Source organism: Apibacter raozihei (assembly GCF_004014855.1).
Classification (GTDB): Bacteria; Bacteroidota; Bacteroidia; order Flavobacteriales; family Weeksellaceae; genus Apibacter; species Apibacter raozihei.
Genome location: NZ_CP034930.1, coordinates 1,211,102 through 1,268,772, shown reverse-complemented (window position 1 = coordinate 1,268,772; position 57,671 = coordinate 1,211,102). Strand labels below are relative to the sequence as shown.

The 57,671-nt window shown below is 32.4% G+C and carries 41 protein-coding genes (2 of these 41 running past the window's edge); 26 read left to right on the top strand and 15 right to left on the bottom strand.

Annotated elements, in window-relative coordinates; translation table 11 throughout:
- Nucleotides 1–679, top strand: the 3' portion of a protein-coding gene (locus EOV51_RS05755) for a helix-turn-helix domain-containing protein (protein WP_128150785.1). The gene continues 248 nt to the left of window position 1, outside the view; only the last 679 of its 927 coding nucleotides appear in the window; its start codon lies beyond the left edge, outside the window; the stop codon is at nt 677–679.
- A gap of 46 nt (nt 680–725) precedes the next feature.
- Here EOV51_RS05755 and EOV51_RS05750 read toward each other — a convergent pair whose 3' ends face one another.
- Nucleotides 726–1,586 (bottom strand): DUF2911 domain-containing protein, encoded by an 861-nt coding sequence (locus tag EOV51_RS05750; protein ID WP_128150783.1) that lies wholly within the window; start codon nt 1,584–1,586, stop codon nt 726–728.
- 18 nt (nt 1,587–1,604) lie between these two features.
- Nucleotides 1,605–3,278 (bottom strand): glutamine--tRNA ligase/YqeY domain fusion protein, encoded by a 1,674-nt coding sequence (locus EOV51_RS05745; protein WP_128150781.1) that lies wholly within the window; start codon nt 3,276–3,278, stop codon nt 1,605–1,607.
- Between the two features lie 188 nt (nt 3,279–3,466).
- Between EOV51_RS05745 and EOV51_RS05740 the strand changes: the two genes are divergently transcribed.
- From EOV51_RS05740 to EOV51_RS05690, 11 genes are all read left to right on the top strand, one after another.
- Nucleotides 3,467–5,026 carry a sensor histidine kinase gene (locus tag EOV51_RS05740; protein ID WP_128150779.1) on the top strand — a complete coding sequence of 520 codons (1,560 nt, stop codon included), beginning with the start codon at nt 3,467–3,469 and terminating at the stop codon, nt 5,024–5,026.
- Between the two features lie 4 nt (nt 5,027–5,030).
- Nucleotides 5,031–5,735, top strand: a complete 705-nt coding sequence (locus EOV51_RS05735; protein WP_128150777.1) for a response regulator transcription factor — start codon at nt 5,031–5,033, stop codon at nt 5,733–5,735.
- A gap of 40 nt (nt 5,736–5,775) precedes the next feature.
- Complete coding sequence (locus tag EOV51_RS05730; protein WP_394343665.1) at nt 5,776–6,480, top strand: response regulator transcription factor; 705 nt, start codon at nt 5,776–5,778, stop codon at nt 6,478–6,480.
- 65 nt (nt 6,481–6,545) lie between these two features.
- Entirely contained in the window at nt 6,546–7,913 is a 1,368-nt protein-coding gene (locus EOV51_RS05725; RefSeq protein WP_128150775.1) for an MATE family efflux transporter, read from the top strand.
- 172 nt (nt 7,914–8,085) lie between these two features.
- Complete coding sequence (locus EOV51_RS05720; protein WP_128150773.1) at nt 8,086–15,231, top strand: type I polyketide synthase; 7,146 nt, start codon at nt 8,086–8,088, stop codon at nt 15,229–15,231.
- A 10-nt stretch (nt 15,232–15,241) separates the two neighbouring features.
- The gene (locus EOV51_RS05715; protein WP_128150771.1) at nt 15,242–19,567 is read left to right on the top strand and encodes a type I polyketide synthase; all 4,326 of its coding nucleotides are present in this window, start codon (nt 15,242–15,244) and stop codon (nt 19,565–19,567) included.
- Nucleotides 19,555–19,851 carry an acyl carrier protein gene (locus EOV51_RS05710; protein WP_128150769.1) on the top strand — a complete coding sequence of 99 codons (297 nt, stop codon included), beginning with the start codon at nt 19,555–19,557 and terminating at the stop codon, nt 19,849–19,851. Before EOV51_RS05715 ends, EOV51_RS05710 begins: the two co-directional genes overlap by 13 nt.
- Nucleotides 19,838–20,602 (top strand): alpha/beta fold hydrolase, encoded by a 765-nt coding sequence (locus EOV51_RS05705; RefSeq protein ID WP_128150767.1) that lies wholly within the window; start codon nt 19,838–19,840, stop codon nt 20,600–20,602. The genes EOV51_RS05710 and EOV51_RS05705 overlap by 14 nt, the downstream gene beginning before the upstream one ends.
- Before the next feature lie 13 nt (nt 20,603–20,615).
- Nucleotides 20,616–21,800 (top strand): nucleotide disphospho-sugar-binding domain-containing protein, encoded by a 1,185-nt coding sequence (locus tag EOV51_RS14775; protein ID WP_128150765.1) that lies wholly within the window; start codon nt 20,616–20,618, stop codon nt 21,798–21,800.
- Between the two features lie 5 nt (nt 21,801–21,805).
- Entirely contained in the window at nt 21,806–22,999 is a 1,194-nt protein-coding gene (locus EOV51_RS14770) for a glycosyltransferase (RefSeq protein ID WP_128150763.1), read from the top strand.
- Nucleotides 23,000–23,112: 113 nt separating this feature from the next.
- A complete protein-coding gene (locus EOV51_RS05690) occupies nt 23,113–24,606 on the top strand; it encodes an ArnT family glycosyltransferase (protein WP_128150761.1) in 1,494 nt (497 codons plus the stop codon).
- Nucleotides 24,607–24,670: 64 nt separating this feature from the next.
- Here the strand turns inward: EOV51_RS05690 and pyk are convergent, their stop codons facing one another.
- The 6 genes from pyk to EOV51_RS05660 form a co-directional block, all read right to left on the bottom strand.
- Nucleotides 24,671–26,101 carry a pyruvate kinase gene (gene pyk / locus EOV51_RS05685; protein ID WP_128150759.1) on the bottom strand — a complete coding sequence of 477 codons (1,431 nt, stop codon included), beginning with the start codon at nt 26,099–26,101 and terminating at the stop codon, nt 24,671–24,673.
- The gene (locus tag EOV51_RS05680; protein ID WP_128150757.1) at nt 26,101–26,577 is read right to left on the bottom strand and encodes an IPExxxVDY family protein; all 477 of its coding nucleotides are present in this window, start codon (nt 26,575–26,577) and stop codon (nt 26,101–26,103) included. Before EOV51_RS05680 ends, pyk begins: the two co-directional genes overlap by 1 nt.
- Nucleotides 26,574–27,335, bottom strand: coding sequence for a ribonuclease III (gene rnc / locus EOV51_RS05675; protein WP_128150755.1), 762 nt, complete (start codon nt 27,333–27,335; stop codon nt 26,574–26,576). The genes EOV51_RS05680 and rnc overlap by 4 nt, the downstream gene beginning before the upstream one ends.
- 24 nt (nt 27,336–27,359) lie before the next feature.
- Nucleotides 27,360–28,610 carry a beta-ketoacyl-ACP synthase II gene (gene fabF, locus EOV51_RS05670; RefSeq protein WP_128150753.1) on the bottom strand — a complete coding sequence of 417 codons (1,251 nt, stop codon included), beginning with the start codon at nt 28,608–28,610 and terminating at the stop codon, nt 27,360–27,362.
- A 27-nt stretch (nt 28,611–28,637) separates the two neighbouring features.
- The gene (locus EOV51_RS05665) at nt 28,638–28,877 is read right to left on the bottom strand and encodes an acyl carrier protein (protein WP_055424989.1); all 240 of its coding nucleotides are present in this window, start codon (nt 28,875–28,877) and stop codon (nt 28,638–28,640) included.
- A 303-nt stretch (nt 28,878–29,180) separates the two neighbouring features.
- A complete protein-coding gene (locus EOV51_RS05660; RefSeq protein ID WP_128150752.1) occupies nt 29,181–29,957 on the bottom strand; it encodes an HAD-IIB family hydrolase in 777 nt (258 codons plus the stop codon).
- Between the two features lie 83 nt (nt 29,958–30,040).
- Between EOV51_RS05660 and EOV51_RS05655 the strand changes: the two genes are divergently transcribed.
- Complete coding sequence (locus tag EOV51_RS05655) at nt 30,041–30,736, top strand: 3'-5' exonuclease (RefSeq protein WP_128150749.1); 696 nt, start codon at nt 30,041–30,043, stop codon at nt 30,734–30,736.
- Nucleotide 30,737: 1 nt separating this feature from the next.
- Here the strand turns inward: EOV51_RS05655 and EOV51_RS05650 are convergent, their stop codons facing one another.
- From EOV51_RS05650 to EOV51_RS05635, 4 genes are all read right to left on the bottom strand, one after another.
- Entirely contained in the window at nt 30,738–32,810 is a 2,073-nt protein-coding gene (locus tag EOV51_RS05650) for an LTA synthase family protein (protein ID WP_128150747.1), read from the bottom strand.
- 289 nt (nt 32,811–33,099) lie between these two features.
- Nucleotides 33,100–34,635 (bottom strand): aldehyde dehydrogenase family protein, encoded by a 1,536-nt coding sequence (locus EOV51_RS05645; RefSeq protein WP_128150745.1) that lies wholly within the window; start codon nt 34,633–34,635, stop codon nt 33,100–33,102.
- Nucleotides 34,636–34,788: 153 nt separating this feature from the next.
- Nucleotides 34,789–35,286: a hypothetical protein gene (locus EOV51_RS05640; protein ID WP_128150743.1), complete on the bottom strand. Its 498-nt coding sequence runs from the start codon at nt 35,284–35,286 to the stop codon at nt 34,789–34,791.
- 50 nt (nt 35,287–35,336) lie between these two features.
- The gene (locus EOV51_RS05635) at nt 35,337–41,036 is read right to left on the bottom strand and encodes a hypothetical protein (protein WP_128150741.1); all 5,700 of its coding nucleotides are present in this window, start codon (nt 41,034–41,036) and stop codon (nt 35,337–35,339) included.
- A gap of 974 nt (nt 41,037–42,010) precedes the next feature.
- On the opposite strand from EOV51_RS05635, the gene EOV51_RS05630 reads away from it, so the two are divergent.
- From EOV51_RS05630 to EOV51_RS05605, 6 genes are all read left to right on the top strand, one after another.
- Nucleotides 42,011–42,886, top strand: coding sequence for an aspartate carbamoyltransferase catalytic subunit (locus EOV51_RS05630; RefSeq protein ID WP_128150739.1), 876 nt, complete (start codon nt 42,011–42,013; stop codon nt 42,884–42,886).
- Nucleotides 42,887–42,942: 56 nt separating this feature from the next.
- On the top strand, nt 42,943–44,016 hold the full coding sequence (locus EOV51_RS05625) for a carbamoyl phosphate synthase small subunit (RefSeq protein ID WP_128150737.1): 1,074 nt from the start codon (nt 42,943–42,945) through the stop codon (nt 44,014–44,016).
- A gap of 44 nt (nt 44,017–44,060) precedes the next feature.
- The gene (gene carB, locus EOV51_RS05620) at nt 44,061–47,237 is read left to right on the top strand and encodes a carbamoyl-phosphate synthase large subunit (RefSeq protein WP_128150735.1); all 3,177 of its coding nucleotides are present in this window, start codon (nt 44,061–44,063) and stop codon (nt 47,235–47,237) included.
- 289 nt (nt 47,238–47,526) lie between these two features.
- A complete protein-coding gene (locus EOV51_RS05615; RefSeq protein ID WP_228427742.1) occupies nt 47,527–47,790 on the top strand; it encodes a DUF3667 domain-containing protein in 264 nt (87 codons plus the stop codon).
- Nucleotides 47,791–48,517: 727 nt separating this feature from the next.
- Nucleotides 48,518–48,931, top strand: a complete 414-nt coding sequence (locus EOV51_RS05610; protein WP_128150733.1) for a DoxX family protein — start codon at nt 48,518–48,520, stop codon at nt 48,929–48,931.
- 65 nt (nt 48,932–48,996) lie between these two features.
- Nucleotides 48,997–49,641: a carbonic anhydrase gene (locus EOV51_RS05605; RefSeq protein WP_128150731.1), complete on the top strand. Its 645-nt coding sequence runs from the start codon at nt 48,997–48,999 to the stop codon at nt 49,639–49,641.
- A 359-nt stretch (nt 49,642–50,000) separates the two neighbouring features.
- On the opposite strand, the gene EOV51_RS05600 is transcribed toward EOV51_RS05605, so the two are convergent.
- Nucleotides 50,001–51,269, bottom strand: a complete 1,269-nt coding sequence (locus EOV51_RS05600) for a YeiH family protein (RefSeq protein ID WP_128150729.1) — start codon at nt 51,267–51,269, stop codon at nt 50,001–50,003.
- Between the two features lie 179 nt (nt 51,270–51,448).
- On the opposite strand from EOV51_RS05600, the gene lepA reads away from it, so the two are divergent.
- From lepA to EOV51_RS05580, 4 genes are all read left to right on the top strand, one after another.
- A complete protein-coding gene (gene lepA / locus EOV51_RS05595; protein WP_128150727.1) occupies nt 51,449–53,242 on the top strand; it encodes a translation elongation factor 4 in 1,794 nt (597 codons plus the stop codon).
- Nucleotides 53,243–53,661: 419 nt separating this feature from the next.
- Entirely contained in the window at nt 53,662–54,255 is a 594-nt protein-coding gene (locus EOV51_RS05590) for a Crp/Fnr family transcriptional regulator (protein ID WP_128150725.1), read from the top strand.
- A 66-nt stretch (nt 54,256–54,321) separates the two neighbouring features.
- Nucleotides 54,322–54,723 (top strand): HU domain-containing protein, encoded by a 402-nt coding sequence (locus tag EOV51_RS05585; RefSeq protein ID WP_128150723.1) that lies wholly within the window; start codon nt 54,322–54,324, stop codon nt 54,721–54,723.
- A gap of 18 nt (nt 54,724–54,741) precedes the next feature.
- Nucleotides 54,742–55,257, top strand: coding sequence for an acyl-CoA thioesterase (locus EOV51_RS05580; protein ID WP_128150721.1), 516 nt, complete (start codon nt 54,742–54,744; stop codon nt 55,255–55,257).
- An 8-nt stretch (nt 55,258–55,265) separates the two neighbouring features.
- On the opposite strand, the gene EOV51_RS05575 is transcribed toward EOV51_RS05580, so the two are convergent.
- Complete coding sequence (locus EOV51_RS05575) at nt 55,266–56,045, bottom strand: UDP-2,3-diacylglucosamine diphosphatase (RefSeq protein WP_128150719.1); 780 nt, start codon at nt 56,043–56,045, stop codon at nt 55,266–55,268.
- Nucleotides 56,024–56,467, bottom strand: coding sequence for a 6-pyruvoyl trahydropterin synthase family protein (locus tag EOV51_RS05570; RefSeq protein ID WP_128150717.1), 444 nt, complete (start codon nt 56,465–56,467; stop codon nt 56,024–56,026). Before EOV51_RS05570 ends, EOV51_RS05575 begins: the two co-directional genes overlap by 22 nt.
- Nucleotides 56,468–56,515: 48 nt before the next feature.
- Between EOV51_RS05570 and EOV51_RS05565 the strand changes: the two genes are divergently transcribed.
- The 3 genes from EOV51_RS05565 to EOV51_RS05555 all read left to right on the top strand — a co-directional run.
- Nucleotides 56,516–57,187: a ComF family protein gene (locus EOV51_RS05565; RefSeq protein WP_128150715.1), complete on the top strand. Its 672-nt coding sequence runs from the start codon at nt 56,516–56,518 to the stop codon at nt 57,185–57,187.
- A 65-nt stretch (nt 57,188–57,252) separates the two neighbouring features.
- A complete protein-coding gene (locus EOV51_RS05560; protein ID WP_128150713.1) occupies nt 57,253–57,474 on the top strand; it encodes an acyl carrier protein in 222 nt (73 codons plus the stop codon).
- 66 nt (nt 57,475–57,540) lie between these two features.
- Nucleotides 57,541–57,671, top strand: the 5' portion of a protein-coding gene (locus tag EOV51_RS05555; protein ID WP_128150711.1) for a hypothetical protein. Its footprint extends 925 nt past the window's final position; 131 of the gene's 1,056 nt are visible here — the first part of the coding sequence; it begins with the start codon at nt 57,541–57,543; its stop codon lies beyond the right edge, outside the window.

Here is a 57,671-nt window from a genome sequence, read left to right as displayed (position 1 = left end):
CGATGTTACTGATATTTTTTTATGGTATATGACTATACCCTTAGCTTTATCCGTTGTGTTCTCTTATAAAAAGGCGGTTATATTAAGCATATGCATTCTTACGGTCACCTTTATTAGTGTAACTCTATTAAATTATTCTAAAATTGCCCAGCCCATTCTCCCTATTTTTACTTATAGTCAAAAAAATATAATTAAAGCATTTACTCTTATAGGAGCATTTAATTTAGTTCTTTTTTCAACCTATTATATCTGGATAAAACAGCAAATGCTATCTCCAAACAATTCAAGCAAAGAAGACACTAACAAAAAAAATACGAGTGAAGAACAAAGGTATAAAAATATTTATACTGAAATTTTAATTTATCTAAAAGAGAAAGAGCCCTGGAAAAATCCAGATTTTAATATTTCCGAGTTAGCTACCCTATTAAATACAAATCCATCTTATGTATCGAGAGCCATCAACATGGAATCTGATTATAATTTTAACACTCTGATAAATCTTTTCCGAATAAACTATATTAAAGAAGAACTGAACAGGAATACTAACAATAAATATACATTAATGTATATATACAGCTCGGCAGGATTCAAACATCAGTCAACTTTCAACAAAGCTTTTAAACAAATTGAAGGAATTACACCTACACAATATATTCAATTAATACAATATAATGAATAAAAAAAGGCAAGTAAAACCTGCCTCTTTTTATAAAAATAATTATTGTTTAAAGAATCTTTTTCCATTCTTTGATAGAATCAGTATTCATTTTTATATAGTCTTTATTCCCCTCTTTCTGAGCACCTTCCAAAGATTTTTCAGCAGATTCAATTGCTCCTTTAATATCTCCAAGCTTTGCCTGAATTTGAGATTTAACCCTAAAATACCAGTATGGAGAATCTCCTTGTTTTAAATCAATGGCTCTGTTAATCCAGTTCAATGCTTTTTTCATATCTCCATTCGATTGAAGAAAATAATTAGCTGAAGCATAATAAGCATTCGCATCAGCCTTAGGATTGGCTAAAATACCATTAATACTTTCGTTGGCAATTTTTTGAGTTGGAACATCAAATCGTACATCTACTAATGTTTGATCCCAAACAAATTGAAGATGCCCTGAGTTATCTGAAAGATCGTTAATTCCTATAGTAAAGGTTTCAACTACCTGATTTATCTTTTTTACGGGAACGGTTGTTTTTAAAGCAACTTTACTTTCATTCCATTCTTTGGGAGTACCCCAATTTTCGGAATCTGAATAAAAAATCACCTCCCAAGTATCTTTATTAGGAATAGTATATAAAGCATACTTACCCTTTGGTAATGATTTACCGCCAATTTCTATATCATCCCCAAATTTAATAGTTGTATTTTCATTAGCACCTGTTCTCCAAACTTGACCATAAGGAACTAAAGCTCCAAATATTTCCCTTCCTTTTTTGTTAGGCCTGGAATAAACAAATTCAATATCAGTAAGTCCAACCATTTGCTCTACTGAAGATTTTAAACTTGCAGCTGGTGTTCTTACTTCCTGCCCCTGACCAATTAATGACGAAGTCACAATTAATAAAGATAGCAATAACTTTCTCATTTTTTAATAATTTAATATCTATTTATTAATTTTTGCCCAAGTATCTTTTAAAGTTACTGTTCGATTAAAAACCAATTGATTGTCTTTGGAATCATCATCTACAGCAAAATAACCCAATCTTTGAAACTGATATTTATCTCCAATTTTTGTGCCATACAAACTAGGTTCAGCAAATCCATGAACTATTTTAAGAGATTCCGGATTTAAAAATTCTAAAAACTCGTCATCTTTAGAGTCGGGAGATTCCACATTAAATAAACGATCATAGATTCTCACTTCAATGGGCAATCCATGTTTTACGGAAACCCAGTGCAATGTACCTTTAACCTTTCTCAAACTAGCCTCACTGCCACTTCCACTTTTACTATCTTCATCATAGGTACAATATACGGTTTGTATTTCTCCTTCTTTATTTTTTTCAACTTCTACCGCTTTTATTATATAAGCCCCCTTTAGCCTTACCTCACCTCCAAGTGTTAAACGAAAGAATTTTTTAGGAGCTTCTTCCATAAAATCTTCCCTTTCAATATAAATTTCACGGGTGAAAGGAATATCTCTAAATCCTGCATCAGAATCTTCCGGATTGTTTTCTACAGTTACCCATTCTTCTTTATCTTCAGGGTAATTAGTTATGACAATCTTAACCGGATTTATTACAGCCATAACTCTTGGCGCAATTTTATTCAGATGATCACGTACCGTAAATTCTAATAAGGCTACATCTATTAAATTATCTCTTTTCGCAACTCCTACCCTCTCAAGAAAATCTATAATTGCCTCAGGAGTATATCCTCTTCGTCTCATACCTGAAATAGTAGGCATCCGGGGATCATCCCAACCGGAAACATAATTACCTTCTACCAGTTTTAACAATTTTCTCTTACTTGTAATAGTATAATTAACATTTAAACGTGCAAATTCTCTTTGCTTTGTTTTAACATCCTGAGTATAAACCTGTTCTAAAAACCACTCATATAGAGGACGATGATTTTCAAATTCGAGAGAACACAGTGAATGAGAAACCTGCTCAAGATAATCAGATTCTCCATGAGTCCAATCATACATTGGATATATGCCCCAAGCATCTCCGGTTCTTTGATGATGTTTTTTCAAAATACGATACATGACAGGATCACGCATATTCATATTAGGAGAGGTCATATCTATTTTAGCTCTCAGAACATGTGTTCCCTCATTAAATTCACCATTTTTCATTTTTTCGAATAAGTCTAGATTCTCTTCTACACTTCTATTTCGAAAAGGGCTTTCAACACCATCTTCAGAAGGGGTTTTTCTTTGCTTGTTGATCTCTTCAGACGTTTGGTCATCTACATATGCTTTACCTTCTTTTATTAAGTTCACAGCCCAATCATACAATTGCTGAAAATAATCAGAAGCATAACATTCTCTATCCCAACTATAACCTAACCACTGTATATCTTTTTTTATAGCATCTACATATTCTTGATCTTCTTTTGCTGGATTAGTATCATCAAACCTCAGATTAACCGGCGCCTCATAGCGTTGTCCTAGACCAAAATTAATCCATATAGCTTTAGTATGCCCTATATGTAAATAACCATTTGGTTCAGGTGGAAATCGAAATCTTAATTTACTTACCGGAAAACCTTCTGCTAAATCATCTTCAATAATCTGCTCTAAAAAATTTAATGTTTTTTTCTCTTCTTGCATGGTAAAAATAATTGGAAAGCAAATTTACGTTATTTTTAACAGATACTGACAACATAATTCTCAGCTAAATAAAATATTACAAACTATAAATAATAAATAGTTCAAGTAATAAAATATATTTTTAAAATGTCAGTTTAAATATAAAAAAAGTGTTTATTTTTCATTTTTAAAATGTTTACTTTTGTAATATGAAGGAACGATTTATCCCTATTTTATCGGGTTTAATGACAATATCTCTAATTGTTTTCGTTGGTTTACAGATTTTCTGGTTAAAACAATCTATTGATGCCGGGGAGCAGGATTTTTCATCTCGGGTATATAAAGCTCTAAATAGTTCAGCAGTAAAGATTAACACACTAGAAATCAATAAATTTTATAAACCCTTCAACAATTTCTACCAGGACATTAATAGTCAAAAAGACTCCAGCACCATTCAAACAGCCATGAGTGTAGTTGACTCACAGTCTGTAAAATATATAATTTATAAAAAAACCATTGTTAATAAAAAACCACTTGTAATACCTTTTTCAAAAAAAGACACTTTAAAAATCACTAACCTTCTTACTGATGAAGGTGTATTAAAGATAAAAAAGGACTCTAACAACCTGAACCTGAAACCGATTGAAGCTAATATAGAAAATAGTTTTGTCAGTCCTAAATTCACATTAGATGAATTTGCAAGACTAAGTATCAATCAAATGAGTTTGGAGTCCAGAGTAGATATTGGAACTATTGACTCAATTGTAAATATTGAATTAAAAAAACAAAACATTGATACAGAATTTAAATGTGGTGTTCTTAATAATAAATTAGCTCTCACTAAAATTCATAGCAAAGAATTTGTATTAAGTAAGCACCCTAAACATAATTACAATGCCGTGTTATTTTCAGATGGAAAAGACAACACTCAATATTATCTTTCTGTTTATTTTCCATCTAAACAATATTCAGTATTAAATCCAATTTTTGGAGCTATCGGTGTGACTATTACCTCCACCTTGGTAATTATAGCAATATATATTGCTTCGATTTACTACATGTCTCAGCAAAAAAAGATTTCTGAGATAAAGACTGACTTTATTAACAATATGTCACATGAATTTAAAACACCCATAGCTACTATTAATATAGCTACCGATGCTCTGGGCACAGAAAAAGTTCAGGAAGATCCTGAAAAAATGAAATTCTACACTTCTCTAATCAAACAGGAAAATACCCGGATGAAAAAACAGGTAGAGATGGTACTTAGAATGTCAAAATTGGAACGAAACTCGCTTGAGTTAGTCATTAAGGAAACCAATATGCGTGAAATTCTAAAAAACAGCGTCAAAACTGTAAGGGTTCAGGTAGAACAAAGAGGAGGTACTATTATTGAAAAATATGCAGCAGAAAGACATATTGCTAACGCTGATGGATTTCATTTAACGAATGTTTTTGTAAATATACTAGATAATGCAAATAAATATTCTCCTGAAAAACCAGAAATAACTGTAAAAACCTACAACGATAAAAATGATTATGTTGCTGAAATATCTGACAAAGGTAAAGGTATGAGTGAAAGTGTAATAAAACGTATTTTCGAAAAATTTTATCGTGAAGAAACCGGAAACATACATAATGTAAAAGGGCATGGCTTAGGCCTTGCCTATGTAAAAAATATTATAAAATTACATAAAGGTGGTATTAAAGTTGTTAGTAAACCTAACAAAGGCACGACCTTTATTATAAGAATTCCTTTAAACAAATAACACCATGGATAAAAAAGTAAAATTATTATTAGTTGAAGACGATCCCAGTTTCGGAGCTGTACTTAAAGATTATCTGTCTTTAAATGATTATGATGTTACCCTTGCTATAGATGGAGAAGACGGATTAGAAAAATTCAAAGCTGAAGAATTCGACCTCTGCCTATCTGATGTAATGATGCCTAAAAAAGACGGGTTTACTTTAGCGAAAGAAATTATTGATATTAATCCGGATGTACCCATCATTTTTCTAACTGCCAAAAATATGAGGGAAGATATTCTGACCGGATACAAATTGGGAGCTAATGATTATATAACTAAACCTTTTGATTCTGAAGTTTTACTTTACAAAATAAGTGCTGTACTACAGAGAAACTCTAACAGTTCAATAACTGAAGAAAAAGAAGAAAAAGAAATTTATGAAATTTCAAATTTTAAATTTAACACTAAACTCCGTCAACTTGAGGTTAATGGCAATATGTATAAATTATCACCAAAAGAAAATGAACTATTAAAATTACTTTGCAAATATAAAAATGATTTAATGCCTAGAGAAGAAGCTCTTACTAAAATATGGCATAATGATAATTACTTCACGTCTAGAAGCATGGATGTGTATATTGCAAAAATAAGAAAATTACTAAAAGATGATGATAATGTTGAAATTGTAAATATTCATGGAGAAGGTTTCCGATTATTGGTTAAAGATTAATATTTTGTTATAATTATATTAATCCAACCACAAAAACCAAATGAGTATAAAAGCAAAACTACTGTTAGTTGAAGACGATCCCAGTTTTGGAGCTGTGCTTAAAGATTATCTTTCTTTAAACGATTATGATGTTACTCTTGCTGTAGATGGAGAAGACGGTTTAAAAAAATTTAAAGCCGAATCGTTCGATATCTGCCTTACTGATGTAATGATGCCCAAAAAAGACGGGTTTACATTAGCGAAAGAAATCATTGATATTAATCCGGATGTACCCATCATTTTTCTTACTGCCAAAAACATGAGGGAAGATATCCTGACCGGATATAAATTGGGAGCTAATGATTATATAACTAAGCCTTTCGACACTGAAGTTCTTATTTACAAAATTAACGCAGTCCTTCAAAGAATATCAAATATATCAATAAGCAAGGAAAAAGAAGAAAAAGAAATTTATGAAATTTCAAATTTTGTATTTAACACTAAACTCCGTCTACTTGAAGTGAAAGATAAAAAGTATAAATTATCTCCAAAAGAAAATGAATTATTAAAACTACTATGTCTGTACAAAAATGATCTAATGACAAGAGACGAAGCTTTGACTAAAATATGGCAGAATAATAATTATTTTACCTCAAGAAGCATGGATGTTTACATTGCATCTTTGCGAAAATATCTTAAAGAAGATCAAAATATTGAAATCGTCAATATTCATGGAGAAGGTTTTCGTATGTTAGTTAATTGCTGACCCTAATTATATTTTGTACTTTTGATGTTAAAATAGTAATAAAGGTCTAATCCTGCTAACTACATATGATACTTCCTGAAGCTAAAAAAATAACAGAATTAGAAACTAAAAATCCTAAAAATTTACTCTGGCAATACGCAATACCTGCAATTATCGGCACAGCGGTTATTGCACTATATAATATTATTGATAGTATTTATATCGGACATGGCCCAGATTTAGGAGATCATGCAATTGGGGGACTAGGTATCCTGTTACCAGTAATGAATCTTATCTCCGGATTAGGGATGCTGGTAGGCTCTGGAGCATCGGCAAGAGTATCCATTCTTTTGGGGCAAAAAGACATAGAGGGAGCCAGAAAAGTCATTGGCAACTCAATAACGCTAGCCATATTACTTACAACTACCTTCATAATAACCACTTATATTTTTACTAATAAAATTTTATATGCCGTAGGAAGTACAGAAGAAACCTTTTTTTTTGCTAAAGAATTTCTAATATATTATCTTCCGGGTAATGTTTTTCTAACCGTAAACTTTGCGTTGAACAACATTATGAGAGCTTCAGGATATCCTAAAAAAGCTATGTATACAATGCTTATAGGAGTTTTTGCAAACATTTTACTTGCACCTGTATTTATTTTTATAATGGATTGGGGTATGAAAGGAGCTGCTATAGCTACCAATTTATCAATAATGATAGGATTAAGCGTAGTATTGATCCATTTTCTAAATAAAAAAAATCCGTTATCTCTCAAATGGAATTATCTACGTTGGAATTCCAGAATTGTATGGTCTATAATTAACATAGGCTTCGCACCATTTTTTATGCTTTTAGCTGCATCTGTAGTCGTTTTTTTCATTAACAATCGTTTAAAAATCTTTGGTGGCAGCATTGCAATTGAATCATATACTCTTGCAAATCGATTAATCATGGTATTTATTATGATATTGGTAGGTCTTACACAAGGCATGCAACCTATAATCGGATATAATTACGGAGCAAAAAAAATGGACAGAGTGAAACAAACACTTAACTATACTATTAAAACAGGAATTTTAATAGGATCTGTCGGCTTATTAGTAGGAATAGTTTTACCTGACATAGTAATCAAACCATTCAATCCATCTGCCCAACTTGCTGAAGAAGCTACTACAGCTCTTAAAATAATGACTATCACACTTCCTCTAAGCGGACTGCAAATGGTTATATCAAACTTTTTCCAATGTATCGGAAAAGCATTATATTCATTCTTTTTAAGTATGACAAGACAATTTATCATACTTATCCCGGCTTTATTTATACTTCCTAAATTTTATGGAATTGATGGCATTTGGTATTCCATACCTTTATCAGATTTAGTGTCAACACTATTAGCTGTAATAATACTTTTTATCCAATTAAATCATCTAAAAAAACTCGAAATCAGATAAGTTTCACTTTATTTGTATTCAAGTTTTTTTTATTATATTTGCATCTTGATTAAGACAATAGAAATCATTTTTTTTATTTAATTAACCATATGCACTGATCTTTTAAGCATTTTAGATCATTATTTTACCATAAATTTGGTTTATTATTTACAATTTATATTCTTTAATAACTATGCAAAAAAACAAAGAATTATTCGTTCTTTCTCCTTTTGAGATGCCAGATGTTTACCTAGCTTTAGAAACTATTAAAGTAGGAGCAAACCCCATATTACATTTAGGAAGGGATAAAGAAATAGCGAGACAGAGCCTAAAAGATTTATCTGATAAAACAAAAAAATCGTTCGGCATATGTGTTACTTCGGAAATATCCGACTCATTGGAATTACCAGAAAATGTTAATAGAATATTTATCCCATTTAATTTATCTGCAACTTTCCCTACCTTAGAAAATGTTGAAACAATATACCAGGTTTTCTCACTTGATGAAGCTGAAGAGGCTATAAAAAAAGGTGTTAAATCAATTGTATTAAAAGGGAATGAAGGAGCTGGAAAAGTTGCTTATGAATCTTCATTTGTACTTTTACAAGGTATAAAAAAAATGTTTCCTCATACCAATACCAACATATACATACAAGGTGGAATGGGGGTACATACCTCTGCTGCTGCTTTAGCTATGGGGGCACAGGGTATAATTTATGACAGCCAGGTAGCATTATTCCCTGAGTGCAGACTTCCCAAAGAATTAAAAAATGTTTTGGGTAGACTTAGTGGTAGTGAAACAATACTAATAGACAGTTATAGAATATTAGTTAGAAAAAACTCACCTTCGTTACCTTTAAACCCAAAATACGAAGATATAGTTCCCTATCTGGGAGGAATAGATCTATCTGAAAACATCCTTCCTATGGGTCAAGATGTTGCTTTATCCGTTGATTTTGTTGAGAAATATAAAACTCTGGACAACTTTATCTATGCTGTAAGAGAAGCTGCTTACGGGCATTTATTACAAGCAAAAAGCTTAAACATAATAGGAGAAAATAGTCCTTTGGCTCAAGAACTTGGAATTAAATTTCCAATAGCACAAGGACCTATGGCCAGAGTAAGCGACGTTCCAGAATTTGCTGATAAAGTCACAGATGCAGGAGCTCTTCCATTCATAGCATTGAGTCTAATGATAGGACAGGCAGCACAACAAGCTGTATCAAAAACAGCCGAATTGCTTAAAGATAAGCCTTGGGGAATTGGTATTTTAGGATTTGCACCTTCTCAGTTAAGGGAAGAGCAAATGAAATATATTTTAGAAAACAAGCCTCCTGTATTAATTATTGCCGGAGGAAGACCTACATTGGCAAAACCATATGAAAAAGAAGGAATAAAAGTATTTTTACATGTACCTTCTGTAACCCTGCTTGACATGTTTATGAAAGAAGGATCCCGTAACTTTATCTTTGAAGGTCGGGAAAGTGGAGGACATGTAGGTCCGCTTTCAAGTATGGTATTATGGGAAAAACAAATATTCAGGTTAATTAAAGATGAAAATCCATCAACCCTGAATGTATTTTTTGCAGGAGGAATTCACGACGCCTTTTCTTCCGCATTTATATCCATAATGTCAGCCTCTTTAGCTGCTAAAGGAGCTAAAATAGGAGTCTTAATGGGTTCTTCTTATCTATTTACAAAGGAAGCAGTTGAAACCGGAGCAATATTAAAAAGCTATCAGGAGCAATCTGTCAATCATTCAAAAACAATATTATTAGAAGCAGCTCCAGGTCAGGAAACCCGAGCATTGCCTACCCCTTTTACCGAACATTTTACACAAGTTAAAGAGCAGCTTTTTGCTGAAGGACTGGATTCAAAAGAAGTCTGGTTAAAACTGGAAGAAATGAACTTAGGGCGTCAAAGAATTGCTGCAAAAGGAATTGAAAGACAAGGTAGTAATCTGGTTAGCTTAAATGACGAAGATCAGGTAGAGAAAGGTGTGTTCATGATTGGACAAATTTCCTCACTACGAGATAAAGTTGTTACTCTTGATGACTTACACTCAAATGTTGCTATTGATAACAATGCCTTAATTTCAAAACTAGATAAAATCGAAGAGCCTTTACGAGAGAATGAACCTGTAAAATTAGCTATCGTAGGGATGGCTGGAATATTCCCTCAGGCTAAAACATTAGAAGAATACTGGAAAAATATATTATTATCAAAAAATTGTGTAACTGAAGTACCTGATAGCAGATGGAATAAAGAGCTTTTCTATAATCCGGACACAAGAGATACAGATTTTGTATCCTCCAAGTGGGGAGGATTTATTCCAACAATTGATTTTGATCCGTTGGAATTTGGAATTCCGCCTCAATCATTAGCATCTATTGAACCTGTACAATTATTGAGCCTTCTTGTTGCTAAAAGAGCATTGGAAGATGCAGGATATGATATGGCTACATTTGATGGAGAAAACACCTCTGTAATTATTGGTGCTGAAGGTGCTACCGAATTAGCTGCCAGCTATGGATTCAGAGGGTATGCAAAACAAGTGTTTGGAGAACTACCGGAAGAGTTAAAAAATGTACTTCCTAAGCTAAATGAAGATTCATTTCCCGGAGTTTTATCTAACGTAGTAGCCGGTAGAATAACTAACAGACTGAATTTAGGAGGAAGTAACTTTACCGTAGATGCTGCTTGTGCGTCGTCACTTGCAGCTATGGATATAGCTTACCAGGAATTACAAAATAAACGCTCTGACATTGTTGTATTAGGAGGAGCTGATTTACATAACGGACTTAACGATTACCTGATGTTTTCTGCAACCTATGCACTATCAAAAAAAGGACGCTGTGCCTCATTTGATTCAGATGCTGATGGTATTGCTCTTGGAGAAAGTGTTTCAATGATTATTTTAAAAAGACTTGAAGACGCTGAAAGAGACGGAGATAGAATTTACGCTGTAATACGTGGAACCGGAGGAAGTAGTGACGGCAAAAATTTAGGAATGACTGCTCCAAACAAAAAGGGGCAAATGAAAGCTTTACAAAGAGCATACAAAAATGCAGGAGTATTACCTTCTGAGGTTGAACTTATTGAAGCGCATGGAACCGGTACGGTAGTTGGAGACAAAACTGAGCTAAGTGCTTTGACAGATATGTTTTTAGAATCTGGAGCAACAACAGGACAAACACATTTAGGTTCTGTCAAGACTCAAATTGGTCATACCAAATGTGCCGCAGGACTTGCAGGAGTTATTAAAGCTGCATTATCTATGTATTATGGAGTACAACCACCAACCATAAACTTATCAAATCCAAATTCATTCTATAATAAAGAAACAAGTCCTTTTATCTTTAATACGAATGCAGGAATTTGGGGAAGTGAAAGAAGAATTTCCGGTGTCAGTGCCTTTGGATTCGGTGGAACAAATTTCCACGTTGTCATGGAAAATTATCAATCTGAAGTTAAGCAAACCAGTGCATTAACTTTATGGCCTTCGGAATTATTCATTTTCAGAGGAGATACTTTAGAAGAAGCTAAAGAATTAGCTAAAAAAGTACAAACTCTAATCTCTGTAAACGATTCACTTACTCTCAGAGATATTGCCTACAGCCTCGCTTTTTATAATCAGAAAGAAATTCAGATTACACTTGTTGCTAAAAGTATAAAAAAATTAAAAAACAAGCTGGAATCTATAATTAATGATATAAATGAATCTGATATTTACCTGCGTAATCCAAAAGAAGGTAAAGTAGCATTTTTGTTTTCAGGACAAGGAAGCCAAAGAATTAATATGGCTAGGGATCTTTTAGTAGCATTTCCTTCTATGAGAAAACTACTTCTTCAACATCCTGAATATGATAAAATTCTTTATCCTAATACAGTCTTTGATGAGGAAAGTAAAAAAATTCAACAAAAAACTATTACTCAGACTCAGAATGCTCAGCCTGCCCTTGGAATTGTAGACTTGGCCATAGCAGACTTTTTACGTTCCTTAGGGATTGAACCTGATATGGTGGCTGGTCATAGCTATGGAGAACTACCGGCATTATGCTTTAGTGGTGCCTTTGACTCTGAAAATCTAGTTTCTCTAAGTCGAAAAAGAGCAGAATCTATTCTAAATGCCATTGGAAACGACAAAGGAAAAATGATCGCTGTAGGGATTTCACAACAGGAATTAGAGCAACTTCTTGCTGGTAAAAATGACATTTGGCCTGTTAATTTTAACTCGCCTAAACAAACTATACTTGCAGGTACTACCTTTGCAATGAATTCATTAATGAAAGAAATGGGACAACAAAACATTTCTTATAAAGAATTAAGTGTAGACTGTGCCTTTCATAGCCCTCTTTTAGAAAAATCAAAAGATTTATTTGCTAAAGAACTTGAAAAAGTGAGCTTTAAATCTCCTTCTATTCCTGTTTGGTCTAATACTACCGCAGATTTATATCCAACTCAGGGAAATGAAATAAAAACCAGACTTTCCGAGCATCTTATAAAACCTGTTTTATTTAATGAAGAAATTCAAAAAATGTATACAGATGGGGCTCGTATATTTATCGAAACCGGACCAGGGAAAGTATTGATAAACTTAGCTCAGTCTTCTATTAAAGAAAAAGACTCAATCAGCATTATTCAAACTGAGGAAAAAGGTAAAGAGGGTATTAATTATATTCTTAACGCCCTTGCTAAATATATTGCTACCGGAAGAAATATATATATCGAAAAATTGTTTGATAATCGGAATGCTAAAGTTTTAGACTTGGATCAACCCGAATTATATAAGAAAAAACCTACAATCTGGTTTATCAATGGTCATAATGCTGTACCTTCTGTGGGACCAATGCCTGCTAATGGAGCTTTACCAATTACAGAACCTGTTAGTTTAAATAATTTTTCTATAAACGGAGCTGGATCTAACCTCATGACTGAATCTGACCATATCATGCTTGAATATCTTGGGAATATGAAAACCATGATACAAAATCAACGTGATGTAATGTTGGGTTATTTGGGTCATACACCATCAATATCACAGTCTCCATCTCAACAAGTAATCAGTGTAAACACTACAAATAAAATATCACCAGCGAAAATTGAAGATGCCAAAACACCAATGGCTGTTTCAACTGCTTCCGTACAACAACCTTCTGCTGCAACACTATCACTGGAGGAAATAAAGTCAGCTCTTTTAGATACTGTTAGTGAAAAAACAGGCTACCCAATTGATATGCTAGGACTTGAAATGGATTTGGAAGCAGATTTAAGTATCGACTCTATTAAAAGAATGGAGATTATTGGTGCATTACGTGAAAAACTAAATTTAAAAGGCGATTTCGAAGAATCTGAAGATGCTATCGAGAAAATGGCTTCAATTAAAACCTTAAACGGTGTTATCGGATGGGTTGAAGAATTAGTTCAATCAGAACTTCCGGCAACTTTATCTTCCACAGAAGCTAATCTGCAAACTATAAAAACTGAAACTGTAGCAGCATCTCCGGCAATATCTGCGGAACATATAAAAAACACATTACTGGAAACAGTTAGTGAGAAAACAGGGTATCCGACAGATATGCTAGGTCTTGATTTAGACCTCGAAGCAGACCTAAGTATAGATTCAATCAAAAGAATGGAGATCATTGGCTCTTTACGTGAAAAACTTAACATGGAAGGAGATTTCGAGGAATCTGAAGATGCTATTGAAAAAATGGCTTCTATTAAAACCTTGAACGGAGTTATCGGATGGATTGAGGATATCATCAACGGTAATCCGGAAGAAGCAGGGAAAGCCCTTTCTACTAGTAATAATACTAAAGAAACTACGCCTGTATCCTTTGATGCCAATTCAATTTTGGAACTTGAGCAAAATCTGGTAAGTCAGTCTGAGGAAGATAAACCTCTTTTAAGAACTCGGTTCGAACTTGAAAAATGGGATTTTCAATCTGAAGAAAAATTATCAATAAAAGATAAAAATATAGCTATAACCGATGATGGAGGAGAATTTGCTACTATCATTCAAAAAGCTATTGAAAAACAAGGAGGAATTTCTTCAATAATAAGCAAAGATGAAAATGATTTAACCTCTTACGATGGACTTATTGTACTAGATATTTCTCAATCTCCTTTACATTATTCAACTCAAGAAGTTTTTTCATTAATCAAGAAAAGCAATCTCGAAAAAATTCAATGGATTTTTAGCTATAGTGATGTAATTGGAAGCCTTCAAAATACCGAAAACATTTCTGAGTTAAAGAAAATTGAAGGTTATCCGGGACTGATAAAAAGTATTGCAAGAGAATTTTCCGCAATTAATTGCAGAGCTATTATATCCCATACACTACTAAATGCAGAAGAAGTTTCACAAATAATTTTAGACGAATTAATATCAACTGATATTTCTGCTGAAGTTGTATACAAAGATTCTCAGCGACTACGTTTAAATCTTGTTCCTGAAAGCTTATCAGTAAACGGAAAATCAAACATCTCATTAGACAAGGATTCGGTAGTTGTTGTTTTTGGAGGTGCCCAAGGTATTACTTCAGAATTAACCGCACAATTAGCAGATGAATATCCTTGTCATTACATTCTTGTAGGACGTTCTCCAGTACCGTCAGATGAAAATAAAAAGTATTCATTTTTAAAAGATAAAAATGAAATACGTAAGCATCTTATATCAGAAGAGAAAATGACTGTTCCTGCTGAAATTGAGAAAAAAGCACAACAAATTGAAAAAGAAAACCAAATAGCAGCTACGATTTCGAATATTGAAAAATCCGGCTCAAAAGTAACATATGTCTCTTTAGATGTAACGGATGAAAATAATCTGCGGAATTTCATTCGTGGCACATACGAAAAATATGGAAAAATTGATGGTATCATACATGCAGCAGGACTTTTAGTAGATAAACTTTTGGTTCATAAAACAGCGGATGCTTTTAATAAAGTATATTCCACTAAAATTAATCCTTTACACGTAATTCTAGACGAACTTAGACCAGATATTAAATTTATTGTACTCTTCAGCAGTATAGCTTCAGTCTATGGAAACAGAGGACAATCGGATTATGCAGCAGCTAACAGTGTCTTTGACTTAACATCCTGGGTTATTAAAGATAAACTTAATGCTCGTATACTTACAGTAAACTGGGGTCCTTGGAAAGGAGCCGGAATGGTTTCCTCTGCCCTTGAAAATGAATTTAACAAAAGAGGAGTCGCTCTCATTCCATTAAAACAAGGAGGTCAGGAATTTATTAAAGAACTTAAATTCGGACACGATAATCAAGTATTAATAATGGGTGGTGGTGACGGAGTTAAACAATTTTTTGGAATCTGATTTTAAACCTATGAAAAACACCGATATAGCCATTGTTGGTATGTCATGCCTCTTTCCTGGAGCAGAAAATCTCGATACTTTCTGGGACAATGTCTTAAATGGCATTGATTCAAATACAGAAGTACCAGAAGATAGAATAGATCCGGAATACTTTAAATTTTCAACTAATAGTAAAGATGCTTTTTATTGTAAAAAAGGAGGTTTTATTCCCACACCATGTATAAACTTAGAAAAGTTAGGTATAACGGAATCTTACGCTAAGGGATTAGATCCAAGCTATCTATTAGCTTTACATTTAGTATACTCAGCGCTTGAAGATGCCCAGGTTTTCAAAAAAAATATTTCTTTAAATAAAAGTTCAATAATTATTGGTAAGAGTTCTTATCCTAACTATTCAGAAATAAACTCTATAAATGCCAACCATACGGCAGTCCAGTTAGTCGAAACTATAAAGAATATTCTTCCTGAAATAACAGAAGAAGAAATAAGTAAGATTAAAAATTCATTTAAAGAAGCAAATTCATTTGGTGAAAAACAAAACAATGTATCAAGTTTACCTTCGTTTATTGCACAGTTGTTAAATATAAAAGGAGGAGCGTATACAGTAGATGCTTCTACAGCAAGTTCTTTATTAGCAGTAAAAAATTCTATCACAGAACTACTCAATGATACAGTAGATATTTCCATTGCCGGAGGATTGCATTTTAGCCACACTCCCGATTTTTGGAAATCTCTTAATGAAAAATCTCTTTTTTCAAAAAATGAAAAAATGAGTCCTTTCAGCGAAAATGCCGATGGAATTTTACTTGGTGAAGGAGCTGGCTTTATTGTGTTAAAAAAATTAGATAAAGCGATAAGCGATAACGATCGAATTTATGCTGTCATTAAAGGATTAGGAATAGTCAATGAATATAATAATATATCAGAAGGACAGATAAGATCAATATCGGAAGCTCTGTTAAATTCATCATTACAACCAGAAGACATTTTTTATGTTGAAGCAAATGGAACCTCAATAAAATCAGAAGATTCTGTGGAATTAGAATCGTTGAAAAATATATATTCCAATGATTCTCATACATTGCACATTGGCTCTGTAAAAGCTAACATAGGACATACCATGTCTGCCTCGGGGATGGCCGGAATCATAAAAACTGTATTATCTTTATATAACAGGCAAATTCCTCAGACTATTCATAGCGAAAATCCTATTAAATTATTAGCTGGAAAATATGTAGTTCCAGTTACTAAAACTATAGAATGGCAAAACGATACAATACCTCTAATAGCAGGTGTAAATGATTTCAATAACGAAGGCACTTATGCCCATCTGATTTTAAAATCACATGACAAGAATCCGAGCCAAAAGAAGTTAACATTCACAGAAGAAGTTATTGCTATCACAGCAAAAACTAAAGAAGAACTTATTTACGCCATTGATAACAGAAATTTTACTTTTTCAGATATAAATGGAGATTACAGACTAATTGTTTTCAATCCTACTCCTGAAAGATTAGAAAAAGCAAAAAAACTGATTGCTAAAGATAAACCTTGGAAAGGTAGACAAGATATATGGTTTTCCAATAAACCCTTATTAAAAGGAAATGGGAAAATAGCCTTTTTATTTCCCGGATTCGATCCTTCTTCCAACCCAGAGGTTCAGAGTATAGCAGAATATTTCGGATATGAAATTCCTGAAGAAACAGCTCAGTCAAATCCGATACTGAATCAATCATTTAAACAATTCCATGCAGGAGAAATTATTGACAGTTCTCTAAAAACATTAGGAGTTATTCCTGATATGAACGCAGGTCATAGCTTAGGAGAGTGGTTTGCAGCTAAATCTAGCGGATTGATTTCCAATGATTCTGTTAAGAACTTACTTGCGTCCATGGATCCTGATAAGTACCAGGTAAGTAATGCTTACTTTATTGCTGCAGGTTGTGGAGTTGACAAACTGAATCCTTACATTGAAAAAATACCTGATTTATATGTCTCCAATGATAACTGTCCTAGCCAGATATTACTTTGCGGAACAGAACAAGCCAGAGACTCGATTTTAGATGTACTTAAATCCAAACAGATTTTTCATCAGGTTTTACCTTTCCAATCAGGATTTCATTCTCCTTTTATAAAGGATAAATTATATTTATTAGATGAAGCCCTCGAGCATATAAAAATCGAACATAATCAAATTCCGGTTTGGTCGGCAACAACACTCGAGCTTTATCCGGATAATTTTAAAGATTTTAAGGAATTAACTATAAAACATCTTTTACAAGCAGTTAGATTTAGAGAGCTTATTGAAAAAATGTATACGCAGGAAAATGCACGTATGTTTATACAAATAGGCAGCGGTAGTCTGATTGGATTTGTTGACGATATACTCAAAAACAAAGAATATTCTGCTATTTCGGCTTATGTATCTAACCGTACAACGCTTGAACAATTAAGAAGAATTCTTGCCCTATTATTTATTGAAGGAAAAAATGATTTAGATACTGAATTTCTCGGAATTAAAGAAACAACCAATGATCAGGATTCCAAATTTAAATTATCTTTAAACGTTCCTATACTAAAAGATTTTTCAGTAATTGATGAAATATCAAAAAAATATCATTCACAACCAACATCAATTAATGAATTATCTACTGACTTATTTATAGATTCCAGCCATCCGGTAGCAATGGCAATGAATGAGAATATCAGTGCTCTTTTAGATATGCAGTCAGAACTTAATCAACTTATAAAATCAAACGGCAACTTTTCCGGATCATACAAACAAAAAATTACATCCAACAACAGGAACATCCAACAAACTGACTTACATAATGAAGAAAATCATACTCAGTCGGTAGAATCAGTAAATAAAACTGGAAAATCGTTTGAAGAAAATTTGTATGTAGATATTAAAGAACATCCTTATTTAATTGATCATTCTCTATTTAAACAACCTTCACACTGGACTATTCTTGAAGATATAGGTCCGGTAATTCCTATGACAATGACATTTGAATTATTGATAGAGGCAGCTCATAAACAGGATATAAATAAGAAAGTTTTACGCTTAGGTCCTGTGAGTGTATTTCAGTGGATGAAAGTTTTCACTCCGTTCAGTCAAAAAATTGAAGGTACCTGGAAATCAGAAGAACAAATATCATTAAAAATAAAAAATTTCGCAACTGGTGAAGTCTTATTAGGCAATTCTTTCCCTACACCGGATCCGCACTACTTAAATGAAATTGAGTGGGAAGCTAATAGCTTAATTCCTCCCACTAAAGAAACTATTTACAAAGAACATATGTTTCATGGTCCAGGATATCAGGGAATTATAGAAGTTACAAATATTAATGAAAAAGGTCTTCGTGGATTTATAAAAAAATCAACAGGAAAAGGATCACTTTTAGATAATATTGGCCAGCTTTACGGTTTATTCCTACAGTTAACCCTAGGCGATGAATCTTCTGTAAGTTTTCCAGTAAAAATTGAAGAAATTAATTTTTATCAGGATGTACAGGATCAGCAAGGCGTTTTCGAATGTATTTGTTTACCAACATCACTTACTGCCCAAATTGCAACCGCAGACATTATAATAAAAAGAGAAGGTAAAATATGGTGCATTATAAAGGGATGGAAAAATCAGATTTTTGAAGGGTTTGATAAAAAATTATGGAACTTAACGATGAGCCCTTCAGAATATATATTATCTGATAACATAGCTCCGGATATATATTTCTTTGACAATGCTTATAGTAAAGCCATAAACTGGGAATTCCTGATGAATATATATTTAAATCAGGAAGAAAAACGTCATTATGACTCTCTGATGCTGAATAAGAAAAAAGATTATCTGATCAGTCGTATTTCATTAAAAGATAGTGTAAGGAAGTTTATTGAAAACCATTCCGGTAAGAAGTATTATCCAATTGAATTTAATGTTCAATACGATCCGAATAGAAAACCGTCAATTCACGGAGTTCCAGAGACAAAAAATATGGAAATATCCATTGCTCACAAAGGCAGCAATTCTGTGACCATTAGTTCTTATAAGCCAGTAGGCATTGATATAGAAACAATTGAAAACAGGGATAAAGGTTTTATGGATCTGGCTTTTACAAGTCAAGAAATGAAACTGCTTGAAGGTAAAGATTTAGCTGAATGGACTACCCGGTTCTGGACCGCAAAAGAAGCATATGGAAAAATGCTCGGACTAGGTCTTAAAGGGAATCCGAAACAATATGAAGTTGAATCAATAAATGGAGAAATATTAACAATAAAAAATACAACAATCAACACAATTAAATATAACAATTTTATAATAGGATGGACTCTTTAAATATACAACAACAAGAAGAACAGGTATTCGAAAAATTAAAACAATTTATAACTGAAGTACTTGGAGAAGATATTGCTGATGAACTGGATATAACACCTGAGAGCATTTTTACTAAGGACCTGGAAATGGATAGCATTGAAATCGTTGCTTTAGCTGAAAAAGTGAAACAAGAATATGGCGACAGAATGGATTTTAATGAATGGTTATCCGGCATGGACATGGAACAGCTGATTAATTTATCTATAGGTGATATTGTAAATCTTATTGTAAATGCCCATAGTTGAAATAAATAATAAAAAAGTTCATATTCTGGAGCTCAATAAGGAAGCTTCTGAAACTATCGTTATGATTCACGGTATGTTTACAAACTCTTCTTTATTTTATTTCAATATAGCTCCTGAGCTTGCTAAAAAATATCATGTACTTCTTTATGACCTGAGAAGTCATGGACTTAGTGAAAAAATAGATCAGGGTTTTGACTTAAAGTCATTATCCTCAGATTTAATTCATCTTCTAAACTTCTATAATCTTTCTCAAGTAGATTTGGTAGGATATAGTTTTGGTGGTTTAATAACACTATATAGCGCCATCCATTACCCTGAAAGAATTAAAAAAATTGCTATAATTGAATCTCCAATTACAGACAAAGACGGAGATACAGAAAAAGTTATAGAAAAATACGGAAACGAGTTTTTAGAACATTATATGCAAAATTATAGTGTATCAACCAAAATTGTTCCTAATAAAAGACAACTCGAAAAAAATAAAAAATTATTTGATTATCTCATGCATGAATCATCTATGCCTGATGATTTAATCAAAGACAGATATTTTTCTTCAAAAGAGAATATGAACTCAGTAAATCAAGAGTCATTATTACTTTATGGTATGCAATCTGATTGCTTACCTGATGGAAAGATTCTTAAAAATTACATTCCAAATGTAACATTTTTTGAAGGAGAAGGAGATCATAATATACCTATTCAAAATCCAGAATGGATTAAAAAGAAATTAGCAGATTTCTTTAACGTTTAAGAATTTTAAAAATATGGCAAAATTTGCATTTATTGTTCCTCCATTAACCGGACACATTAATCCTACTTTGGCTTTGGGTCAGGAATTGCTCACAAGAAATCATGAAGTATCCTGGCTAAGTTTTGATCCTCAGCTTGAGAAAGAATTACCTGTTGGTGGTAAATTATTGCTTATTCCCATAAATCTAACTGAAGAAGAAAAAAAACATCAGGAAGCATATATTGAAGAGCTGAAAAAAAAATCTGTGACAGGTATTGAAAGCTTAAAATTTCTGTATGAAGAAGTTTTGACTCCTATGAACACGTATATCCTTCCAGGTATAGAAAAAATTATTGATCAATATAAACCCGATCTAATAATTTCAGACCATCAACTATTCGCAGGTTCTGTAGCTGCAATAAAAAAACAAATTCCTTATGCTACGTCGGTAACGGCTCCGGCTTCCATAAAGGTTAATGAAAATCTTCCTATGATACATGAGTGGGAAAGTCAGCAAGTTATAGCATTTCAGCAAAAAAATGGAATTGAAGGTAATGAGAGACTAGATTGTTCTAAATTATTAACGCTGGTATATACTTCAAAAGATTTTTTCGGAAATACTGATTTACCGGATAATTTTAAGTTTATTGGTCCCTCTATTAACAAACGTTCTCATTCTATTTTATTTGACTGGGAAAAACTGGCAGATCTTGGAAACCAACCAAAAATTTTAGTTACCATAGGTACTACATTTGATCATTCACAAAAAAAATCATTTTTTGATAAAATAACTAACGCTTTTAAAAATGAAAAATTAACTGTAGTTGTCATATCAGATCCCGAATATTTCGATTCAATACCTGATAACTTTATCATACAAAAACAAATTCCGCAATTAGATCTTATTCATTTGATGAATGCTGTAGTTTGCCACGGAGGACAAAATACAGTTTGTGAATCTTTAACCTATGGTATTCCATTAATTGTTATTCCTATTGCATATGATCAATCCTATGTGGCAGGTTGTGTTGTTGATAATAACGCAGGAATACGGTTAAAATTCAACAGGTTCAAAGCCGAACAACTAAAAGAATCTGTTCACCATATTTTAAACGATAAAGCGTATAAAATAGGTGCTGAAAATATAAAAAAATCATTTGAAAAATCTGGAGGAGTGGTACAAGGAGCCAACTATTTAGAATCTATACTTAATAATTAAATGTTATGAAGAAATTTTTATTTGTTGTACCTCCATTTATCGGACATATAAATCCAACCTTAAGTATAGGAAATAGTCTTTTGGAAAGAGGACATGAAGTCGCATGGACAGGGATTTATCCCTTAGACAAAAATACTATTCCTGTAAAAGGTCATTATTATTATCCTGAAAAAGAAATAAAACCTTATCAGGACGAAATTGAAAAAATCATGGAGCTACAGGGTACCGGAAGTAATGTAACCGGATTGGAAATTCTTAAACTGGCACTTGAACAAACCTATGTACCTCTAGCTAAAATAATGATGCCTGGTTTAAAAAATGTTATTGAAAACTTTAAACCTGATGTAATAATTAATGACGGAATAACATTTGCAGGCGGGCTTGCAGCCTATCTTTACAATATACCTTATGCTACTACTATGACTTCACCACCTGAAGTCATGGGAAATCCGGACATGGCTCCTAAAGTAGCTGAATGGGCCTATAACCAGATTTCTGGCTTACAAAAATATTTTGGTATAGAAGAGAAAGAACATTTAATTGTCTCTTCAAAATTATCATTAATATTCACATCGGAGGAATTTGCTGGGATAACTTCAACAGAACCTTGTAATAAGTTTATCGGACCTGTTTTAGGAAGACCGGACAATTCATCCTTTGACTGGGAAAGTATAAATAAAATTTCTAATCCTAAAATTTTCGTATCTATTGGAACTGTTTTAACAGACATTAGAAAAGATTTTTTCACTAAATTAATTGATGCTTTTAAAGATAAAGATGTTACTATTATTGCATCCGTTGATCCTGAATTATTTGAAAAATGGCCTGATAACTTTATAGTACAAAAATACCTGCCACAAATTCAACTTCTTCCGCATATGGATGCAGTTATTTGTCATGGAGGCTTTAATACTATTAATGAATCTTTAATGAATTCACTTCCTATGGTAGTAATTCCATTAGCATACGATCAATTTTATAATGCCTCACTGGTTGAAAATTCAGGAAGCGGAATAAGATTAAGATATAAAAGAATGAAAAAAAACGATCTTGAAAATTCAGTTTTAGAAGTTTTAAATAATAATGAATACCGCCAAAACGCTGAAAGAATAAAACAAACTTTTATAAAAGCCGGAGGTAATACTAAAGCCGTAGAATTATTAGAGAACTTCGCAGAAACAAAAAATATCATTAAATAAGTTTTATAGAACCAATGACTAACAAAAGTACTTTACAAATTATAAAAGAAGATAAAAATTTTATTTTACTTTTAACTTTATACATTTTTTTATTGCTGTTTTTTTGCTCAAAAATGTCTCCCTTTTACGTAACTAACGAATGGTCTGATCCAAATGTATATTTTAATGTAGCGAAAGGAATGGTTAATGGCCGTACTTTATATACAGAAGTATTTGATCATAAAGGACCTTTCATATTCTTTTTGTATAGTGCAGGTTATATAATATCGAATTCTAACTTTTTCGGTATGTTTATCATTGAGCTGATATCCTGGCTCTTAATGTCATATTCTATCTATCTTACAGCAAGATTATATCTGGGAAAAGCCGGATCCTTTTTCACCGCTCTCATATTTCCTTCTTTTCTTTTAAAACTAATGATAGCCGGAGGATCTGCTGAAGAATTTATCCTAGTAGGTGAAATTATAAGCTTGTATTTGTTTGTCAGATATTTTAAAGATAAGGGTAATTTTTCTCACAATCCTTGGTGTATGTTTGTTCATGGAATTATCTGTTCGATGGTAATTTTAACAAAAATAAACTTAATCATGTTTTGGTTTTTCCCTTTGTTAGGTATATTTATTAATCTTCTTTCTAATAAAAGATATAAAAATATAATTTATAATCTGCTAGCTTATTTAGCAGGATTTGCTTTAGTAGCAATTCCTATCATCCTGTATTTCTATGTAAATAACGCTTTAGAAGAGGCCTATAACACTTACATAGTCTTAAATAGCAAATATGCAAAAGTTGGTTCTCTGACTGAAGTATTGATTTTATTAGTTACTAAAATCCTTTACTTATTTTTAGATAGTTTTTCTTTATTTCTTCTTCCTATTATTGGAATTTTTATCTTCCCGGTAAATTTTATAAAAAATACGATTGGGCGATGGAGTATTATTCTTTCAGGAATAACTCTATACGTTATTATTTTTATGTCTAAAACTTTTTTCTACTATTATCCGATTCCTTTTTTAGTTTTTGATGTTTTGGGCTTGGTATGCATATTTATATACATAAAAAAATATGCGTCTGTAAAATTTACATCAGGAATGATAGCCTCATTTTTCTTTATATTTTTCTTTATGTGTTTAAGCCAAAAAAGGCTAACAAATACATGGCTCGAATATAAAATTTTAAATAGTAAAGATTTCAAGGTGGATGGATTTATGACTGAAAGATTAAGCGACGAAATAAAAAAATCACCACATCCTACTTTATTAAATCTTGGGTTTGGATTAGGTAATAGCTTATTTACTACATGTAATATTGTTCCCAATGTAAAATTCTTTTTAAAACCAAACTTGCCATTTAGTACATTTCCTGAGCTAAGAAACGATCAGACGGAATACATCAGACAAAAGAAGACTGAATTTATAGTATTACCATGTCGTATCTATAATTTATCAAAAATTAAAGAAAATGATCCTAATAATACCGATGAATTCCTATACTACTATCACTTACCTGTTTTAAAAGAAAATTATAATTTGATTAAAACAGACACTATTAAAAATGATATTGATAACAATGCACTCGAAGTCTATTATTTATATAAACGCAAATAAACATAAACATAAAAAAAACTCTTACATAAGTAAGAGTTTTTTTTATGTTTAAAAATAATTGTCATTAACTAATCTGAGTCAATCGAAGTGTATTAGTTAAACCATTACCAAAAGATGGCATTGCATTTAAATTAATAACGTAATCTCCGGAAACTACAAATCCTTTTTCTCTTGCTTCTCTATTTACTTCTACTACCGTTTCATCAGTACTTTTTAAACCTTCATATAAGAAAGCTCGTACCCCCCATAGTAGATTAAGCATTGTAATTACTCTTTTATTAGATGTAAACACAATAATATCAGCTAATGGACGGTGAGAAGAAATCTGAAAAGCTGTGTAACCTGACTGTGTCAAAGTAACAATGGCTTTAGCTGATACCTGATCTACCATTTCAGCAGCATTATAACATATCATATCAGTAATATATCTATCACTTCCTCTTACCGGAGCATGGGGAGGCACCTGTATGTGCTGGTCATCTTCAACATTACAAATGATTTTAGCCATGTTTTCAATAACTTCAACAGGATATTTACCTACAGATGTTTCACCACTTAACATTACAGCATCTGCACCATCTAAAACAGAATTAGCTACATCATTTACTTCAGCCCTTGTAGGGGTTAATCCATCAATCATGCTCTCCATCATCTGAGTAGCAATTATTACAGGTTTACACGATATTTTGCATAAGCTTACCAAATTTTTCTGGATTAAAGGAACTTTTTCCATAGGTATTTCAATTCCTAAATCTCCTCTTGCAACCATAACACCATCTACAGCATCAACTATCTCTTTAATATTAGTTATTGCTTCAGGCTTTTCAATTTTAGCTATAATTGGGATTTTATGACTAACATTAGCCTGAATTAATTTTTTCAAATCGTTGACATCTTCCACGTGTCTTACAAAAGATAAAGCTATCCAGTCAAACTCATATTTAATTGCAGTAAGGGCATCTTTAATATCTTTCTCTGTTAAAGCTGGTAACGATACTTTAGTATTGGGCAGATTAACTCCTTTTTTGGATTTTAACGGTCCTCCCTGAATTACTCTAGCTTTAACTTTATCTCGTAAATTAGTTTCAACAACCTCAAATATTAATTTTCCGTCATCAAGTAATATTTTTTCACCTACTTTCACATCTCTGGCAAATTGAGGATAACTCATATACACCTGATTTTCATCACCTTCAATTTTTTCATTAGTAAAAGTGATCAAATCACCAGATTTTACTACAACGCCTTCTTTAACAACTCCTACTCTTAACTTAGGCCCCTGTAAATCGGCCAACAAAGAAACAGTAAAACCATATTCTTCATTAATACCACGTACTAATTTTACCCATTTTTCAACAGTTTGTTCTTCTGCATGGGAAAAATTAACACGAATTACATTTACACCTGCTTTAATCATGTTTAATAAAGTCTCTCTATCTTCAGATGCAGGTCCAATAGTAGCTACTATTTTTGTTTTTTTTCTATATCCTATCATTATGTGGGTAATATCAAATTTTCTAAATTATTAATCTTTATAGTGTTTATATCAATGTCTTGATATTCTTGTATATTTTTCAATTCTGCCAAATTTACGTAAAAGTCTTCATTCAACCCCAAACTTGACTTTAAGAAATAGTTAAATCTTTTGAATTCCGGTATTAATATATGAATACTTTCTGTTTCTTCAAAAAGACTATATTTTTCACCTTTTAACATTTGTGGATAAGAATAATTACTTATAAGCTCTACAAATTGTTTAGTTTTAGAGTGAAAAAATCTGTAAACTGAAAAAAGATACAAAACATCTCCATTCAATATTTCTTGATCTGCTTCTCGTTTAAATGAGAATTGACAATATTTATTCAAATAAAATGCCAGATCATAATCTTTGATCAAGTTAGATGCTAATCCTAATAATTTGAAATCAAATATTGGATCATCATCATCCCAATCAAAGGAATAAATCTTCATGTTTCTTTTGTTTCGGATGTATTTATATACTTATTTAACCTGTAATAAGCTCTTTTAGAAGCGCTTTCTTCAGCTTTCTTTTTAGAGGTAGCTCTTCCTTTGGTCACCATTTTATTGTCCAGATGAATAATAGAGTTGAATATTAAAACATCTTCAGCATTTTCCTCTTCAAACGTTTCAAAATTTATTTCCAGTTTATTTTTTTGAGCCCATTCAATTATCAGACTTTTATAACTGGTAACTCTTTTTTCCAGTTGTTCAAAATCTTCTTGTTTAATTAAAGTTTCACTTATAAAATCCCGGCAAGCTTCGAATCCTCCATCAATATATATTCCGCCAACTAAGGCTTCATATAAATTCCCGTTGATATTTTCGCCTAAGCTTGTATTTTGTCTTTTTTGAAGATATGATGATAATTTTAATTCGTTACCCAAAACATTTAGTGTTTTTCTATTGACCATTTTAGATCTCATTTGGGTAAGGTAGCCTTCTTTTTTATCCGGTGCTTGATGGTACAAATAATCCGATACTATACTTGATAGTATGGAATCTCCTAAGAACTCAAGCCTTTCAAAGTTCTTATTATCATTGTTATTTACTGAAGAATGAGTAAAGCATTCATAAAAAACTCCTAAATTAGAAGGCTTATAACCTATCAGATTTTCTATTTGTTTTCTGAAAACTTCTTCCTCTTTGTTATCAGAACTCTGCTTCAATAAATTTGAACGGAAAAGTATTTTTTTCCAAATAGCAGTCATTAAGTTACGTTATTCTATCTTATTTTAAAATTTCTTTAAAATAACACATGCATTGTGGCCACCGAAACCGAAAGTATTACTCATTGCATATTTAACTTCCTTCTCTTTTGCTTTGTTGAAGGTAAAATCTAATTTAGGGTCAAAATCTTCATCATCTGTAAAATGATTGATGGTAGGTGCTACTATATTTTCTTTTACAGCAATTACACAAGCTAAAGCTTCTATAGCACCCGCTGCACCCAATAAGTGACCGGTCATTGATTTTGTGGAATTTATCTGGATTTTATATGAATGTTCTCCAAATAATTTTAAGATTGCTTTTGATTCTGCTAAATCTCCTAGCGGAGTTGATGTTCCATGAACATTGATATGGTCTATATCAGTCAGGGATATACCGGCATCTTCAATTGCATTTTTCATTACATTATATGCTCCCAAGCCTTCGGGATGAGGCGCTGTCATGTGATAAGCATCGGCACTTAAGCCCCCGCCCACTATTTCAGCATAAATAGTTGCTCCTCTTTTAACTGCGTGTTCGTATTCTTCTAAAATAAGTGTTCCGGAACCTTCCCCAAGAACGAATCCATCCCTGTCTTTATCAAAAGGCCGGGAAGCTGTTGCCGGATCATCATTCCTTGTAGACATGGCGTGCAGGGCATTAAACCCTCCTACTCCACTTGCACATATAGCTGCCTCGGAACCTCCGGTAACGATTGCATCTGCTTTACCTAACCGGATAAGCATCAAAGAATCAATCATTGCATTAGAAGACGATGCACATGCAGATACAGTTGCATAATTTGGCCCCATAAATCCGTATTCCATAGAAATAAGACCCGGAGTCATATCTGCAATCATTTTAGGAATAAAGAAAGGATTAAATCGAGGAATTCCGTTACCTAAAGCGTAGGTAGACACTTCCTGCTCGAATGTATTTAAACCCCCTATTCCTGATCCCCAAACTACCCCTACACGGGCTTTGTTCAGATCAGAATATTCCAATAGTTTACTATCCTTTACTGCTTCTTTTGAAGATATCATTCCAAACTGTGCGCAACGATCATATTTACGTACATCTTTTCTTTCAAAATAGTCTTCAGGATTGTATTGTTTTAATTCACAAGCAAATTTTGTTTTAAAATTAGTTGCGTCAAATAGAGTAATTGGACCTGCTCCACTTACACCTTCTAATAAGGCTTTCCTATATTCCTGGAAATTATTACCGATAGGTGTTATTGCACCAAGTCCAGTTACCACTACTCGTTTTAAAGCCATACTTTTACTTTAATGTCTTTGTGTAAATTATTGTTTGTTTACTTCTTCAATATAAGAAATGGCTTGACCAACAGTTGAAATTTTTTCTGCTTGGTCATCTGGGATTTGAATGTCAAATTCTTTTTCAAACTCCATGATTAATTCTACTGTGTCTAATGAATCAGCCCCCAAGTCATTTGTAAAACTTGCTTCTGGTGTAACTTCGCTTTCATCTACTCCTAATTTGTCAACGATGATAGCTTTTACTCTTGATGTAATGTCAGACATAACCTTTTATTTTTTATTATAGTTCAGTCGGCAAATATAAATATTTTTTTACTAGAATAATATTTTTTCACACTTTTTGATTGTATTAATTTACTCAGGAAACCCCTGCAAAATCAAACAAAACACTTAATATCAGCAACTTAAACCCCTAAATGATATTTTTCATAATTAGCCTGTTTAGTTGCTTAGAATGCTCATAATGACTGTATTTTTTTATTATTTCAATAATTCATAATCTTGATTAATTAATCAGTAAGCAAATGTTTAATATTGTGAGAAATTATAAAATATATTCATTTTCATTTAAATTAAATATTTTTTCTGTATATATTCCAATGAATCATATACACCTTTTCCAAAATTGAAACTGGATATGTAATCCGCTACCGCTTTTACCTGTGGAGTTGCATTATTAACTGCACAGCCTAAAAATGAATTTTTAATCATTTCCAAATCATTATTGGAATCACCAAAGGCGAAAATTTGAGTTTCCTTATCTCTAAATATCGTTTCTACAGCATTAAATTTATTTATTTGTGAAGAAAAAATTTCAACATAAGATTCGGATGATGAAGTTACATTAACACCAGAAAATTTATTTCCAATCTCTGAAACAATTATATCACGATCAGACTCACAAACGGCTAAAATTTTTAAAACATTTTCTGATTTAAACTTGTTTAGCAATATCGCTTCGCTGTTTACTGCATACGATTCTTTCTTATAAACATCTGTTTCCATTGTAGATGTGTACCAATGAAATTCCGTATAAAACCAAAGATTTTCAAATCTATCTTTATTTTTAATAAAATAAGTAACTATTTCGCTAGGAACAGGAAAAGTGAATAGCGTTTTATTTTTATACAATATATGTCCTCCATTTAATGAAATAATGTAATCAATTTCTAATTCCTCCGGATTATACATGCTTATAATTCCCGAATAAGGTCTTGCTGAGGCTAAAATAATTTCACCCCACTGAGATGCCTTTTTCAGAGACTTTATACCGTATTCATCTAACACCGGACTTCCAAAAGAAGTAAGGGTTCCATCAATATCTGAAACAAATATATTTTCCATGTTTTTTTTAATATTATCAAATTTAAATAATATTATCTAAATGATGATATTTAAGTATATTTGACAGTCATAATTTTTTTTATATGTTGTCAAAAATCCCACTTAAACAAATCTTGTTTCTTGATTTGGAAACTGTACCTGAATTTGAAAACTGGGATGAATTATCGGAACGAACTAAGGAATTATGGGAGAAAAAAACACAATATCAGCGGAAAGATGAAATTTCACCCGAGGAATATTATTACGAAAGAGCCGGAATACTCTCTGAATTTGGTAAAATCATCTGTCTTTCCTGTGGTTTAGTTATTGATGATAAAAAAATTAGACTTAAAAGCTTTTATGGTGATGACGAAGTCCAAATACTTACTGGTTTTAACGAACTGCTGAAAGCTAATTATTTTAAGTCTGATTTATTATTATGCGCTCATAATGGTAAAGAATTTGATTTTCCTTATATGGCAAGACGAATGATGATTCATCAGATTGAACTACCTCGTATTTTACAAATGCATGGAAAAAAGCCTTGGGAAATTCCTCATCTGGATACGATGGATTTATGGAAATTTGGAGATTATAAGCATTATACTTCTTTGGATCTGTTATCTCATGTTTTTGGATTACCTTCTCCTAAAGATGACATGGATGGAAGTGAAGTTTCAAAAGTATATTATAAAGATAAAGATATCGAACGTATAAAATCTTACTGCGAAAGAGATGTGGTTACACTTATCAATGTTTTCAGGAAAATGAGATATGAATCAACCTTAGATATAGAATAACTCATTTTTTCTTTCTGTTTGTTTTCAATAAATTTTGCTCTATTAAATAAGATGTAGTCTGGTAATTAGCTATAGCCTCTTCTTCTAATGTCTTATTTATATCATGAGTTGCTTTTAATTGTTTATTACTGTCAACTTCATATTGCTGTACTTTTCTGTTAGGAGATAGTACTATCAATTCGTTTCCCTTATAATATCCCAAATTCTGATATGTTGAAACCAATGCTCGCGGGTTATAATCACTTTTTTTTATATTTTGACCAAAAAATTGTGAAGTGTAAGAAAAGTGTAATTTTCCAAAAAGTGTAGGCATTAGATCTATTTGTGAAGTTAAGGTTCTTTCAATAACAGGTTTAACAAAGCCCGGAGCATATATTATTGCTGGTATATGATATCGTTCTAAAGGAATGTTTACTTTACCAGCACTGGATGCGCAATGATCAGCTACAAATACGAAAACTGTGTTTTGAAACCATTGATGTTTGTGCGCTTCTTTTATAAATTCACCAATTGCATAATCAGTATATTTCACTCCTCCATCCCTGGATTTGCTGGTACTTGGAATATCTATTCTACCTTCCGGATATGTAAAAGGTCTATGATTGCTTACTGTCATTATATGCCCAAAAAAGGGTCTGTTTGACTTTTGATTTTCATCAAAAGTTTTAATTGCTTTTTTAAACATATCTTCATCACAAACTCCCCATATATTTGCAAAAGTTATTTCATCAGAACTAAAGGAATTTCGATCTATAATCTGATAGCCGTTTCCTTTAAAAAAAACATCCATATCATCAAAATATGAATATCCTCCGTAAAAAAATTGCACTTTATATCCTTTTTGCTTAAATATATATCCGGTGGAAAATAAATTATCATTATCCTCTCGTTTTATCAGACTTTCTCCCGGAGATGGTGGTATGCATAATGTAACTGCTTCCAATCCCCTAACAGTTCTATTTCCAGTAGCGTACAAATTGGTGAAAAACATTCCTTCTTTTGCCAAACGATCTAAGTTAGGAGTAAGGTTTTTAGTATTGCCTGAATACTTCATAAAGTCAAAACTCATGCTTTCTATTGTTACCAGAACAACATTTTTTCTTAATTCCGGAAGTGTATCCCTGATAATTTCGGATATAACTATTTTAGATTTTTTATCATATTGCTTCCCCACTAATGCAAATGCTTTATTAATAGGTATTTGAGCGTAAAATTGCTCATAATCTAAAGAACTATCTGAAAAGGCTTCGTAAAAACGAAATAACCCATTTGCTTGCAATTCGTTAGCAAAAACGTTATCAGAATTTTCCTGTTTCTGAATAAATTCTAACAGAAATACAGATCCAATTACTAATACAACATATACTAATGAACTCAGAATTTTAACTTTAAAACTAGAAAAGTCCATAAAGTATTTATTGGACTTAGATGTGAAAAAATAAGTAATTAATATTGAAATAAGCAGAATTACCGAAAACATAGATATAACCGGATACGATTCCAGTATATTACCAATAACCTCATTTGTATAAATAAGATAATCTACTGCAATAAAATTATACCGAACACCAAATTCATTCCAAAACAGATATTCACTAATTGAATTAAAAATTATTAGAAATATGTAAAGGAAAAAAATAAATATATAAACAGTGTGTCTCCAGTTGGATCGTAAAGATGGAAATAAAAATAAGATGATAAATGATAAGGCCTTGATAGTTACAAATATTTTGATAATTGTTGGTACTATGCTACCGTAATCATCAAATATAGTTTTAAAAAAATACAAATAACACAATAAAATGATAAATACTCCTATTATTATGTATCCCCATGGTGACTTGAATTTGCTGTTGGATAGAAACATCAAATGCAACCATAAAAAAACAAAAATAACAATTGAAACACACCAATCATTTACAATACCTAATAAAAAAATTTTAGCATAATCGGAAATATCAAATACTCGTTCTGTAATAGGCAAAAAAATAAGTATTGATCTTAAAATTAATCCGACTAAAATATAAAATCCTGAAATTTTTATAAATGTGTTAAGCAATTTATCTATTTGCATCTTTTTAAGTCTTTATTTTATCTTTTACAAATTTAGAATGAAAATACTTATTCTTATACATATTTTAAATAACTTTATTTAACGTAATTACATAACGCAATAGTATATTATTAATGTAACAAATCTTTTTCTTCTTTTAATAAATAAGTCTAAATTCTAAACGGTTTAAATTTTTTATATTAATTTAAATCGAATTTTAAATTATTAACAGTTTCACATTCGATAAAAAATAAAAAAAGGAGGAACTGAATATGTTTGCCCTCCTTTTGATTAATTAGTTTATTTATTTTTAAAAAAAGCCTAACTTATTTTTATCATAAGAAATAAGCATATTTTTTGTTTGTCTGTAGTGATCCAACATCATTTTATGATTTTCTCTTCCTATACCCGATTGTTTATAACCTCCAAATGGAGCTCCGGCAGGATAAGCATGGTATTGATTTACCCAAACTCTTCCCGCTTTTATAGCTCTTGGAACCTGATACAATTCATGAGCATCTCTGGTCCATACTCCTGCACCCAGACCAAAAATAGTATCATTAGCAATCTCAATAGCCTCTTCGGTTGTTTTAAATGTAGTTACAGCCAATACTGGCCCAAATATTTCTTCTTGAAAAACTCTCATTTTATTATTCCCTTTCAACAAAGTAGGTTGAATATAATATCCCCCTTCAAGATCTCCCCCGAGATTGCAAGCATCTCCTCCGGTTAACACTTCGGCTCCTTCGTCTTTTCCTATTTTAATGTATGATAAAATAGTTTTCTTTTGCCCTTCTGATACCTGAGCTCCCATTTGAACTGTAGGATCTAAAGGGCTCCCCATTTTTATGGATTCAACTCTCTGAATGACCTTTTCTATAAATTGTTCATAGATTGACTCATGAATTAATAATCGTGAAGGACATGTACATACTTCTCCCTGATTGAATGCAAATAACACAGCTCCTTCGATAGCTTTATCTAAAAATTCATCATCTTTATCCATTACTGATGGAAAGAAAATATTTGGCGATTTACCTCCCAGTTCTAAAGTTACCGGAATAATATTTTTAGAAGCATATTCCATAACCTGCCTACCAATTTCTGTTGATCCGGTAAATGCTGCTTTTGCTATTTTAGGATTTGTAACTAACACTTCTCCTAATTCAGAACCAGAACCATTAACTACATTAAGTACTCCCGGAGGAAGTAAATCTCCAATAACTTCCATTAAAATTAAAATGGAAACTGGTGTATTTTCAGCAGGTTTCATAACAACACAATTGCCTGCAGCCAGAGCAGGTGCTAATTTCCATGCAGCCATTAAAAGAGGAAAATTCCAGGGAATAATTTGAGCGACAACCCCCAGAGGCTCATTAATAATTAAAGATAGAGTTTTTTCGTTTAATTCCATTGCTGAACCTTCCTCGGCACGTATAACACCGGCAAAATACCTGAAATGATCAGCTGCTAAAGGAATGTCGGCATTTAAAGTCTCACGTATAGCTTTTCCGTTATCAATAGTTTCAACACTAGCTATATACTCAAGGTTATCTTCTATTCGCTGAGCAATTTTAATTAAAATATTGCTCCTTTCAGTCACAGATGTTTTACTCCAATCTTTAAAAGCCTCATATGCCTTATCTACAGCTAAATCTATATCTTCTTTTGAAGAGTGTGCTGTCTGAGTAAATATTTTACCATCAATAGGCGAAGGAACATCATGATAACGACCTTTTACAGGAGGAACAAACTTACCTCCTATAAAATTATCGTATTTCTTTTTTAAATTAAATTTAGCAACAACATCTAAAACTGAAAATTTTTTGTCTAACACTGCATCCATAATTTTAAGTATTTTTGGGTTTATTTGTGTCATACAAATTACTAATTAATTTGATATAATAAATGCTAAACTTCTGATTTAACATGATCTTGGGAGAAATAAAAAGAAAAACCCTTAGAATGCCTAAGGGTTTTTTATCAAATAGTTATTTTTCTATTTCCAGTAATTCCATTTCAGTCCATCAAAAAGGGCTATTGTTTTACTGGCTGTATCATAACAAATCATACCCGGATAGGGACTTTTAACATTTAAATGAGGATCCTGAACCTTGGGTAATATCAATGCTTTATCAGTAGACTCTAAAACAAGTATGCCTTCTGCAGATGAACTTAAAGCTCCGATAATTATTCCTTTACCATTATCGGAACTACTACTGAACACAACATTATCAATACTTCCGGGATCACTTAAATCCATCCATCTATCATTTTGCTTAACCTTCAATTTTTTATCCAATTTAGACATTAGTAACGTTCCGTTAACTGTACTATCTGATATGGTTTGCACTATTGGCAATATTATGCCGTTTGTGGTACCGGATGCAAAATCCAAGATTCCTGCACCATCCACAGTGTTTTTACCTATTGCGACTTGAGCCTGGATGGAATTTACCACCATGTAACTCAACATTATTAATAATATATTTTTCATAGAAATTTCTTAGATATCTTTATAAATTGACAATACATTAAATTCTTTAATTACTCATTACATGATCTTTCAATACATTTCCACTCAGTTCCATTGTATAGCTTAATACATTTATCAGTGGTATCATAAATAATCATTCCTTCAACCCATTGGTCTTGCGGTATATTAGCAGGAACTGTTCGGGTGATCACCAGTCCTTTGTCATTAGACTCTAAAACAATAAATCCATTAGGAATATTGTCAGGCCAGGTTTCTAAACCGTTTCTCTGCGATGAAACTCCTACCATAGACATAACTGTTGCAGGATCAGTGTTCGGATCTTGAGTACAATAGGTACAAAAAGGCAAAACAAAATCCATTTCAGTGTCGGTAGTATCAATATAAACACATTCCATGTCTGACTCTGTAACTAGATCAAAGCCCAGCTCCAGACTTTCCACATCCGTCGGTAACGTTTCTGGTGCTTTAATTTGAAACGTTATGGTAGAAGTCCCATTAGGCAATGTAAAATCTTCCAAGGTCAAAGCTCCTTCCTCATAGGTTGTAGTTCCTCCCAATGTAGCGGGTGAACTGGACAAACTTGCATCTACATAGGTAAAACTGTCTGAAATATTAACGCTTAACGTAACGTAATCAAGTGCAGTGTTAGGGTTTGTAATCTGTATCGTTACTTTTGCCGTTCCATCGTCTGAAATACAGCTTAGATCAGCAGATATTTTATCCACTGTTACCGGATCTAATCTGACAGATTCAAGAGCTTGTACAGTCGTATTTCCACAACCTGCAAGTAAATCACAGCTTTGATAAGTTACATCTTCATTTAACGAATTTTTATACGTTATAGAAGCTCTAGAACTATAACTTCCTGCAGTTGCCGTTTGAGTAAACCTTGCTGTTCCGGTAACCGTTATCGTAGAAGCTCCTGGAACCTCAATATTCTGGATACTCAATTGCGCAGTATTTTCGTAAGTATTTATTACAGGTGTACCTGTGCCCGCTTCAACTGAAACGGATTCTGCTACCCAGTACATACCTTCAGGTAAAGTTTCTGACAGATTTACCTCTTTAGATGCACAATTAGTATTTGTTACTCTGAAGGTATAAGGAACTTCGTCACATAACTTAACTGAATCTGATGCCTGCATGGTTAATGCTAATCCGTCTTCATTAATCTGCAAAGGCTGTGGACAATATAAAGTTAACGGTCCTATACCTATCATTTGATTTCCGGTTGCTTTACTATTGTATTTTTCCTTATAAACAATTACAATTTGCTCAACAGAGCTTGAAAAGTTTACCTGTAATCTTCCTCTTCTATTTAAGTAAGATGAAGTAGTATACGATCCGGCAGCTCTGGCCGTAGCTGTATTGCTTGAAATAACGTATGAACTTCTTTTCTGATCCATACTATAGGTTAGTTTAGGCTTTACAACCCCACCTCCACAAAGACCATAAACTTCAATATCATCTAATCTTTGCGATTGTCTATCTACATCATAAAGTTCAAATGAAGCGGCAGCTGCCCCTCCTGTAAAAGAGATAGTAGTAGTAACAGCTTTAGTATCAGTAGTGCTATTACCTCTTCGCAGCAGTTGTAAGGTTTTTCTATAGCTTCTTGGGTATCCGTTTCTCAAAACATTACTAGAATCGGTAACAGCTATATTCGCTGAAAAACCATCACCTAAATCAACTGTTTTACTTTTAACGCCTCTATCTTTTCGTGTCCATACTTTTGTAAAATCAATAGTTTTATACCCGCTGAATGTACAGCTTGTACAAACTCCAGGTTCAGCTACTCCTCCAAATGTTATATAGGTATTGTCATCAGTAAAAGTATAGTTAAATTGTACCTCACCATTAATCCATTCACCAGGAATGGCTTTAGACCAATTATCATTGGTTATATCACTTTCGCTACTGGCAACAAGCATATACACCTTATATTTATTATCATATTCAAAAGAAGTTGCATCTCCTGCTCTAACCACTACTTTTTGACTCGTGAGATTCGCTTTATTTACTAACCAAATTCTATTCATTCTCGATTCCAAATCGCCACAGACTGCTTTAGCAGATTCACTATAAACAGTTTTACCAGTTGCTCCGTTATTACCCCAAAATAAACCACTCTGGTCATTAGCTAGATTTGAACTGGTTCCTTGTCCATCGGTTACTGATTCTCCCGCTATCATAGTTATTGTAGCGTCTGTATCAGTGGAACGGGATTTATTAACAAATAAATTTGAATTATCATCCCTGACCAAACCAGCTACATTTTTATGGTAAGCTGAATAGGGTGTTGAAGCACCAGGCCATACTGTGGTAGTGGAATTTGAAAGAACATAATCAAAAGGTAATTTATTGGTGTCGGTAGAACCTGTTGAATACAGAGTAATCGCATATTTCATACCTAAATAGGTACGTATTCTTGACTTTTCAACTTCTGTAAGTTCTCGTTCATAAAAGAAAATTTCAGACATCAGACCAATAAATGTTCCAGATGCAATACTTGCTCCTCCTAAGGTTCCTCCGTTTGCCATAGCAAAGCTATTTCCAAACCCTGCTCCTAAACCTGTGGTAAGCTGATCCGATAAACCTCCAAAATCGTGCTCCACTAATCTTCCTCCTTCAGCAGCATCTTTTCTAAGTCTCACCATATGTAAAGCGGTCGCTCCAAGATTGAAACCTTTTACCGTACCATTATATAATCCACCCCCAGTTCCCGAAACACTTATCCTACCACTACCTTCCAAAGGAGCAAATCCTACAGCGGGCATCCGTGATGCAGCAGCATCCGGGCGGGTAGATCCAAATCCGTGAGTATAGGTTCTGGCATTATCCACATAACTGGTACTATTGTAAACTATGAAGGAAGTAGAATTATCAGGAGCATTTTCTCTCATTGGCCCTGTTTTAGTTGCCAAATAGGCATATCTATCGAAAAATAAACTTGGAAAAAAGTTCATTCTTATATCATTGGGTGTGTAAACCGGAGCTATTTTTGCCCCATAAGTTACTGCCTCTAAATTATAGTCATTTTCATTTGAAGTCTGATCTTTCCATGTTAATATATTATTATTTCCATCGTTCTCCAGACTATTTGAATCATCAGCTCTAAGCCATAACCTCAACCCATTAATAACTCCCCCCGGAGCAAATGAATACAAAGCAAGTCCTACATAATCGCCATTGTTTATCTGAACATCTTCTGCTATTTTATTATTGACTTCATATATACGAGTATTTGCCGGAGTAAATGTTTCATCTGAAGATACTAATACATATTTTGCCGCTGTGTTTAGTTGTATTTTGACCTGAAAACCTGTACTCCCGGTCACCTGAGCTTTTAAAACAAAATCATTTTTGTAATTGATGTCTGAAGGTAAAACCATATTGGCAAATTGTGTATTTTGCTTGTAGTCATAAGAGCTAAGTGATTCTCCATCAGCAGAATTAGATCCAAACATTAAAAATTCCTCATTATTTATCGTCCCAGTATTATCAATATTCAAATTTTGAATTTCATTTCCGACAAATACTGTCATCATATCTTTATCATAACTTGACGATTGCTTCTGGTATAAGCTTGAATTATCATCTCTACCAATTCCGAAAATATTATTTTGATACCCTGTATTTGAGCTCCCATTCCATATTACAGTTCCGTCTGAACTTATATAATTAGGCTGACTTGAAGGATCTAAGGTAATTCCATATTTAACAGCAAAATAAGAATTAATTTTTAAGAGTTGTAAATCAGTCATTTGAACTCCCGCATCACCTGACACAACAATAATTTCCTGTAAATTACCTAAAAACGGTAGATAATTTCCTGCTCTACGCGCCCCAATTAAACTTTCTCCGGTACCTATCCCTGCTAAAACACTTCCTGAAAAAGATTGAGTAATACCGTTAAATGTTAGCCTTTGCTGGACATCGGCACTATTGGTTCTTTCAACAGCGACGATACCATACGTTTTACCCTGAGGATTGGTATGTGTTTTAAAATTAGCCGCCGCGTAACCTCCATCGGTAAATGAAGGGCTTCCCATATACCAACCTTGGTTATTATTATTAACATTTGCCGAACTATTAAACGCATATAATATTGAAGCTGCTGTAGTATTAGTTACTTCAGATACATAAAACATGTAATATGACTTGCTACTATCCAAATAGCTGGATGCTGTTAAGGCTGAATATGTGTTAAATTGTAAATGAGAATGATAATTCATCAAATTACTTTTATTTCGGATAAGCGGGGTTGAAATAGTACCACTTTGAGTATGGTCTCTACCGAAAACAGAAACATCCTGCCAAGTAGTTACTGCAGTACTATCTGTAGTAGTTCCTGGTATAATATCTGCTTTTAACCATAACTCAGTGAGCAAATCTACACCTCCAGGCTTAGCACCTACTAAGGCAAATGAAATGTAATCACCATTATTAACTAAAACCGATTTTGCAATATCATCCGTAACAGAATATATTCTTGTATTGGAAGGATCAAAATTTTCATCAGGACAAACTAAAATATATTTAGTATCCAGATAAGTTTTCATATTAACTGTAAATGATGTCTGATTAAATGTTTTTGCTTTTAAAACTGCATTATGCTTAAAATTGACTTTCTCTGATAGGCTTCCGTTTGCAAAAACCTGCCCTGCGGCATATTCATATCTTTTCAGGCCTTCCAAACCATTAGAACCTAATAGCATAAATGTATTATCGGTTAAAACTCCGGTACTGCTGGCATTTAATGTTGTTAAATCGTCTCCTGTAAATACAGCAACTACCGGTTTATCATAATTAACTGATTGTTTTTGATATAGGCTACCAGCATCATCTCGACCAATACCGAAAACATAGTTTTGGTAAGTAGTATCCTGAGAACCATCCCATATAATATCTCCGTTAGAATTCAAATAATTAGGCATAGTCTGAGAAGCCGCTGCCTCTAATGGAATTCCATATTTAATAGATAAGTAAGAATATACTTTTTGTAAATCCGTATCTGACATTAATGTATTCTGAGGTGCAGAAAAAACAATAATTTCCTGAATATCTCCATAAAAAGGATTTGCTGTAGTTAAGTTAGCATTTCCAACAACACTTTGTCCTGATGTAGTTAACATAGCTCTTCCGGCAAATGACTGTGAAACACCATTAAAGTAAGAATATTGAGAGAGAAGCGTTCCGTTAGGTCTTATAACTGCATTGATTCCATAATTTTTACCATTGCTGTTTGTATTAACATTTGCTGTAGCATTACCTGTTGTAAAATATGGATTCCCAGCAGACCATCCAGTATAATTATTACGCCCTGCATTTAAAGAATAAAGTGTTGCTACTCCTGTAGTTCCTTCTTTTAGTCTGGATACATAAAAAATATAATAAGATAATGTAGATTTAACACTGAAATCTGGTCCTACTAATTTTGTATTAGTACTTCCATCAAAATTTAATGCTGGCTGAAAATTCATTAAATCTCCGAATGTTACAAAAGTGGGAAGTGTATTGGTTCCATTTTGAACATGATCGCGATTATTACCGGACCAATCATGCCATAAAGAGATTGACTGCCCATTGGTTGGAGTCCCTGAGGCTTGAACTTGATCCGCTTTCAACCACAACTCTTGTGTTAAAGACACCCCTCCCGGACTTTGCGACTTTAACTGCGGTGAAAAGAAGAAAAGTAATATTGCAAATACAAAAATGTTTTGCAATTTATAAATAGTAGATCTTTTCATTTATGTTATATTAAAATTACGTTTCTTTTTCAAATACCTGAAATTAAAATTCACCAACAAACTATTTTAAATCAGATATTTACAATTAACTAGACGCTTAAACTACTTTATGATCATATCCTAAACTTATGGAAAATATTATTGTAAAAAATTAAATCGAAAAAATTATTTTACTAAATAATTATAGGAAAGTTTACTTAATACAGACAATTAAACTTTTACGGTTGTAACTTTTTATGAACATAAGAAAGTTGAAGCAGACAAAATTTCAAGGATAGAATATTTTTAGATATTCATTTCAAAAAAAGTCTCAATGGTTTGTAGACAGAAATGTCAAACTTACACCCTACGACTTAAGATAAGTATTTATAAATTACTAACAAATATTAATTCGATGCAAATCTAATAAAATTAAATCAATTAAATTATTATATAAAAAAAAATATACTACAATTAATACATAATATTTAACAAGTAAATAAACAAAAGTTAAACACATACACATTATAAATAATATATAAAAAAAATTTTAAATCAATAAATTGATATAATATTAAATAAATTTATAAAATAATATTTAACATTAAATACAGTATCTTAATAATTATCAGGACAGCTATGATTGAACTCCAAAATTAATTTTAAAAAAATTGTTCTGTATGAAATTTATATTTAACTTTGTGAGATTTTAAAATTTTGTAAAAAGTATAACTAATTTTTTAACTTTTGAATTTATTTTTGACTAAAATAATACTTAATAAAATAAAAAAAGAAGTATTCTCTTCTTATAACAAACCCATTTCTTTATCCTTATTAATTCACGGAGGAGGTTCTCCTTTCAAAGATAACGAAGATCTATGTAAAGATTTTCCATTTAAAAACATCTTATCAGTTAAGATGTTTTTTTTTGACTTTTACAAAAACAAGATACTGATATATATATTAAAAACAACTAAACTAAATTTCATATATTCATGAAACACTTTATCTCTCTTGAAAATTTAGATTTGGAAATTATTAAAGATTTAGTAAATGATGCGGTTAGTTTTAAAAAAAGAAACGCATTTCCCAACTTATCGAATCATTATATTTCCAATTTGTTTTTTGAGAACAGCACCCGAACAAAACTGAGCTTTGAAATGGCTGAGAAAAAAACCGGAATTGAAATTATTTATTTCGATGCAGAAAGTTCAAGTGTAAAAAAAGGAGAAACTCTGTATGACACAGTTAAGACACTTAGCTCAATCGGGGTAGAATGTTTTGTAATCAGACATAGCCAAGATCGGTTTTACGAAAATTTAATATCACAAATAGATGTGCCTATAATTAATGCCGGTGATGGTTGTGGAGACCACCCTACCCAATCATTGTTAGATTTAGTTACAATCCAAGAAGAATTTGGTTCATTTAAAGATCTCAATGTTGTTATCGTAGGGGATATTGTTCACAGCCGTGTCGCACATTCCGACGCTAAAATTTTAAAACGTTTGGGTGCCAATATCAGCTTTGCAACCCCTAAATTCTGGCAAGACACTACGATGAATATGGGAACTTATACTTCATTGGATGAAGTCATATCCGAATCTGATGTCGTAATGCTATTAAGAAATCAAAATGAAAGACATACACAGCATTATGACGAAAAGAACTTCTTATCTCAATATGGTTTAACTAAAGAAAGAGCTTCTAAAATGAAATCCGGAGCCATAATTATGCACCCTGCCCCTATTAATCGTAATGTTGAAATAGACGAGGATTTAATAGAATCACCCCAATCAAGGATATTCACACAGATGACTAATGGGGTTTATGCTCGGATTGCAGTGCTTAACTATGTCTTTAACTCTTAAAAAAGAATACATAATAACAATAAAATATCTAGTAACAAATAATTAAAAGTAAGACCTTGAAACGAAAATTAGTATTAGAAAACGGAATGGAATTTATAGGTGAGGGTTTTGGTAGTGATCAATTTACTATCGGAGAAGTAGTTTTTACTACAGGTATGACCGGATACCAGGAAACTATGTCAGACCCTTCATTTCATAAGCAAATTATAGTTTTCACTTATCCTTTGATTGGGAATTATGGCATTAATCCAAGCGATTTTGAATCATTAAATCCCTTCGTAGGCGGGGTTGTAGTACACGAATATGCTAAAACCGAATCCCACTGGCAAAGTCAGATGAATATTAATGATTTTCTAAAAAAGCAAAATATTCCTGGTTTGAGTGGTATCGACACACGAGCTTTAGTAAAAACTATACGCACCAAAGGTAGCATGAAAGGTAAATTTTGCAACCTTTCGGAAGATACTCAGGAGGTAGTTAAATCATTGCATAACAGCATTCTTGAACATCACGTACCAGAGGTATCAACACCAAGGGCTTACAGTGCACCCGCTGAAGGAAACCGAATCGTTTTGATTGATTACGGAATGAAAAAAAGTATTTTAAAAGAATTGTGCTTACGAAATTGTGACGTTGTAGTAGTTCCTTTCAATACAAATTCAAAATCCATTATGGAATTAAATCCGGATGGAATTATGCTTTCCAATGGCCCGGGGAACCCTGAAGAATTAGCTGAATCTATTCAGGTTATCAGGGAGCTAAGCGGAAAAGTTCCTATTTTCGGAATCTGTTTAGGACACCAACTTTATGCTATAGCACATGGGGCAAAAACAAATAAAATGCTTTTCGGACATAGAGGAGCCAATCATCCTGTAAAAGAAATTGCTACCAACAGAGTTCACATTACATCCCAGAATCATGGGTATGTAGTTGACGAAGACTCTATTAGTAATACGCCACTTGAAATTACTCATAGGGCATTGAATGATGGGACGATTGAAGGGTTAAGACATAAAGAACATTTTGCCTTTACCGTGCAATACCACCCGGAATCCAGTCCAGGACCTAATGATAATGAATATCTTTTTAATCAATTTATGAATATGATTAATGAGTTTAAAAATAATTAATGTAAAACATCCTTTATTATCCACATCCAATTAATTAAAATAAAATGCCAAAACGCACAGATATAAACAAAATATTAGTCATCGGTTCAGGACCGATAATCATCGGACAGGCTGCCGAATTTGATTATGCAGGGACCCAGGCCTGCTTAGCTTTAAAAGAAGAAGGATATAAAGTAATCCTCGTAAACTCAAACCCTGCAACCATAATGACTGATAAGGAGATTGCAGATACTGTTTATATGGAACCTCTTACATTAGACTTTCTTCAACAAATAATCGCACTGGAACGCCCGGATGCTCTTCTTCCTTCTTTAGGAGGTCAAACAGGATTGAACTTAGCCGTTGAGTTAGCTAAATCAGGAACTTTAAACCAATATGATGTAGAAATAATCGGCACCAAGTTATCCTCAATTGAACAAGCTGAAGATAGAGATTTATTTAAAAAGCTGATGGAACGAATCAACGAACCCATTGCTGAGAGTGTTATCGTAAATGACATACAATCATCTATAGACTTTGCTAACGAAATAGGATATCCTATTATCGTAAGACCCGCATTCACACTTGGTGGTACTGGTGGAGGTATTGCGGACAATGAGGCTGAGCTCAGGGAAATTACCGAATCAGGTTTAAAATATAGTCCGGTTACACAATGTTTAATAGAAAAAAGTATAGCTGGTTACAAGGAGGTTGAATATGAAGTCATGAGAGATGCCAATGACAATGCTATTGTGGTTTGTAACATGGAAAATTTTGATCCGGTAGGAATACATACCGGTGATTCCATTGTTTTTGCTCCCAGCCAGACTCTAGCAGACCAGGAATATCAATTATTAAGAAATTCTGCCTTAAAAATTATTCGAGCATTAGAAATTGAAGGTGGATGTAATGTGCAATTTGCACTAGACCCAAATAGCCGGGATTATATTGTCATTGAAGTTAACCCAAGAGTAAGTCGTTCTTCTGCATTAGCCTCTAAAGCAACCGGATATCCTATTGCCAAACTAGCTGCAAAAATAGCTGTAGGTCTTACTCTGGACGAAATGAAAAATCCGGTAACCAATACAACCTATGCCTGCTTTGAACCAGCCCTGGATTATGTGGTAGCCAAAATACCCCGATGGCCTTTTGATAAATTCCAAAGCGCTAACCGTCATTTAGGTACGCAAATGAAAGCTACAGGTGAAGTAATGGCAATTGGTACTTCTATAGAAGAATCACTATTAAAAGCTGTTCAATCTCTTGAAATAGGAACTTTACATCTTCATAAGAAAGATATGGAACCTTATGATTCAGCTACCTTTGAAGAGAGGTTAAAAAAAGCGGATGATGAACGTTTATTTCTTATTGCAGAAGCTTTAAGAAATGGAATTAAAATTCAACAAATTCATGAAATAACTAAAATTGATGTTTTCTTCTTAGCTAAACTTCAACATATTATTGATTTAGAGAAAAAACTACTAGCTCATCCACAAAATATAGAAGTTGCAGCCGAAGCTAAAAAATACGGATTTTCAGATTGGGAAATTGCCCGTTTATGGGAAACCACTGAAAAAGAAATATATAAATTAAGGAAACAGAACAATATAATTCCTGTTTTCAAGATGGTAGATACTTGTGCAGCAGAATTTATTTCTGAAACCCCTTATTTTTACAGCACCTATGGTACTGAAAATGAATCTAAGAGAACCGATAAGAAAAAGGTTATTGTGCTTGGTTCAGGACCTATACGAATAGGACAGGGAGTTGAGTTTGATTATGCAACGGTTCACAGTGTTTTAGCGCTGAAAGATGCCGGATATGAAGCCATAATTATCAATAGCAATCCTGAAACTGTGTCTACTGATTTTAGTATTTCTGATAAACTTTACTTTGAACCTTTAACCAGAGAATCGATAACTACCATAATTGACCTAGAGAAGCCCGATGGAATATTTGTACAGTTTGGTGGTCAAACAGCCATAAATCTTGCTCAGGCAGCAGTCGATGCCGGGGTTAAAATTTTAGGGACGAGTATTGAAGATATAGATAGAGCTGAGGATCGTAAGAAATTTGAGCTACAGCTTAATGAGTTAAATATTGCCCGACCTAAAGGTGATACTGTCTTCAACCTTGATGAAGCCTTAAAAGTTGCTAACTCCATAGGTTATCCGGTCGTAATTCGTCCATCGTATGTATTAGGCGGAAGAGCCATGCAAATCGTTTATGAAGATTCCGAATTGGAAAGATACATGAAAGAAGCTATAAACGTTCATGAAAAACAACCTATACTTATTGACAAATATCTGGTAGGAAAAGAAATTGAGGTGGATGCCATATGCGATGGAACAGATGTGTTTATTCCTGGAATTATGGAGCATATTGAAAAAGCTGGGGTTCACTCCGGTGATTCTATAGCAGTATATCCTACCCAAACTCTTTCTGATGATGAAAAGGAAGAAATTATCCGACAAACTCAGGCGCTGGCCAAAGGGTTTAAAATTATCGGTCTTATGAATATTCAGTTTGTTTTAATGAAAGGAAAAATTTATGTACTGGAAGTTAATCCACGTTCAAGCCGAACCGTTCCGTTTATGAGTAAAGTTACCGGAGTCCCTCTTGCCAAAGTCGCAACAAAAGCCGTACTGGGACAAAGTCTTAAAGAACAAGGGCTGGCTATAGATTGTTATCCGGAACCTAAAAATATTTATATTAAAGCTCCCGTTTTTTCTTTTGCTAAGTTACGTTCAGTAGATATCACCTTAGGTCCTGAAATGAAATCTACAGGTGAAGTAATCGGTAAAGACACCACGTATGAAAGAGCTTTATATAAAGCACTGCGTGCAAGTCATATTAACATTCCAATATTAGGAAATGCTATATTTACTGTAGCGGATAAAGACAAAGCAGAAGCATTGCCATTGGCTAAGAGATTCTACGATATCGGATATACAATTATGGCTACTCAGGGAACTGCAAAATATCTTCGTGATAATCACATTCCAGTTGTTGAAATTAATAAGCTGGAAAGCGAGGAAAACAATATTGTTAAAATCATGCAGCAAGGTAAAGCTCAATTTGTTATTAACACTCTATCTAATGACGGAACAGCGCAAGAAGACGGATTCCTTATTAGAAGAAATGCTGTGGAAAATAGTGTTGCCTGCTTTACTTCCTTAGACACTACGGCTGCAGTTGTACAGGTTTTAGAGTCCATAGGATTTGATATTAAGTCTTTCTAAGATACCGAGCAAAATAAATTAAATAAAGTTCTGTGAATCACAGAACTTTATTTTGTTTATAAAAAAGTTTAAATTACTTCTATTATCAAAAGATATACATATACTTATTAGTTATTAACATGCTCTTTGAGTAAGATTTAATAAAATAAAATAACCGAATCCTTATCCATATTTTCTCATAATTTTGACCTCTCAAAATTAATTTACTGCTTATAGATCATTTTAAATTAAGAGAAGGAAAAGTCTGTCGAAACTGTTCCCACTTTGTTGCACACAGATTCTGTCCTAATTGCGGTCAGGAAAACATCGAAACCCATCAATCCTTTTCTACCTCTTCAAACATTTTGCAGAAGATTTGGTTCACTATGACAGTAAATTCTGGCAAACAATAAAATATTTATTATTCTATCCGGGTAAATTAACTAACGACTATTTATCTGGAAAAAGAAAAAGTCAGGTAGCTCCTGTAAAATTATATATCTTCATAAGTTTCCTAACCTTTTTTGTTACTGCTATTCTTCCGGATTTCACTACAAAAATAGTATCGAAATAACAACGAATGAAGGCTCCGAAACAAGAAATAAAGAAAATTTAGATTTTCTGAAATCCGGAGTAAGTATGTATAATTTGAAGGATATAAAATCCACCCATGAGCTGGATTCAATTTAGTACCATCTTCCCAAAGACCGTCAATTATCTAAATTTCAATACTGGACTTTTAAAAAAACACTAGAAAAGAAAGATATTTATAGTCATATGAGTACTCATGAAATAAAAGAAAAACTCATCTATTCCTTCATTCATAATCTGCCAAAGGCTATATATATGCATTTTTTTGCTTTTTCATTGTGGCTTTTTCATGGAAAGAAAAAATGGTATTATTTTGACCATGGTATCTTTACTTTACATTATTTTTCATTTATTTTATTAACTGCCCTGATAATCGTGCTCGCAGTTTGGATTAATTCTGCTTTTGAAGAAAATATTTTCCTAGAAGCATTGTTGGCTATATTCTCTATATTTTGTTTCTTATATTCTTTTTTATATTTTTTCAGATCTCATAGCAGAATTTATAATGAGAAAAAATTTATTTCACGAATCAAAGGAATTTTTATTTTTGTTATTAATCTATTCCTTTTAATTTTCATTCTACTATTTTATACAATTTTCACCTTATACACTCTTCATTAAAACTCATTATTAAAGATTAATTATCCTATGATAAGAATTATCATTAATAAAGCTTTTAACTTAGCTTTTTAAATTAATACATAGTAATTATGGCAAAAGAAATAAATGCAGATCTAGGAAAGCTTTCTTTACGTATTTCCGTTGGAGGGCTTATGATTTTTCACGGAATAGCAAAACTAATCCACGGACATGACTTTATAAAAGAAATATTGGCTTCTAAAGGCCTACCTCAATTTCTTTGGATAGGCGTTCCTACAGGAGAGGTTATAGCTCCCATTTGTTTATTATTGGGAGTTTTTACAAGAATATCTTCTTTACTAATCGTATTTACCATGCTAATGACATTTTATTTAATCCATGGTATAAATGATTTTTCACTTTCACAAACGGGAGGGGTAAAGGTTGAACTTAATTTACTATATCTTTTCAGCTCTTTAGCTATATTTTTCTTAGGATCAGGAAAGTACAGTTTATATAAAGGAAATAAAGGTATATTAATTTAGTATTCAAAATTCTTAAGATTTTTGAATATTTTTAATTACTTTTATATATTAAAACAATAATCTTAATGGATTTTAAAAAAATTTTTTCGCACAATGAAGAATGGATAGCTGAACGCCTATCTGTAGATAAAGAATATTTCAATCAATTATCCAAAGGACAAAAACCCGATATTTTATATATTGGATGTTCAGATAGCAGGGTTTCCACAGAAGAGCTACTGGGAGCTAAACCTGGTGAAGTTTTTGTTCACCGTAATATAGCAAACATGGTGATAAGCATTGACTTAAACGTACAGTCTGTCATAACTTATGCCGTAGATCATTTAAAAGTTAGTCAAATCATTGTTTGCGGACATTATTATTGTGGAGGAGTTAAAGCCGCCATGGAAGCACAAGATTTAGGTCTATTAAATCCTTGGCTTCGTAATATCCGGGATGTATATCGAATCCATAAAGACGAGTTAAATAAAATTGAGGATTTAGACCGTAGATACAACCGCTTGGTTGAGTTAAATGTTGAAGAACAATGCATCAATTTGATCAAAACCGCAGCTGTACAAAAGGCTTTTCTTGAAAGAGATCTTCAAGTTCACGGATGGATATTTGACATTAAAACCGGTAAACTTGTAGATCTTAAAATTAATTTTAAGAAAATTTTAAAAGAAATTATGGAAATTTATAATTTAAATGAAGGAAAAACCATTTTTTAAGTCATATAAGCTTAATTAAAAAAGATTAAATACCCGGTATCCTTATTCGATACTATATAAAAGACAACATAGCACTAATAAACGTAAGCAGATCTCTTTATCTTCAAATTGATATTTTTATAAATTCATAGACTGATATCTAATTACTTATTGACCTCAAAAAAACTTAAAAAGTATGAATTTCTTTTAGGTCAGCTATTTCTCTGCTCATAACCTTAATATAGACGAAGAAATATTATCATTTTTTTGATAATTACTTTATAGAACAAGAAAACATAAACCTGTAAAAGCTTCATAAATTATATTTTTAAAATTTTTTACAGGTTTGTTTTATCAAAAGGCCTACACAAAAATAGTTACTAATCCCATTGTATCCCAAAAACAAGATAGGCTACTATAAGGGTAAATACAACATTAAAAGTTTGCGCTCCTAAAAAAACATAAGTCGCTTTTCTATTTTCACTATTGATTAAGGTTTTAAAATTAGTTTCTAATCCAATAGCAGTAAATCCGAGGGCGAACCAAAGTCCCTGAAACTTTTTTAAAGTTCCGATAACTGGTTTAAACTCAGCAGTAGGTAAAGCAAATGAAAATAAAAGGGAGGCAGCAACAAAACCTAACACAAATTTGGGAAAACGTTCCCAAATAACTTTCAAATTTGGTTTATCTGCATATTCATTACCATCTTTTTTTGCATAACTCCAATAAACCGCGATAAGGAAAGCAGCAATACCTAATAAAACATTTTGAGAAAATTTAACAATTGAACTTATTTTCAGAGCTTCTTCTCCATAGACTGCTCCGGTAGCAGCTACTGCACCTGTAGTATCAATAGTTCCTCCTATCCAGGCTCCAGCCATTACTTCATTTAAACCTAATAATTTTGCTAAAGCCGGCATAATTATAATCATAGGGACTGCGACAACTAAAACTAATGAGACTACATAGGACAATTTTTTAGAATCTCCTTTTATTGCTCCTGCTGTTGCTATTGCTGCTGAAACACCGCAAATGGATACAGCACTGGAAAGCATCATAGACATTTCCTGATCAATCTTAAATTTTTTGCACAACCAGAAGGCAAAATACCAAACAGAAAAAACAACTATAACAGATTGGATTAATCCTAATGCACCTGCTTTCATAATATCCTGAAATATTATAGTTGCTCCTAAAAAAATTAACCCGATTTTTACATACAATTCAGATAATAATATCCCTTTCAACCAATCTGGTGTTCCAATAAAATTATTAATAAATAAACCTATAAGAAGACAAAATATAACTGATTCTATTCCCCAATCATTCATTATTCCGTTACCTCCTACTACCATAGCTATAACTGTCAAAAAAAACAAAACCGGAAATCCCTTTGAGGAATTTAATGATTTGCCTTGTAAGAAGAATGCCAGCACAACAGCAAGGTAAGTGACTACAAAAACAAGCAGAATTGTTAACAAATTTTTAAAAGTAAGAACATTTCCGGAAAGCTCTTCAAGAGTATTCCATTTAAAAGATGGCCAGCTTAACACATACCCATTTACACTAAATAAAATTATACTGATTATGAGCAGTAATCCCCCAATGACTGTAGCAGTCCAATCTTCTGTTAATTTCAAATTTTTCATCGTAGTATTTAAATTTTCTGATTAGTTTTGAATTTATACTAAAACTTAGCAAAATTAACAATTCCTACCAATTACGTAGGAATTAAATGTTAAATTATTTAAAAATACTTTTTTAATACTACATTTTGTAAGTAAAATATATGTGTAAAAAAATGTACTTTTGCATCATTGAAGAAAGTATGAAGAATATAAGAAATTTTTGCATCATTGCACATATAGATCACGGAAAAAGTACCCTGGCAGACAGATTACTTCAACAAACCAAAACTATTTCAGACAGAGAACTTCAGGAACAAACCCTGGATGACATGGATTTGGAGCGTGAGCGTGGAATTACCATAAAAAGCCACGCAATACAGATGGAGCATGAACATAATGGAGAAAAATACATTCTTAATCTGATTGACACTCCGGGACACGTAGATTTTTCCTATGAAGTATCTCGTTCTATAGCAGCTTGCGAAGGTGCTTTATTAATTGTTGATGCAGCTCAAAGTATACAAGCACAAACAATTTCAAATTTATATCTTGCTTTAGAACATGACTTGGAAATTATTCCGGTATTAAATAAAATTGACTTGCCTTCTGCAAATCCGGAGGAAGTAACTGATGAAATTGTAAATCTCTTAGGCTGCAAACCTGAAGATGTTTTAAGAGCAAGTGGAAAAACAGGAGAAGGAGTTCCTGAATTGCTTGAACAAATCATTCAACGAATACCAGCTCCATCCGGTAATCCTGAGGCTCCATTGCAAGCCTTAATTTTTGATTCGGTATTTAATCCTTTCAGAGGAATTGAAGCCTATTTCAAGGTGGTAAACGGAAGCATAAAAAAAGGCCAAAAAGTAAAATTTATGGCAACTGGTAAAAACTATGATGCTGACGAAATCGGTACTCTCAAATTAAATCAGGTTCCTAAAAAAATGATTCAATGTGGAGATGTAGGCTATATAATCAGCGGTATTAAAGAAGCCCGCGAAGTAAAAGTAGGTGATACGATTACTTCTGTTGAGAATTCTGCCACTGAGGCTATATCAGGATTTGAAGAGGTTAAACCTATGGTATTTGCCGGAATATATCCTGTTGATACAGAAGAATATGAACTTTTGCGAGGAGCTTTAGAAAAACTCCAGCTTAATGATGCTTCGTTGGTTTTTGAACCGGAATCTTCGGCTGCGTTAGGATTTGGCTTTCGATGTGGATTTTTAGGAATGTTGCACATGGAAATTATTCAGGAGCGTCTGGAGCGTGAATTTAAAATGACTGTAATCACCACTGTTCCGAATGTTTCATACAATGCCTATTTAAATAAAGACCCGGAAAAAGCTGTTGCTGTACATAACCCTTCAGAATTACCGGAACCTACTATGCTAAATAGGGTTGAAGAACCCTATATAAAAGCATCTATAATAACAAAAGCCGATTTCATTGGCTCTGTCATGACTCTGTGTATAGAAAAAAGAGGGGAATTGACAAATCAATCCTATCTTACAACTGACAGGGTAGAGTTATTTTTTGAAATGCCTTTAGCGGAAGTGGTTTTTGATTTTTATGATCGTTTAAAAACCATATCTAAAGGATATGCTTCTTTTGACTATGCTCCTTCAGGTATGAAGGCTTCAAAACTAGTGAAAGTAGATATTCTTATCAATGGTGAACCCGTTGATGCGCTATCAGCCTTAATCCACCAGGATAATGCGTATACCATTGGCAAAAAAATGTGTGAAAAATTAAAAGAACTTATTCCCAGACAGCAATTTGACATCCCAATCCAGGCTGCTATCGGAGCAAAAATAATAGCCAGAGAGACTATTAAAGCTCTACGTAAAGACGTTACTGCTAAATGTTATGGAGGTGATATATCTCGTAAAAGAAAACTTCTTGAAAAACAAAAAGAAGGAAAAAAACGTATGAGACAAATTGGACGCGTTGAAGTCCCTCAATCAGCTTTTCTCGCTGTACTTAAACTTGATTAAAATGTAAAAAAACAGCTTCAAAAAATGAGGCTGTTTTTTATAATATTGAAGTTTTTATCCCCTTAGTTTACCCACTTATTTTATTTTAATTTCACTTATTTAAAGTCCCGACTGCTTTTTTTGAGTTACTTTAAACGATAAAACAGCTCAAAAAAAATCAAAATTGAACTATTTATCTCATAGAATTTGATTTTTTTAACTTTAAAATCTCAACTTTCTTTAGCTGAATTAAAGACAATCTTAAAATTATCTAATTAATTAAAAATGTGAAATATAATTACTTTTTAAAGTGATTTTTATATTAAAGTGGAATGTAAAATATCCATGTAATATAAAAGATATAAGCAATAAGATAAAATTAATATTAACATATATTAAAAATATTGTTTAAATTACATCGCTAAAAAATTTATTTTATTATGATGTTTGATAAAATTTTAGAAAAAGTAAATGAGGTTGTCACTCTTTCAAAAGAAGAAAAAGAGCATATAAAGGCAATCCTAAAGTTTAAAAAACTTAATAAAAGAGAATTTTTATTGAAACAGGGTGAAATTGAAGATAATTATTATTTTGTGATTTCCGGTTGCCTTAGAAGTTACATAAATGATAAAAAAGGGGTTGAACAGGTTCTTCAGTTTTCATCTCAGGGATGGTGGATTGCTGATAATGAAAGTATATTACTTGGTAAACCTACTAAATTTAACATTGTTGCGGCAACAGATTCTGAAATTTTGATTTTATCAAAAAAAGCAAAAGATGAATCTGTTAAAAAATTCCCTAAACTTGAAAAATATTATAATGAAAGCTTAGAGCGTTCCGTAATTTTTTTAAGAAACAGACTAAATGAAATTCTTAGTTTTACTGCGGAGGAAAGATATCTGGATTTTTGTAAAAAATTTCCGGAATTGAAAGATGTTGTTTCTCAAAAACATATAGCCTCCTATATTGGTGTTACTCCAGAGTTTTTCAGTTCAATGAAAAAGAAAATTAAAGATTACCAAGGCACAAAATAAACTTATGTTTACTAGGTGTATATAATTTAACAGCCCATTATTGATTATTAGCTTTACCTTTGTATCATGGAATTACTAAAATATTGTATTCAACTGCTGGAAGACAATAAGCAAATTACTTTACCAACTTTAGGTAAATTTAATCTGCTTTTTGAATCTGCAAAAGTAGATCCGGAATCAAAAAAAACTTTTCCTCCCAGATATGCTTTAGTTTTTTCACAGCAGCACAGTCTAAATGACAATACGCTTGCTAAAGAAATATCTTTGGCTGAATCTAAAGATTTTAAGCTTGTTAAAGAGTCGGTTGATAAGACTATAAATGAATGGAAGGAAATATTAAAATCTAACGGTAAATTGGACCTTGATAAATTGGGAACTTTTTCGTCAGATAAAGAAAAAATTATATTCAGTATGTCAGAAAACTGCATATTTAATTACAAATATTTTGGTCTTCCAGCTATTCAGTAGACTTAAAAAACATTAAACATGAAATCCAAAATTCCGGACGATTCAAAAACCATCATGACAACTATCGTACTTACTAATGAAACCAATAGTTATGATAATATGTTTGGCGGGGATTTACTGGCTTTAATGGATCGTGCATGTGCAATAGCTGCCATGAGACATTCGGAATCTAAAGTGGTTACTGCATCAGTAAATCATGTATCTTTCAATAAACCTATTCCGGTAGGTAGTACTGTTGAAGTAATAGCAAAAGTTTCCAAATCATTTGAAACATCTATGGAAGTTTTCGTGGACGTATGGATAGACGATCCGCTTAAACAAACTAAAACCAAAACAAATGAAGGAATTTACACTTTCGTTGCGTTAGATGAAAAGATGAAACCTAAAAAAGTCAATAAGATTATTCCTCAGACTGATGAAGAAATGAAACGATACAAAGGGGCTCAACAAAGAAGAGAATTATCTCTAATTTTATCCGGAAAAATACGTCCTAATGAAGCTCAGGAATTAAAAAAACTTTTTGAAGTGAAATAATAAATTATTTACTCAAAATTCTTTAACTCAAGCATTTCTCCATCAAACTCAACATAGGTGAAATATGTAATCCAGTCTCCTAAATTAACATAATGGCTCTCCTCTCCTATCTTTAAATCCATTGGAAGATGACGATGTCCATAAATAAAATAATTATAAAACTTTTCTTTAAGTTTATCTTTTGAGAATATAATCAACCATTCTTTATCTTCTCCCAAAAACTTAACATCTTCATCTCCACTAATTAATTTATTTTTTCTTGACAAATAATTTCCTAAAGCAACGCCAATATCAGGATGAAGCCATCGAAAAAACCACCGGGCTACCGGATTAGTAAATAATTTTTTCATTCTTTTATATCCATGATCTCCAGGACCTAATCCATCTCCATGAGCTATAAAAAATTCTTTACCATTAATACAAAATTCCTGCTCTTCCCTGAAAAGTATGACATGTAATTCTTTTTCGAGATAATCTCTCATCCATAAATCATGATTACCTGTAAAACAGTAAATGATTATTCCCTGATCGGAAAGTTCAGCCAATTTACCTAAAACTCTTACAAATCCTTTGGGAACTACAGTTTTGTATTCATGCCAAAAATCAAATAGATCTCCGAGTAAAAACAAAAATTCACAGTCTTTCTTAATAGTATCAAGAAATCTGATAAATTTGTTTTCTCTAATTTTAGAAGAATTTTCATCTGGAGCGCCAAAATGTTGATCCGATGCAAAATAAACTTTTTTCCCTTCTTGTAAATTTAATATTATTGGTCTTCTTTTATCCATTCTCCGTAGGAAGTTTCTGTCTCATATAATTTTAACTTAGCTAAAATAATACCTTGAGGCAAGCGGGATTGGATTTTTAATGCAAAATCTGATAGCATATTTTCACAAGTAGGCTGATAGTCTGTAAAAATAACTTTATGCCCTTCTTTAATTAAAGTATCTCCCAGTCTTTTATGCTCAGAGTTTGAATTTAACAATATGGCATGATCAAAAGGATCTACAATTAATTCATTAACGATGACTTTTAAATCACCAAAATCCATGACCATTCCATTTTTTGAATTGTGAATATCATCAATTGGGTTTCCTTTAATAGTCACATAAAGTTTGTAAGAATGTCCATGAACATTTTTACATTTCCCATCATACCCCCACAAAGCATGGGCCGTTTCAAAAGTAAATATTTTGGTTAATCTTATCACCTCTAAGAAATTTTACCTAATTTTAAGCAAAGGTAAATGATTTTTATTATGTGGCAAGAGGTTCTTTCTGTGTTATTTCCTAAAAGGTGCATCAATTGTGATTTAATAATACCCTTCCATCAAAAATTTGTATGTGAAAGCTGTAGTTCTGTTTTACCTTTCACTGGTATTCCATTCTCCAGTGATAACTACCTGAAAGAAAAAATAAACAATCATGTAAAAATAGAATATGCCTCTTCTTTACTAATTTTCAAAAAAAACAATATAACGCAAAAATTAGTACATTATTTAAAGTATAAAAATTGTCCTGAAATAGGTAGCTGGATGGCTGAAATTTGGTTTGAGTTAAACAAAAATAATTCTAATCTTAAACAAATAGACTATGTGGTCCCTGTCCCAATTCATTATAAAAGATTTGAAAAAAGAACGTATAATCAAATAGAACTATGTGCAGAAACCTTATCCAAACTTCTTAATTGTACTTATGAGCCTCAAATTTTAAAGAGGATTTACCATTTGGATTCTCAAACAAACTCTGGAAAATGGGAAAGATTACAAAGAATTCAGGGTGCTTTTCAAAAAAATATATCTAAGAAAGGTCACTTCCTGCTAGTTGATGATGTTTTAACTACAGGTGCTACCCTGATAGCTTGTGCAACAGAGTTACTTAAAACTGAAGAAACAAAAATAAGTATATTTACATTATCCTCTGCTCAATAAAAAACATTTACACACGATTATCAAATTCAAAAAATACTTAACTTTGTTTCCTAAATATTTATTAAATGAACGAATTTATAGACAAATTTAAAAATCAGCTGGAAGATACATCACTAAACCTGAATCCACAAACCGATTATATTAATTCGGATTTCTGGGATTCTCTTACCGCCGTTACTATACAAATGATGATTGAGGATGAGTATAAGGTAGATATAGCTATTGATGAATTAGCTAAATTTAAAAGTATTGAAGAATTATATAATTCCATACAGTCAAAAAAATAGAAAAAAAATTTTATTTAATCTTTTGAATCATACAAGTAATATCAAATTGAATTATCATTCTTCAGTATGGTAAATTATAGAAATGCCCATATTGGTGATTTTGAAAAAATTGTTTTATTTAATGAAAAAATTTTTCCTTTTATCCCCAGCCAAGCTGAATATTTAAAATACAGACTTTTAGACAATCCTAACTCTAA

Bases quoted from the DNA above. Each gene is read 5' to 3' on its own strand.
- EOV51_RS05730 (WP_394343665.1), top strand. From the start codon at position 5,776: ATGAGTATAAAAGCAAAACTACTGTTAGTTGAAGACGATCCCAGTTTT.
- EOV51_RS05575 (WP_128150719.1), bottom strand. From the start codon at position 56,045: ATGGATAAAAGAAGACCAATAATATTAAATTTACAAGAAGGGAAAAAA.
- EOV51_RS05725 (WP_128150775.1), top strand. From the start codon at position 6,546: ATGATACTTCCTGAAGCTAAAAAAATAACAGAATTAGAAACTAAAAAT.
- EOV51_RS05655 (WP_128150749.1), top strand. From the start codon at position 30,041: ATGTTGTCAAAAATCCCACTTAAACAAATCTTGTTTCTTGATTTGGAA.
- rnc (WP_128150755.1), bottom strand. From the start codon at position 27,335: ATGACTGCTATTTGGAAAAAAATACTTTTCCGTTCAAATTTATTGAAG.
- EOV51_RS05750 (WP_128150783.1), bottom strand. From the start codon at position 1,586: ATGAGAAAGTTATTGCTATCTTTATTAATTGTGACTTCGTCATTAATT.
- EOV51_RS05745 (WP_128150781.1), bottom strand. From the start codon at position 3,278: ATGCAAGAAGAGAAAAAAACATTAAATTTTTTAGAGCAGATTATTGAA.
- EOV51_RS05720 (WP_128150773.1), top strand. From the start codon at position 8,086: ATGCAAAAAAACAAAGAATTATTCGTTCTTTCTCCTTTTGAGATGCCA.
- EOV51_RS05590 (WP_128150725.1), top strand. From the start codon at position 53,662: ATGATGTTTGATAAAATTTTAGAAAAAGTAAATGAGGTTGTCACTCTT.
- EOV51_RS05680 (WP_128150757.1), bottom strand. From the start codon at position 26,577: ATGAAGATTTATTCCTTTGATTGGGATGATGATGATCCAATATTTGAT.
- EOV51_RS05660 (WP_128150752.1), bottom strand. From the start codon at position 29,957: ATGGAAAATATATTTGTTTCAGATATTGATGGAACCCTTACTTCTTTT.
- EOV51_RS05565 (WP_128150715.1), top strand. From the start codon at position 56,516: ATGTGGCAAGAGGTTCTTTCTGTGTTATTTCCTAAAAGGTGCATCAAT.
- EOV51_RS05690 (WP_128150761.1), top strand. From the start codon at position 23,113: ATGTCTCCCTTTTACGTAACTAACGAATGGTCTGATCCAAATGTATAT.
- EOV51_RS05715 (WP_128150771.1), top strand. From the start codon at position 15,242: ATGAAAAACACCGATATAGCCATTGTTGGTATGTCATGCCTCTTTCCT.
- EOV51_RS05740 (WP_128150779.1), top strand. From the start codon at position 3,467: ATGAAGGAACGATTTATCCCTATTTTATCGGGTTTAATGACAATATCT.
- carB (WP_128150735.1), top strand. From the start codon at position 44,061: ATGCCAAAACGCACAGATATAAACAAAATATTAGTCATCGGTTCAGGA.
- EOV51_RS05585 (WP_128150723.1), top strand. From the start codon at position 54,322: ATGGAATTACTAAAATATTGTATTCAACTGCTGGAAGACAATAAGCAA.
- EOV51_RS05665 (WP_055424989.1), bottom strand. From the start codon at position 28,877: ATGTCTGACATTACATCAAGAGTAAAAGCTATCATCGTTGACAAATTA.
- EOV51_RS05600 (WP_128150729.1), bottom strand. From the start codon at position 51,269: ATGAAAAATTTGAAATTAACAGAAGATTGGACTGCTACAGTCATTGGG.
- EOV51_RS05705 (WP_128150767.1), top strand. From the start codon at position 19,838: ATGCCCATAGTTGAAATAAATAATAAAAAAGTTCATATTCTGGAGCTC.
- EOV51_RS14775 (WP_128150765.1), top strand. From the start codon at position 20,616: ATGGCAAAATTTGCATTTATTGTTCCTCCATTAACCGGACACATTAAT.
- EOV51_RS05710 (WP_128150769.1), top strand. From the start codon at position 19,555: ATGGACTCTTTAAATATACAACAACAAGAAGAACAGGTATTCGAAAAA.
- EOV51_RS05560 (WP_128150713.1), top strand. From the start codon at position 57,253: ATGAACGAATTTATAGACAAATTTAAAAATCAGCTGGAAGATACATCA.
- EOV51_RS05635 (WP_128150741.1), bottom strand. From the start codon at position 41,036: ATGAAAAGATCTACTATTTATAAATTGCAAAACATTTTTGTATTTGCA.
- EOV51_RS05645 (WP_128150745.1), bottom strand. From the start codon at position 34,635: ATGGATGCAGTGTTAGACAAAAAATTTTCAGTTTTAGATGTTGTTGCT.
- pyk (WP_128150759.1), bottom strand. From the start codon at position 26,101: ATGATAGGATATAGAAAAAAAACAAAAATAGTAGCTACTATTGGACCT.
- EOV51_RS05580 (WP_128150721.1), top strand. From the start codon at position 54,742: ATGAAATCCAAAATTCCGGACGATTCAAAAACCATCATGACAACTATC.
- EOV51_RS05610 (WP_128150733.1), top strand. From the start codon at position 48,518: ATGGCAAAAGAAATAAATGCAGATCTAGGAAAGCTTTCTTTACGTATT.
- EOV51_RS05735 (WP_128150777.1), top strand. From the start codon at position 5,031: ATGGATAAAAAAGTAAAATTATTATTAGTTGAAGACGATCCCAGTTTC.
- lepA (WP_128150727.1), top strand. From the start codon at position 51,449: ATGAAGAATATAAGAAATTTTTGCATCATTGCACATATAGATCACGGA.
- EOV51_RS05650 (WP_128150747.1), bottom strand. From the start codon at position 32,810: ATGCAAATAGATAAATTGCTTAACACATTTATAAAAATTTCAGGATTT.
- EOV51_RS05605 (WP_128150731.1), top strand. From the start codon at position 48,997: ATGGATTTTAAAAAAATTTTTTCGCACAATGAAGAATGGATAGCTGAA.
- fabF (WP_128150753.1), bottom strand. From the start codon at position 28,610: ATGGCTTTAAAACGAGTAGTGGTAACTGGACTTGGTGCAATAACACCT.
- EOV51_RS05640 (WP_128150743.1), bottom strand. From the start codon at position 35,286: ATGAAAAATATATTATTAATAATGTTGAGTTACATGGTGGTAAATTCC.
- EOV51_RS05630 (WP_128150739.1), top strand. From the start codon at position 42,011: ATGAAACACTTTATCTCTCTTGAAAATTTAGATTTGGAAATTATTAAA.
- EOV51_RS14770 (WP_128150763.1), top strand. From the start codon at position 21,806: ATGAAGAAATTTTTATTTGTTGTACCTCCATTTATCGGACATATAAAT.